This is a genomic window from Nisaea acidiphila, from assembly GCF_024662015.1.
GTDB lineage: Bacteria > Pseudomonadota > Alphaproteobacteria > Thalassobaculales > Thalassobaculaceae > Nisaea > Nisaea acidiphila.
Window position 1 is genome coordinate 1,533,520 of the sequence record NZ_CP102480.1, and the last position, 57,671, is coordinate 1,591,190.

General features: G+C 63.5%; 52 protein-coding genes (2 of these 52 only partly in view). 21 read left to right on the top strand and 31 right to left on the bottom strand.

What is annotated here, in order from left to right; translation table 11 throughout:
* The 6 genes from NUH88_RS07050 to ccmA form a co-directional block, all read right to left on the bottom strand.
* On the bottom strand, positions 1-1,148 hold the 5' portion of the coding sequence (locus tag NUH88_RS07050) for a heme lyase CcmF/NrfE family subunit (protein ID WP_257770941.1). It extends 847 nt beyond the left edge of the window; the window shows 1,148 of its 1,995 coding nt (coding positions 1-1,148); the start codon lies at positions 1,146-1,148; its stop codon lies beyond the left edge, outside the window.
* Entirely contained in the window at positions 1,145-1,591 is a 447-nt protein-coding gene (gene ccmE, locus NUH88_RS07055) for a cytochrome c maturation protein CcmE (protein ID WP_257770943.1), read from the bottom strand. Before ccmE ends, NUH88_RS07050 begins: the two co-directional genes overlap by 4 nt.
* The gene (gene ccmD, locus NUH88_RS07060; protein WP_257770945.1) at positions 1,581-1,793 is read right to left on the bottom strand and encodes a heme exporter protein CcmD; all 213 of its coding nucleotides are present in this window, start codon (positions 1,791-1,793) and stop codon (positions 1,581-1,583) included. The genes ccmE and ccmD overlap by 11 nt, the downstream gene beginning before the upstream one ends.
* 75 nt (positions 1,794-1,868) lie before the next feature.
* Positions 1,869-2,594, bottom strand: coding sequence for a heme ABC transporter permease (locus NUH88_RS07065; protein WP_257770947.1), 726 nt, complete (start codon positions 2,592-2,594; stop codon positions 1,869-1,871).
* Positions 2,595-2,664: 70 nt separating this feature from the next.
* The gene (ccmB, locus tag NUH88_RS07070) at positions 2,665-3,330 is read right to left on the bottom strand and encodes a heme exporter protein CcmB (RefSeq protein ID WP_257770948.1); all 666 of its coding nucleotides are present in this window, start codon (positions 3,328-3,330) and stop codon (positions 2,665-2,667) included.
* A 10-nt stretch (positions 3,331-3,340) separates the two neighbouring features.
* Positions 3,341-4,027 (bottom strand): heme ABC exporter ATP-binding protein CcmA, encoded by a 687-nt coding sequence (gene ccmA, locus NUH88_RS07075; RefSeq protein WP_257770949.1) that lies wholly within the window; start codon positions 4,025-4,027, stop codon positions 3,341-3,343.
* A gap of 385 nt (positions 4,028-4,412) precedes the next feature.
* Here ccmA and NUH88_RS07080 point away from each other — a divergent pair, with 385 nt between their 5' ends.
* From NUH88_RS07080 to NUH88_RS07090, 3 genes are read left to right on the top strand one after another with little or no spacing between them, the layout of a single operon-like run.
* Positions 4,413-5,606 carry a CaiB/BaiF CoA transferase family protein gene (locus NUH88_RS07080; RefSeq protein ID WP_257770950.1) on the top strand — a complete coding sequence of 398 codons (1,194 nt, stop codon included), beginning with the start codon at positions 4,413-4,415 and terminating at the stop codon, positions 5,604-5,606.
* A 21-nt stretch (positions 5,607-5,627) separates the two neighbouring features.
* Positions 5,628-6,425 (top strand): enoyl-CoA hydratase, encoded by a 798-nt coding sequence (locus tag NUH88_RS07085; protein ID WP_257770952.1) that lies wholly within the window; start codon positions 5,628-5,630, stop codon positions 6,423-6,425.
* A 47-nt stretch (positions 6,426-6,472) separates the two neighbouring features.
* Complete coding sequence (locus tag NUH88_RS07090) at positions 6,473-7,333, top strand: sulfotransferase family protein (protein WP_257770954.1); 861 nt, start codon at positions 6,473-6,475, stop codon at positions 7,331-7,333.
* 20 nt (positions 7,334-7,353) lie between these two features.
* Here the strand turns inward: NUH88_RS07090 and NUH88_RS07095 are convergent, their stop codons facing one another.
* Positions 7,354-7,569 (bottom strand): hypothetical protein, encoded by a 216-nt coding sequence (locus NUH88_RS07095; RefSeq protein WP_257770956.1) that lies wholly within the window; start codon positions 7,567-7,569, stop codon positions 7,354-7,356.
* A gap of 58 nt (positions 7,570-7,627) precedes the next feature.
* On the opposite strand from NUH88_RS07095, the gene NUH88_RS07100 reads away from it, so the two are divergent.
* A complete protein-coding gene (locus NUH88_RS07100) occupies positions 7,628-9,058 on the top strand; it encodes an amidase (RefSeq protein ID WP_257770958.1) in 1,431 nt (476 codons plus the stop codon).
* 124 nt (positions 9,059-9,182) lie between these two features.
* Entirely contained in the window at positions 9,183-9,845 is a 663-nt protein-coding gene (locus NUH88_RS07105) for an HAD family hydrolase (protein WP_257770960.1), read from the top strand.
* Between the two features lie 122 nt (positions 9,846-9,967).
* Here the strand turns inward: NUH88_RS07105 and NUH88_RS07110 are convergent, their stop codons facing one another.
* The 5 genes from NUH88_RS07110 to petA all read right to left on the bottom strand — a co-directional run bounded on the left by NUH88_RS07110 (position 9,968) and on the right by petA (position 14,072).
* Positions 9,968-10,426 carry a tetratricopeptide repeat protein gene (locus NUH88_RS07110; RefSeq protein WP_257770962.1) on the bottom strand — a complete coding sequence of 153 codons (459 nt, stop codon included), beginning with the start codon at positions 10,424-10,426 and terminating at the stop codon, positions 9,968-9,970.
* 62 nt (positions 10,427-10,488) lie between these two features.
* Complete coding sequence (locus tag NUH88_RS07115; protein WP_257770964.1) at positions 10,489-11,376, bottom strand: S-methyl-5'-thioadenosine phosphorylase; 888 nt, start codon at positions 11,374-11,376, stop codon at positions 10,489-10,491.
* Positions 11,377-11,499: 123 nt separating this feature from the next.
* On the bottom strand, positions 11,500-12,273 hold the full coding sequence (locus NUH88_RS07120) for a cytochrome c1 (protein ID WP_372743549.1): 774 nt from the start codon (positions 12,271-12,273) through the stop codon (positions 11,500-11,502).
* The gene (locus NUH88_RS07125; RefSeq protein ID WP_257770966.1) at positions 12,273-13,529 is read right to left on the bottom strand and encodes a cytochrome b; all 1,257 of its coding nucleotides are present in this window, start codon (positions 13,527-13,529) and stop codon (positions 12,273-12,275) included. The genes NUH88_RS07120 and NUH88_RS07125 overlap by 1 nt, the downstream gene beginning before the upstream one ends.
* Before the next feature lie 12 nt (positions 13,530-13,541).
* On the bottom strand, positions 13,542-14,072 hold the full coding sequence (gene petA / locus NUH88_RS07130) for a ubiquinol-cytochrome c reductase iron-sulfur subunit (protein WP_257770968.1): 531 nt from the start codon (positions 14,070-14,072) through the stop codon (positions 13,542-13,544).
* Between the two features lie 197 nt (positions 14,073-14,269).
* Between petA and NUH88_RS07135 the strand changes: the two genes are divergently transcribed.
* The 6 genes from NUH88_RS07135 (at position 14,270) to NUH88_RS07160 (ending at position 21,368) form a co-directional block, all read left to right on the top strand.
* Positions 14,270-14,734, top strand: coding sequence for a tRNA (cytidine(34)-2'-O)-methyltransferase (locus tag NUH88_RS07135; RefSeq protein WP_257770970.1), 465 nt, complete (start codon positions 14,270-14,272; stop codon positions 14,732-14,734).
* Positions 14,735-15,094: 360 nt separating this feature from the next.
* Complete coding sequence (locus NUH88_RS07140; protein ID WP_257770972.1) at positions 15,095-15,433, top strand: hypothetical protein; 339 nt, start codon at positions 15,095-15,097, stop codon at positions 15,431-15,433.
* A 406-nt stretch (positions 15,434-15,839) separates the two neighbouring features.
* Positions 15,840-17,042, top strand: a complete 1,203-nt coding sequence (locus NUH88_RS07145; RefSeq protein ID WP_257772160.1) for a peptidoglycan-binding domain-containing protein — start codon at positions 15,840-15,842, stop codon at positions 17,040-17,042.
* A 3-nt stretch (positions 17,043-17,045) separates the two neighbouring features.
* Positions 17,046-19,988 carry a beta strand repeat-containing protein gene (locus NUH88_RS07150; RefSeq protein ID WP_257770973.1) on the top strand — a complete coding sequence of 981 codons (2,943 nt, stop codon included), beginning with the start codon at positions 17,046-17,048 and terminating at the stop codon, positions 19,986-19,988.
* Between the two features lie 189 nt (positions 19,989-20,177).
* Positions 20,178-20,591, top strand: coding sequence for a YbjN domain-containing protein (locus NUH88_RS07155; RefSeq protein ID WP_257770974.1), 414 nt, complete (start codon positions 20,178-20,180; stop codon positions 20,589-20,591).
* A gap of 48 nt (positions 20,592-20,639) precedes the next feature.
* Positions 20,640-21,368 (top strand): hypothetical protein, encoded by a 729-nt coding sequence (locus tag NUH88_RS07160; RefSeq protein ID WP_257770975.1) that lies wholly within the window; start codon positions 20,640-20,642, stop codon positions 21,366-21,368.
* 341 nt (positions 21,369-21,709) lie between these two features.
* Here the strand turns inward: NUH88_RS07160 and NUH88_RS07165 are convergent, their stop codons facing one another.
* Complete coding sequence (locus tag NUH88_RS07165) at positions 21,710-23,371, bottom strand: acetolactate synthase large subunit (protein WP_257770977.1); 1,662 nt, start codon at positions 23,369-23,371, stop codon at positions 21,710-21,712.
* A 141-nt stretch (positions 23,372-23,512) separates the two neighbouring features.
* Between NUH88_RS07165 and NUH88_RS07170 the strand changes: the two genes are divergently transcribed.
* From NUH88_RS07170 to NUH88_RS07180, 3 genes are all read left to right on the top strand, one after another.
* Complete coding sequence (locus NUH88_RS07170) at positions 23,513-24,127, top strand: TetR/AcrR family transcriptional regulator (RefSeq protein ID WP_257770979.1); 615 nt, start codon at positions 23,513-23,515, stop codon at positions 24,125-24,127.
* A 129-nt stretch (positions 24,128-24,256) separates the two neighbouring features.
* Positions 24,257-24,823, top strand: coding sequence for a peroxiredoxin-like family protein (locus tag NUH88_RS07175; protein WP_257770981.1), 567 nt, complete (start codon positions 24,257-24,259; stop codon positions 24,821-24,823).
* Positions 24,824-24,964: 141 nt separating this feature from the next.
* Entirely contained in the window at positions 24,965-25,834 is an 870-nt protein-coding gene (locus NUH88_RS07180; RefSeq protein ID WP_257770983.1) for an LpxL/LpxP family acyltransferase, read from the top strand.
* A 22-nt stretch (positions 25,835-25,856) separates the two neighbouring features.
* Here NUH88_RS07180 and msbA read toward each other — a convergent pair whose 3' ends face one another.
* Positions 25,857-27,674: a lipid A export permease/ATP-binding protein MsbA gene (msbA, locus tag NUH88_RS07185; RefSeq protein WP_257770985.1), complete on the bottom strand. Its 1,818-nt coding sequence runs from the start codon at positions 27,672-27,674 to the stop codon at positions 25,857-25,859.
* 241 nt (positions 27,675-27,915) lie between these two features.
* Here msbA and NUH88_RS07190 point away from each other — a divergent pair, with 241 nt between their 5' ends.
* The 5 genes from NUH88_RS07190 to NUH88_RS07210 are packed head-to-tail and all read left to right on the top strand — an operon-like array spanning position 27,916 to position 35,019.
* Positions 27,916-29,499 (top strand): ABC transporter substrate-binding protein, encoded by a 1,584-nt coding sequence (locus NUH88_RS07190; protein WP_257770986.1) that lies wholly within the window; start codon positions 27,916-27,918, stop codon positions 29,497-29,499.
* A gap of 27 nt (positions 29,500-29,526) precedes the next feature.
* Positions 29,527-30,483, top strand: coding sequence for an ABC transporter permease (locus NUH88_RS07195; RefSeq protein WP_257770987.1), 957 nt, complete (start codon positions 29,527-29,529; stop codon positions 30,481-30,483).
* A 13-nt stretch (positions 30,484-30,496) separates the two neighbouring features.
* Positions 30,497-31,324 carry an ABC transporter permease gene (locus NUH88_RS07200; RefSeq protein WP_257770989.1) on the top strand — a complete coding sequence of 276 codons (828 nt, stop codon included), beginning with the start codon at positions 30,497-30,499 and terminating at the stop codon, positions 31,322-31,324.
* Positions 31,321-32,985 (top strand): ABC transporter ATP-binding protein, encoded by a 1,665-nt coding sequence (locus tag NUH88_RS07205; RefSeq protein ID WP_257770991.1) that lies wholly within the window; start codon positions 31,321-31,323, stop codon positions 32,983-32,985. The genes NUH88_RS07200 and NUH88_RS07205 overlap by 4 nt, the downstream gene beginning before the upstream one ends.
* A gap of 18 nt (positions 32,986-33,003) precedes the next feature.
* Positions 33,004-35,019 carry a CocE/NonD family hydrolase gene (locus NUH88_RS07210; RefSeq protein ID WP_257770993.1) on the top strand — a complete coding sequence of 672 codons (2,016 nt, stop codon included), beginning with the start codon at positions 33,004-33,006 and terminating at the stop codon, positions 35,017-35,019.
* 7 nt (positions 35,020-35,026) lie between these two features.
* Here the strand turns inward: NUH88_RS07210 and NUH88_RS07215 are convergent, their stop codons facing one another.
* The 9 genes from NUH88_RS07215 to NUH88_RS07255 all read right to left on the bottom strand — a co-directional run bounded on the left by NUH88_RS07215 (position 35,027) and on the right by NUH88_RS07255 (position 44,628).
* Positions 35,027-36,871: a methyl-accepting chemotaxis protein gene (locus NUH88_RS07215; RefSeq protein ID WP_257770995.1), complete on the bottom strand. Its 1,845-nt coding sequence runs from the start codon at positions 36,869-36,871 to the stop codon at positions 35,027-35,029.
* A gap of 219 nt (positions 36,872-37,090) precedes the next feature.
* Positions 37,091-37,573, bottom strand: a complete 483-nt coding sequence (locus NUH88_RS07220) for a F0F1 ATP synthase subunit B family protein (protein WP_257770997.1) — start codon at positions 37,571-37,573, stop codon at positions 37,091-37,093.
* Positions 37,573-38,166, bottom strand: coding sequence for a F0F1 ATP synthase subunit B family protein (locus NUH88_RS07225; RefSeq protein WP_257770999.1), 594 nt, complete (start codon positions 38,164-38,166; stop codon positions 37,573-37,575). Before NUH88_RS07225 ends, NUH88_RS07220 begins: the two co-directional genes overlap by 1 nt.
* Positions 38,167-38,241: 75 nt before the next feature.
* Entirely contained in the window at positions 38,242-38,466 is a 225-nt protein-coding gene (locus NUH88_RS07230; RefSeq protein ID WP_193183540.1) for an ATP synthase subunit C family protein, read from the bottom strand.
* A 77-nt stretch (positions 38,467-38,543) separates the two neighbouring features.
* Positions 38,544-39,266 carry a F0F1 ATP synthase subunit A gene (locus NUH88_RS07235; RefSeq protein WP_193183542.1) on the bottom strand — a complete coding sequence of 241 codons (723 nt, stop codon included), beginning with the start codon at positions 39,264-39,266 and terminating at the stop codon, positions 38,544-38,546.
* Positions 39,267-39,278: 12 nt separating this feature from the next.
* Complete coding sequence (locus tag NUH88_RS07240) at positions 39,279-39,650, bottom strand: AtpZ/AtpI family protein (RefSeq protein WP_257771003.1); 372 nt, start codon at positions 39,648-39,650, stop codon at positions 39,279-39,281.
* A gap of 180 nt (positions 39,651-39,830) precedes the next feature.
* A complete protein-coding gene (smc, locus tag NUH88_RS07245) occupies positions 39,831-43,304 on the bottom strand; it encodes a chromosome segregation protein SMC (protein WP_257771005.1) in 3,474 nt (1,157 codons plus the stop codon).
* A 38-nt stretch (positions 43,305-43,342) separates the two neighbouring features.
* Entirely contained in the window at positions 43,343-43,960 is a 618-nt protein-coding gene (locus tag NUH88_RS07250) for a DsbA family protein (protein WP_257771007.1), read from the bottom strand.
* A 113-nt stretch (positions 43,961-44,073) separates the two neighbouring features.
* A complete protein-coding gene (locus tag NUH88_RS07255; RefSeq protein ID WP_257771009.1) occupies positions 44,074-44,628 on the bottom strand; it encodes a DUF721 domain-containing protein in 555 nt (184 codons plus the stop codon).
* A gap of 65 nt (positions 44,629-44,693) precedes the next feature.
* On the opposite strand from NUH88_RS07255, the gene mutY reads away from it, so the two are divergent.
* Entirely contained in the window at positions 44,694-45,746 is a 1,053-nt protein-coding gene (gene mutY, locus NUH88_RS07260; RefSeq protein ID WP_257771010.1) for an A/G-specific adenine glycosylase, read from the top strand.
* 12 nt (positions 45,747-45,758) lie between these two features.
* Here the strand turns inward: mutY and purH are convergent, their stop codons facing one another.
* The 8 genes from purH to NUH88_RS07300 form a co-directional block, all read right to left on the bottom strand.
* On the bottom strand, positions 45,759-47,345 hold the full coding sequence (gene purH / locus NUH88_RS07265) for a bifunctional phosphoribosylaminoimidazolecarboxamide formyltransferase/IMP cyclohydrolase (protein WP_257771012.1): 1,587 nt from the start codon (positions 47,343-47,345) through the stop codon (positions 45,759-45,761).
* A gap of 86 nt (positions 47,346-47,431) precedes the next feature.
* Positions 47,432-48,352 (bottom strand): DMT family transporter, encoded by a 921-nt coding sequence (locus NUH88_RS07270; protein WP_444329688.1) that lies wholly within the window; start codon positions 48,350-48,352, stop codon positions 47,432-47,434.
* Between the two features lie 83 nt (positions 48,353-48,435).
* Entirely contained in the window at positions 48,436-49,326 is an 891-nt protein-coding gene (gene ygfZ, locus NUH88_RS07275) for a CAF17-like 4Fe-4S cluster assembly/insertion protein YgfZ (protein ID WP_257771016.1), read from the bottom strand.
* A 72-nt stretch (positions 49,327-49,398) separates the two neighbouring features.
* Positions 49,399-51,132, bottom strand: coding sequence for an ABC transporter ATP-binding protein (locus NUH88_RS07280; RefSeq protein ID WP_257771018.1), 1,734 nt, complete (start codon positions 51,130-51,132; stop codon positions 49,399-49,401).
* A gap of 7 nt (positions 51,133-51,139) precedes the next feature.
* The gene (locus NUH88_RS07285; RefSeq protein WP_257771020.1) at positions 51,140-52,078 is read right to left on the bottom strand and encodes an ABC transporter permease; all 939 of its coding nucleotides are present in this window, start codon (positions 52,076-52,078) and stop codon (positions 51,140-51,142) included.
* 2 nt (positions 52,079-52,080) lie between these two features.
* Positions 52,081-53,055 carry an ABC transporter permease gene (locus NUH88_RS07290; protein ID WP_257771021.1) on the bottom strand — a complete coding sequence of 325 codons (975 nt, stop codon included), beginning with the start codon at positions 53,053-53,055 and terminating at the stop codon, positions 52,081-52,083.
* An 85-nt stretch (positions 53,056-53,140) separates the two neighbouring features.
* Positions 53,141-54,709 carry an ABC transporter substrate-binding protein gene (locus NUH88_RS07295; protein ID WP_257771023.1) on the bottom strand — a complete coding sequence of 523 codons (1,569 nt, stop codon included), beginning with the start codon at positions 54,707-54,709 and terminating at the stop codon, positions 53,141-53,143.
* Between the two features lie 187 nt (positions 54,710-54,896).
* Positions 54,897-57,338 (bottom strand): GcvT family protein, encoded by a 2,442-nt coding sequence (locus NUH88_RS07300; protein ID WP_257771025.1) that lies wholly within the window; start codon positions 57,336-57,338, stop codon positions 54,897-54,899.
* 279 nt (positions 57,339-57,617) lie between these two features.
* On the opposite strand from NUH88_RS07300, the gene NUH88_RS07305 reads away from it, so the two are divergent.
* Positions 57,618-57,671: the start of an ABC transporter ATP-binding protein gene (locus tag NUH88_RS07305; RefSeq protein ID WP_257771027.1), read on the top strand. It continues 1,035 nt past the right edge of the window; 54 of the gene's 1,089 nt are visible here — the first part of the coding sequence; it begins with the start codon at positions 57,618-57,620; its stop codon lies off the right edge, out of view.

Genomic DNA, 57,671 nt, shown 5'->3' on the forward strand with positions numbered 1-57,671 from the left:
ACCTTGTCACCGGTCATGGCGTCCAGGAAGAGCGGATAGAGCGTGCCGATGAAGACCGTCGCCGTCGCCACGCTGAGGATCAGGTTGTTCAGCACCAGCCCGCCCTCGCGGCTGACCGGCGCGAAGAGCCCGCTCGCCTTCAGCGCCGGTGCGCGGACCGCGAACAGGGTCAGCGAGCCGCCGACCGCGACGATCAGGATGCCGAGAATATAGAGCCCGCGCTCCGGGTCGACGGCGAAGGCATGCACCGAGGTGAGAATGCCGGACCTGACCAGGAAGGTGCCCATCAAGCTGAGCGAGAAGGTTATGATCGCGAGCAGGATGGTCCAGGCCTTCAGCGCGTCCCGCTTCTCCACCACGATGGCCGAATGCAGCAGCGCGGTGCCGGCGAGCCAGGGCATGAAGCTGGCATTCTCCACCGGGTCCCAGAACCACCAGCCGCCCCAGCCAAGCTCGTAATAGGCCCACCAGCTGCCAAGCGTGATGCCGGCGGTAAGGAAGGTCCATGCAGCGAGTGTCCAGGGCCGCACCCAGCGCGCCCAGGCCGGATCGACCTTGCCCTCGATCAGCGCCGCCATGGCGAAGGAGAAGGCGAGCGAGAAGCCGACATAGCCGACATAGAGCATGGGCGGATGGAACGCGAGGCCCGGATCCTGCAGCAGCGGATTGAGGTCGCGGCCGTCGAGCGGCGCCGGATCGAGCCGCTCGAACGGGTTCGAGGTCAGCAGGATGAAACCAAGGAAAGCCAGCCCGATCAGGCCCTGGATCGAGATCACGCGGGCCTTCAGACTTTCCGGAAGCTGACGCCCGAAGGCGGCGACCGCGAATCCGAACAGCGCCAGGATCAGAACCCAGAACAGCATCGAGCCCTCGTGGTTCCCCCAGACGCCAGAGATCTTGTAAAGCAGCGGCTTCAGGCTGTGCGAATTCTCGGCGACGTTGGAGACAGAGAAATCCGAGGTGACGAAGGCATGGGTCAGCGCGCCGAAGGAAATCGCGATGCAGAGGAACTGCGCCGAGGCGGCTGGCGCCGCAAATCCCATCAGCGCCGGATCGCGCCGGGCCGCACCATAGAGCGGGACCACGGTCTGCGCCAGAGCGACAAAGAAGGCGAGCGCGAGGGCGTAATGGCCGATTTCAGCGATCATTGGTTTTCCGTCGCATGCTGCCAGCGGCCGGACTTCTTCAGTGCGTCGGCGACTTCGCGCGGCATGTAATTCTCGTCATGCTTGGCGAGCACCTCGCTCGCGGTGAAGACCCCGCTGGCGAACTTACCTTCCGCGACCACGCCCTGCCCTTCGCGGAACAGGTCCGGCAGGGCGCCGCGATAAACCACCTTCACGGAATGTTCGAGGTCGGTGACGGTGAATTCCGTCCTGAGCCCGTTCTCAAAGCTCGCGACGCTGTCTTCGGCCACCAGACCGCCAATGCGGATGCGCCGGTCCGGACCGATTTCCTTGGCCTGCAATTCTGTCGGACTGAAGAAGAACACAAGATTCTCCTCGAACGCGGTCAGCACGAGGGCTACCGCGGCACCGAGCATGGTGAGGCCGATCAGCACGATCGACAGGCGGCGTCTCTTAGGCGTCATCGGCCACTTCCTCCGTGGTCGCGCGGGGGCGGCGCTGCCGGCGCCCGCCGACCCGCTCTTCCAGCGCGTTCAGTTCACGCTCCCGCGCACGCATGGCGCTGACCGAAGCGATCAGCATGCCGACCAGAACGACAAGGACGACGGCATAGGACGACCAGACATAGGTCGCGTATCCGCCCATTTCGAGAAAGTCCTGAATCACCCAGCTCCGCGTCTATCCGGCGTATCTGTTATTTAGAACAATTCCAGACCCATTCAAAGCGACCGAGCGTCGCGCTTACGCCGGATCCGAAAGACGCAGCAGCCGGATCCGCCGCGCCGTCAGTTCGCCGCGCATGCGCACGATGAGCAGATAGAAGAAGTAGAGTTGAAACGCCGCTGCCATCAGCAGCAACGGCAGCAGCATCGAGGGGTCGATCGCCGGCCCGTCCATCCGTGCCACGCTCGCCGGCTGGTGAAGCGTGTTCCACCAGTCGACCGAAAACTTGATGATCGGAACGTTCACCGCGCCAACCAGCAGCAGGATCGCCCCGGCTTTAGAGCCGCGCTCGGGATCGTCGAAAGCGTTCACCAGCGCGATATAGCCGAGATAAAGAAAGAACAGGATCAACACCGAGGTCAGCCTTGCATCCCAGACCCACCAGGTGCCCCACATGGGCTGGCCCCAGAGCGATCCGGTGACCAGCGCCATCAGCGTGAAACCGGCTCCGACCGGGGCCGCCGCCTGTGCCGCCACGTCCGCCAGCGGATGTTTCCAGATCAGGAAGCTGGCCGCCGCGAAAGCCATGAAGACGTAGACGAACATCGCCATCCACGCGGACGGGACATGGACATACATGATCCGCACCGTCTCGCCCTGCTGGTAGTCAGCCGGCGAGTCGATGAGCCCGTAATAGAGCCCGGCGGCACCGGTTGCGAGCCCGAGCGCCATAATCCATGGCTGCAAGCGGGCGGCAAACCGCATGAAGCGGGCCGGATTGGCAAACCAGTGAAACCAGTTCATCCGCGCATGATCTCCCGTTACCGGTCTTTTCCGACCGTTTCGTCCCTTGAACACCAAAGGGCGCGAAACTTCAACTGACAGCCTGTCGCAAGGCCGCCGCCGTCGCCCAGGGCGCGAGTGGCAGCGTGGCGAGCAGCATGGCGCCGATGATCAGCAATTGCGCCTCGGAGGATTGCCCTGTCACCGCCGCCTCGATCGCCGAGACCCCGAAAATCAGCAGAGGGATCGTGAGCGGCAATACGAGCAACGCCACCAGGGCCCCTGCCCTGCGCGCGCCCAGCACCAGAGCCGCGCCGATCCCCCCGATCAGGCTCAGCACCGGCGTGCCGAGCGCCATGGTCGCGAGCAGCACCGGGAACGCTTCCGTCTGCATGTTCATGAAGAGCCCCAGCAGCGGTGCGATCACCAGCATCGGCAAGCCGGTGGTCAGCCAGTGCGCGAGGCATTTCGCCAGCACCAGAAGCTCCAGCGGTGCCGGCGTCAACAACAGCAGCTCCAGCGTCCCGTCGTCATAGTCCGACTGGAACATCCGGTCGAGCGAGAGCATCGCCGCAAGCAGCGCCGCGACCCAGACGATACCGGCCGAAATCCGCTCCAACACACCCGGCTCAGGTCCGACGCCAAGCGGAAAGAGGGTCACGACGATGACGAAGAACATCAGCGCCATGGCAGCGTCGCTGCCCTGACGAAGCGCGAGCGAAAGATCGCGGCGGACGATGGCGAGGAATGCGTTCATCGGACCCGCCTCAAACCGCCGCGCCGAGCAAGGCGTCCGCCGCATCCAGCTCGGCCGGCCCGGGAGCGAAGGCGGACAGGTCGAGTTCGGTCACTCCGTCTCCCGTTTCAAATCGGATATGTGTCGCGGCGACAACCATGCCGCCACGCGCGCGATGCTCGGCGATCACTTCTTCCAAGGCAGCGACCCCGTTCGCGTCCAGCCCCACGGTCGGCTCGTCCAGGATCCAGAGCGGCGCCTCGCTGACCAGAAGACGGGACAGGGCAAGGCGCCTTTTCTGCCCGGAGGACAGGTAACGCGCCGGGAAGTCCGCCCGGTGAGAAATGCCGAACCGCTCCAGGGCCGCGCCGACGCCGATCCCGGTGCCACCGCGCATTTCGCGCCAGAAAGTGAGCAGTTCCTCCGCGCTCATGGCCGGTTTCGCCGCGTCCGCGTGACCGACATAGTGCAGCCGCGCCGCGTGGGCGGCCGGATCGTCCGCAACTGTCGCGCCGTCCCAGGTCATGCCCCCCGCTTCCGCGCGCACCAGCGAGGCCATCACCCGGAGCAGACTGGATTTGCCGCTGCCGTTCGGGCCTTTCAGGATCAGCACACCGCCGGCGCCAAGCGCGAAATCAAGCCGGTCGAACACGAGGCGCCCGCCCCTGCGGCAACGAAGGCCCGCGCCCTCGAAGCGGTGGTCGCCGAAATATTCCATGAAAGCAATGCCCTCGCGGCCTCTGACAGGCACACCATAGGGGAGCTTGCGGGCGGCCTCAACGCGTCAGCACGCCGCGCGTATTTTCCGAGAAGCGCGCAAAGAAAGCGGCGCCGGTCTGGGGGGAGGGGGGAGTGCGGCGCCGCTTTTCAAGTTTCCGGCCCTTAAAAGAGCCGGAGAAGGGGACCAGTTCTTGACGGAACGACCGCCAAGTCTGTTTACCGGGGACTGCCGGTATATGAAAAATATAGGAAGCAGATATGGCGATTTCGAGATCTGCAGGTGTATTTTTTCTATCCGTTCGCGAATGACCATCGCCAATCGCGGTTTTCTTTAACAGGCGCATGGTTCAAATATAAAAAATCGTCTTCAAGGGAGTAGTAAATTGCCCGCGATTCATGCCTCCGATGCCCTTTCCCGCTTTACGGTTCTGGACCTGACGCGGGTCCGTTCCGGTCCGACCTGCGTGCGTCAGCTCGCCGATTGGGGCGCCAACGTGATCAAGATAGAACTGCCCGAGGCGATGGAGGCCGGGAACCAGCTCGGCGGGGCCCGCGAGGGCTCGGACTTCCAGAATCTCCACCGCAACAAGCGGGCGATGACGCTCAACCTGAAGGACCCGGAAGGCCTCGCGATCCTGAAGAAAATGGCGAAGAACGCGGACGTCATCGTCGAGAATTTCCGCCCAGACGTGAAACAGCGCCTCGGCATCGACTACGAGACCCTGGCGAAGGAGAATCCCGGCCTGGTCTATGCCTCGATCTCCGGCTTCGGACAGGACGGCCCCTATGCCAAGCGGCCCGGCTTCGACCAGATCGCCCAGGGGATGGGCGGACTGATGTCGATCACCGGCGCGCCCGGCGAAGGCCCGATGCGGGTCGGCATTCCGGTGGCGGACCTGACCGCCGGCATCTTCGCCTCCCAGGGCATCATGCTGGCGCTGCTCGAGCGGGAAGCCTCCGGCAAGGGCCAGTGGGTCCATACCTCGCTGCTGCAGGCGCAGATCTTCATGCTCGATTTCCAGGCCTCGCGCTGGACCATGAGCGGTGAGGTCGCCAAGCAGGCCGGTAACAACCACCCAACCAGCATTCCGACCGGCGTCTTTAAGACCAGCGACGGCTATATGAACATCGCGGTCTCCGGCGAGAAGATCTGGACCCGCTTCTGCGAATCCATCGGCCGCTCCGACCTGCCGGAAAACCCGGATTACGGCACCGCGCCCAAACGGTCGGAGAACCGGGACACGCTGAACGCCATCATCCAGGACGTGATCCTGACCGAGACGACGAAGCACTGGGTCGATCTTTTCAACAAGGAAGGCGTCCCGGCCGGGCCGATCTACAATATCGACCAGACCTTCGCCGACCCGCAGGTCAAGCATCTCGGCATGCAGAAAACCGTGCACTCGAACGACCTCGGCGATATAGATCTGGTCGCCCAGCCGATCACCCTCTCCCGCACGCCAAGCAAGTTTGTTGCCGCGCCACCCGCCTACGGGGAGCATACCGACGAGATTCTCGGCGAGCTCGGCATGAGCGCCGATGAAATCAAAACCCTGCGTGACAAGCAGGTGATCTGAACCGCAACCGGAAGCGAACCCATGCCCGCCAGTGCCCCGCAGCCGATCCTGACCGAGTTCAAGAACGGCATCGCCCGCCTGATCTTCAACAACCCGGCCCGCCACAACGCCATGTCGCTGGAAATGTGGACACACGGGGCCGAGCTGCTGGAGGCCTTCGGGCAGGATGACAATGTCCGCGCCATCCTTCTGACCGGTGCCGGAACCGAGGCTTTCGTCGCCGGAGCGGATATCTCCAAGTTCGGCGACGAGCGCGCCAGCCGGGAGGCGGTCGAGACCTACGACCGGGCGGTCGCCCGCTTCCAGCAGGTGATGCGCTCCCTGGAGAAGCCGACCATCGCGCGGATCAACGGTTTCTGCATCGGCGGCGGCCTCGCCATCGCAATCGAGTGCGATATCAGGGTCTGTTCGGAGAAGTCCCGTTTCTCGGTGCCGGCGGCCAAACTCGGCATCGGTTATGCGATGGACGGCATCCGCCGCCTGCGCACACTTGTCGGCCCCGCCTTCGCCGCAGAGATCTTCTACACCGCCCGCCAGTTCACCGCCGAGGAGGCGGTGATGATGGGACTGGTCAACCGGGTGCTGCCCGAGGCCGGTCTGGACGCTCATGTCGAGGACCTGCTCAGCCGGATTTCGGAGAACGCACCGCTCGCCATCCATACGGCGAAACGGGCGCTGATCGAGCTGGAAAAGCCGGAAGTGGCGCAGGACGAAGCCGCCTGCGACACGCTGGTGCTGAAATGCATGGAAAGCGAGGATTACGTCGAGGGGCGGACCGCCTTCATGGAGAAGCGCAAGCCGGTTTTCCGGGGGCGCTAAAACTGACACTCTGCCGGTGAAAGTCTCAAAGAGGCGCGGAGAGATGATTGTCTGACCCATTCGAGCCGGTGCATGCCTCCCTCAGGCGGCTTCCCGTGTTTTTCGTCGGCGGCCTGCCGCGCTCCGGCACGACCTGGATGCAGCAGCTCCTGAACGCACACCCGGAACTGCTCTGCCTCGGCGAATCCCGCTTCGCCGACGACCTGATCCCGTTGCTCTACCAGGCGATGAAGCAATACGGGCAGAAGCAGATGGATCCGGACCGGTTCTGGGCGCCCAGCGTGCGCCCGCCGATGCCGGAGCATACCGGACCCATTTTCCGTTCCGCCTTCGCCGCGCTCGCCGGAGCGAATATCGGCGACAAGAACCCGGACCGCCTCGTCGCCATCGGCGAGAAGACGCCGGAGAATATCGGAGCGCTGAAGATGCTCTGGAAAGCCTTCCCGGGCTCACGCTTCATCCACATAGTCCGCGATCCGAGAGACGGCGCCGTATCGGGTTTCGTGCGTTTCCAGCGGAAGATCCCCAAGGATTTTTCCCGGGAGAAATATATCGCGGAATATAGCCGGAACTGGATCACGCGCATCCGCGCCGTTCGCGAAGATTCAGGCGGCAGCGCAGACTACCTCGAAGTCCGCTACGAGGATCTCCACGCGAATACCGGAACGGTGGCCGCGGAACTGTTCGGATTTCTCGGCGCGTCTACCGCGTCCGAACTGGTTGCGGAAGCCGTGAAAGCCGCCAGTTTCGAGACGCTCTCGGGCGGGCGCCAGCAGGGCGAGGAAGACCCGGCTTCGCACTACCGCCTCGGGCGCGCCGGCGGCTGGCGCGAAGTTCTGAGCACAGCGGAGGCGGAAATCGCGGCACGGGAGGCGGGGCCGCTTCTGGCCGAGCTCGACTATATCTGAGCAATAGCTCCGGCGGCCGCTTATCCCGCAAATCGCCCCTTGAACGGCACGCCCGAGACCAATGTCACCAGATGCGCCAGAAGCACGAGGCAGGTGACGACGGCGAAAATCTGGATCATCGTATAGGGGATCAGGGTAACATTCCCTGGAAGCCGCTCCTTGCGGTCCTGTCTGCGCGCGAACGCGAAGACCAGGCCGGCGGCGGCAAGTGCGATCAAAGTGGTCAGGAGGTCCATACGCACCTGAGTGATTGAAAAGAACCCAACGATAAAAACGACAGGGGGAAACATAAGCATGAGTGTTGCCAACCGCCAGCAGACCGCGACAAGCGGCAGCTACGATCCGGCCAGCCAGAAACTGCTCACTTTCCACGATGCGGTTCCCGCCTTCCGTGACGGAAGCGACAGCCCGCGCGCCTACCTGGAACGCTGCCTCGAGGTGATCGAGGCGCGCGAGCCGGAGGTGCAGGCCTGGGTGACGATCAACCGCGAGGGCGCCCGTGCCGCAGCCGACGAGGCAAGCGCACGCTACAAGGCCGGAAAACCGCTCTCCCCCGTCGACGGTATGCCCATCGGCATCAAGGATCTCTTCATGACGAAGGACATGCCGACGGAGATGGGGAGCCCGCTCTTCAAAGGCAACGAGACCCATGCCGACAGCGCCCTCGTCTACGGGCTGCGCATGTCGGGCGCGGTGATCCTCGGCAAGACCGTGACGACGGAACTCGGCTTCTCCCATCCGGGACCGACCCGCAACCCGTTCGACACGAACCGCACGCCCGGCGGTTCCTCCAGCGGCTCGGCCGCGGCGATCGGCGCCGGCATGGTGCCCGCGACCATCGGCTCGCAGGTCGTCGGCTCGGTGATCCGGCCCGCGAGCTTCTGCGGCAATTACGCGATCAAGCCGACCCTCGGCGCGCTGAACCGGGGCGAGCGGGCGGGCAGTCTCAGCCAGAGCCATATCGGCGTGCATGCGGGATCGCTTGAGGATATGTGGGCGGTTTCCTACCAGATCGCCGCCACCGCAGGCGGCGACGCCGGCTATCCGGGTCTCTACGGAGAGGAAACGCCGGCCGGGTCGAAAAAACCGACCCATCTCATCCTGCTGCAGACCGAAGGCTGGGAGATGCTGGACGGCACCACGAGGGCCGCCTTCGAACAAATATTGGAGCAGCTTCGACGGCAGGACATCCAGATCCTGACCCGCGCCGACAGCCCGACCATCGATGCCTGCGAGGTGGCGATGGCCGAAAGCCTGAAGCTGGCCCGCGATATCTGCTGCTGGGAACTGCGCTGGACCCTGCGCAATCTCGCGGAGAAGGACCGCAGCCTGATGAGCGAGAGCCTGCAGCAGCGCCTCGCCGTGGCCGAGGACATGGACCTTGCCGCCTATCGGATCGCGCTCGACAAGCGAGAGCGTATGCGGACCCGTTTCCGCGCGCTTGCCCCCTTCGCGGACGGCTGCATTACCCTCTCCTCGGTCGGCATCGCCCCCGCCTTCGACGGCTCCGGCAGCGTCGGCGAGCCGGGAATCACGCACCAGACCGGCCTGCCCGCCTTCAACGCGGCGACCTCGGCTCTCGGCGTCCCGGCGATCAGCCTGCCGCTGATGGGGATCTCCGGCATGCCGGTCGGCGTCCAGCTCGTCGGCCAGACGCACCGGGATCAGGAACTTTCCGCCATCGCCGCCTGGATGCGGGAAAGCGTGAAGCCGGTTTCGCTCTGAGCCCCTGCGTCAACCAACGTCATCCCCACCCGTGTGGGGATGACGGCCGCGCTCATCCGGCGGTGACAAAAGAGCGCAAATCTCCTAAACCGGGGCTCCCACCTTCCTGCCCTCCGGAGCTTGCATGTTCTCCGCCATCATTTTCGATTGCGACGGCGTCCTGATCAATTCCGAGTCGATCCTGCGCACGTACCATATCCGCCATCTTGCCGGGTTCGGCCTGCACTACGAGCCGGAGAGTTACAGCAGAAAGTTCAAAGGCAAGGCGTGGCCGCAATTCGTGGCTCTGGTCGAAGAGGAATTCCAGGAGAAATTCGGCAAGCCGCTGCCGGATGGCTGCTTCGACAGCGTCCGGGACGATACCTGGGCCGAGTACCAGCGCTCCCTGGGCGCGACCGATGGCGTCGAGGCCCTGCTCTCATCGTTGACCCTGCCGAAAGCGGTCGCCTCCAACAGCCATGCCGCCTCGCTGGAGCGCAAGCTGAAGCTCACAGGCCTGCATGCCCATTTCGATCCGTACCTGATCGCGCTCGACCATGTCTCCCGCGGCAAGCCCGCCCCCGATATGTTCCTCCACGCCGCCGACCGGCTTGGCGCCGCGCCCGAGACCTGTCTCGTGATCGAGGACAGTACCACCGGCGTCACCGCCGCCACCGAGGCCGGCATGACCTCCTGGGGCTATGTCGGCGAGAGTGCGGACGACCCGGGCCTGCCGGACCAGCTCCGCGCTGCAGGGGCGAGCGAGATCTTCGTCCATCACGACGAGATCCGGGAACGATTGGGGTAGCGCTATACGGTCATCATTCCCGCGAAAGCGGGGACCCAGCGATCATAGAGCGCCGCCCGTCTTCCCTAGGTCCCCACTTGCGTGGGGATGACAAACAAAAAAAGCGAAAAAGCGCGCGATCCCTAACCCAGCTCCTGCTCGGCGAGCGCGATGCGGGCGTCGTGGAATCGGGGATTGAGGGCGAGGCATTGCTCGTAGCAGGTGCGCGCATGGTCGGTATTGCCGGCGGCGTCGAACACCTGGCCGAGGGTGAACCACGGATCCGGATCGTCCGGCTTCAGATAGATCGCGCGGTTGAGCGCGGTCGCGGCCGGCTCCAGCCAGCCGGCCTCGAAGCAGGTCGTGCCGAGCTGGCGCTGGTGGTCGGCATCGGCCGGATCCAGCACCGCGGCCTGGCCGATCAGTTGGGCCGCCTCTGCATGGCGGCCGTTCTGCATCGCGAGAATGCTCTTCACATGGAGCGAACGCGGGTTCTCAGGCTGCCCCTTCGTGACCTTGCGGTAGAGGTTCTCCAGCCGTGCCGTGCCGATATTCACCACCCCGCCGAGGCGCGACGGGGGCGTTTGAGATGTCCGAACCATGACCGGGGTATCTTAGACCGGTCGCGGCGCAAGCACCACCCGCGGCGCATCGCTCCCCGGGATCAGCGGTTCAGCACCCGGCCGGCGACCGCGTCGAGCTTCGCCACCAGTGCCGGATCGCGGGCGTCCGGATGGGTGATCAGGGCATATTCCAATGCATCGTCGCCGCCCTGGTGGTCCACCTCCGGACGCTTCGCCAGCATCGGTGCGACGGTCCGGACAAGGTTGCGCGCCTTCTCCGCATTGCCGGTCAGCACCTTGATCACCTGCTCCACCGTCACGCTGTCATGATCCGGATGCCAGCAGTCGTAGTCGGTGACCATCGCGACGGTGGCATAGGGGATCTCGGCCTCTCGGGCGAGCTTGGCTTCCGGCATGTTGGTCATACCGATCACGGCGCAGCCCCAGGAACGATAGAGCGTGCTTTCCGCGAAGGTCGAGAATTGCGGGCCTTCCATGCAGATATAGGTCCCGTTCACGTCATGCGGCAGATCGAGCTTCCGGCAGGCCTCGGCCAGTGCCGCCTGCAGCCGTTCGGCGACCGGATGGCTGAAGGAGACATGGGCGGCGCAGCCGTTGGTGTAGAAGGTCTTCTCGCGCGAGAAGGTGCGGTCGATGAACTGATCGACCAGCACGAAATGGCCTGGCGCATATTCCTCCTTGAGGGAGCCCACGGCGCTCAGCGAGATGATGTCGGTCACCCCGGCGCGCTTCATCGCGTCGATATTGGCGCGGTAGTTGATCCCGGTCGGGTTCAGCTTGTGACCGCGGCCGTGGCGCGGCAGGAAGACCAGCTGCTGGCCGTCGAGCTCGCCGAAGAGCAACTGGTCGGACGGCGTTCCGAAGGAAGACTCCACCGTCTCCCAACGCGTGTTGGTCAGCCCGTCGATCTCGTAGATCCCGCTGCCGCCGATAAAGCCGAGCACCGCATCGCGCGTGAGGTCCGTCATGTCACCGTCCTAAGCAAGAAAGAAACGCCGTCTCTGGGTAGCGGATGACCCGGGCCTTGCCAATCGCAAAAGAAAAGGCCGCGTCCGAAGACGCGGCCTTCGCTTCGATATCTGCAGGCCGGATCAGTGCACGTCGGCCCAGATCTTCCGCTTGGAGGCGTAGAAGAGACCGGAGAGCACGATCAGGAACAGGATCACCGCGACGCCGGTCTGCTTACGGGTTTCCATGTTCGGCTCGGAGGCCCAGGCGAGGAAGGTGGTCACGTCCTTCGCCATCTGCTCGACGCTGGCCTTGGTGCCGTCGGCATAGGTCACGCCGTCCTCGTAGAGCGGCTGCGCCATGGCGATCTGGTGACCGGCGAAATACTTGTTGTAGTTCATCCCAGCCATCAGCGTGACATCGGCCGGCGCTTCCTCGTAGCCAATCAGCAGCGCGTAGACATAGTCCTCGAAGCCTGCGCGCGCGTCGACGATGAGGGACAGGTCCGGCGGATAGGCGCCGCCATTGGACGCACGGGCCGCATTCTCGTTCGGGAACGGCGCCGGGAAACGGTCCGCCGGGGTCCCCGGACGCATGAACATCTCGCCCTCGTCGTTCGGGCCGTCCTCAACCTCGTACTCGGCTGCGATCGCCTTGATCTCGTCTTCCGAATAGCCGAGATCGGCCAGATTGCGGAAGGCGATGTAATCGAGCGAATGGCAGGTCGAGCAGACTTCCCGGTAGACCTGGAGGCCGCGCTGTGCGGCCGCCCGGTCGAAGGTTCCGAAGATCCCCGAGAAGGACCAGTCCTGCTTCGGCAGGGCGATAGCGTCGCCCGCGGCCTGGGCCGGCTGCTGGCCGCCCAGGGAGAGGAGAGCGACGGTGGCAGTCGCCGCGATCAGAGACTTGATACCCATTATGCTTTCTCCTTCGCGGCAGCCGGTGCTGCGGCAGGGCCGCCGGAACCACCCAATACGGACTCGCTGATGCTCTTCGGAAGCGGTTTCGGCGTTTCGAAGATCGAGAGCAGCGGCAGCGCGATCAGGAAGTAGAAGAAGTAGTAGGCCGTAGCGATGCGGGAGGCGGTGACGTACCAGCCTTCGGCCGGCTTGCCGCCGAGCCAGGTCAGAGCGACGCAGTCCACGAACAGCAGCCAGAAGAAGATCTTGAAGACCGGGCGGAACTTGCCGCTGCGGACCGGCGAGCGGTCGAGCCAGGGCAGGATGAACAGCACCGCGATGGCGCCGAACATGGCCAGCACGCCCATCAGCTTGTCCGGGATCGCCCGCAGGATCGCGTAGAACGGCAGGAAGTACCATTCGGGAACGATATGAGCCGGGGTCACCAGCGGGTTCGCCGGGATGTAATTGTCCGGGTGCCCGAGGAAGTTCGGCGCGAAGAACACGAAGGCGCAGAACGGGATCAGGAAGACGGCGAGGCCGAACAGGTCCTTGATCGTGTAGTACGGGTGGAACGGAATGGTGTCCTGCGGACCCTTCACATCAATGCCGAGCGGGTTGTTCGAGCCGAAACGGTGCAGCGCCACGATATGCAGGACGACGACCGCGAAGATCACGAACGGCAGCAGGTAGTGCAGGGCGAAGAACCGGTTCAGGGTCGGATTGTCGACCGAGAAGCCGCCCCAGAGCCAGGTCACGATATGGTCGCCGACCAGCGGGATGGCGGAGAACAGGTTGGTGATCACGGTCGCGCCCCAGAAGCTCATCTGGCCCCAGGGAAGCACGTAGCCCATGAAGGCGGTGGCCATCATCAGCAGCAGAATCACGACGCCGAGCATCCAGAGCAGCTCGCGCGGCGCCTTGTAGGAGCCGTAATAGAGCCCGCGGAAGATATGGATGTAGACGGCGATGAAGAAGAAGCTGGCGCCGTTCATGTGAATGTAGCGGATCAGCCAGCCCGAATTGACGTCCCGCATGATACGCTCGACGGAGGCGAAGGCGTAATCGACATGCGGCGTGTAGTGCATCACCAGCGTGATGCCGGTCACGACCATGATCACCAGCATGATGCCGGCGAGCGAGCCGAAGTTCCACCAGTAGCTGAGGTTCTTCGGGGTCGGATATTCGTGCGCTTCGTGATGCAGGAAACTGAAGATCGGAAGGCGGTGGTCAATCCACCGGACAACCGGATTGGAGAAATTCGCAGTGCTCATCGATCAGCCTCCTCAACCGATTCTAATCGCGGCGTCGTCGGTAAAGACATAGGGCGGCACAGCCAAATTCAGCGGCGCCGGGCCTTTACGGATCCGACCGGAGGTATCGTAGTGCGAGCCGTGGCAGGGGCAGAACCAGCCACCGTAATCGCCGCGCGGCTCGGTCGTCTTCTGACCGAGCGGCACGCAGCCGAGATGGGTGCAGATGCCGATGAGGATCAGCCATTCCGGCTTCTCCACGCGCTCGGCGTCCGGAGTCGGGTCCGGCAGATCGCTGAGCGGCGTCTCTTCGGCTATTGAAATCTCGTCCGCCGTCCGGTGACGGATGAAAACCGGCTTGCCGCGCCAGACCACGGTGATCGACATGCCCTCTTCGATCGCGGAGAGATCAACCTCCGTGCTCGCGAGGGCCAGCGTATCGGCAGCAGGGTTCATCTGGTTGATGAACGGCCATACCGCGGCAGCGGCACCAACCGCACCGACGGCACCGCTGGCGACATTGATAAAGTCGCGCCGTGTCGCGCCTTCTTCCATCTCAGCCATTGTAATTCAGCACCTCTCGCCCACTTATGCTTCGACAGGGAACTTATCCCGTCCCCTGCCGCGGTGAGTGCGACACAGGGTCGCGCGCGACCGGCAGGCTTTTATGCCTGCTCCGACGTCATTGCACCGTCCTATACTACCCCCTGAACCCAATTGCAAAGTCTCCCTAACCTCTCTCGAGCAATAGGCATCGAACCGTGCGAATTGCGCTCTATCAACCGGATATCCCTCAGAATACCGGTACCATTCTCCGTCTCGCCGCCTGTTTCGGGATCGCGGTCGATATCATAGAGCCCTGCGGCTTCGCCCTGAGCGATGCCCGCATGCGCCGCGCGGGGATGGACTATGTCGACCGGGTCGACTGGACGCGGCACGTTTCCTGGGACCGGTTTCGGGCGGGGAAAGCCCCCGGCCGCCTTGTCCTGCTCACCACGAAGGCGGCCGCACCGCTGCAGAATTTCGTCTTTGAGGAAAGCGACACCCTGCTCTTCGGCCGCGAGTCGGCAGGGGTACCCGACGAGGTCCACGACGCGGCGGACGCCCGGGTGCTGATCCCGATGCGCAGCGGGCTGCGCTCGCTGAACATCGCCGTCAGCGCCTCGATCGCCCTCTGGGAAGCGCTCCGGCAGACCGGCCTCGCCCCAAGCAGCCATGGCCGGTGAGCAGAACCAGAAAGACCTGCGAGTCGTCGCCTGCGCAAGAGTCGGCCTCTGAAAAGAGACAACTCATAAATACCGATTACTCTCCTTCTCAGCGTATCAGGGCACTACGTACCGTGCTTTCGCGTTCAACGCAGATGGATCGCCATTTCTCCACGTTGCAGCCGCTTCTTTTGCGATCAGTATATTAACTTTCCTGCCCATAATGGACTGATTTTCGCCAATCCGAAAACCAAGGGCGCCACTTTTCATTGTGGTTCTCGGGTCAAGATGATCTGATTACGATTGACACCGCCAAGTGTTCAGTTTGATCTACAAATCTGATCTACATCAAATCGACAACGACCAAAGACAGGGGCTATCATGCTGACATTGAAATCTTTCGTTACCGCTACCGCGATCATTCTGACTGGGTCTATCTCCGCGATAGCAGGAGATGCTCCATCAATCGGCGGCAATGCATCCCTAAACGTAAATATTGGGCAGGCGGGCGTGGTCAACGCAGGCGCGGGCGCCAGTGGATTTCAGGGCAGCGTCAAGCAATCAGTCGGGTCCGTGCTTTCCGGCAATATTTCTGGAGGCCTGAAAGACAATGTCTCGATCGGCCAAGCCGGCGTGGTCAATGTCGGTGCCGGCGCTTCCGGTGCGAAAGTCACGGCATGTCAGTCTATTGGTTCGATTGGAAGCAACTGCGACAGCTGAATTCCGCTTCAACTCGCCTGGGGGAAGTCATGAAGTCAAAATCTCCACCGACTAAATCTCTGATCAGCGCCCTCGCAATTGCGTGTGTCGTATCAGCAGCGGGTATTTCGACAATCTCGGTGCGTCAAGCGGACGCTCAACAGGTGATTGAGAATTCAGTCAATGCGACTCTGCTGGCGAACCGAGCCAAGAGTTTGGTGCGCCAGCATTCCTCTACGACCAGCCCGCTGTCGCAGTCGGACCGGACACGAAGCACACGCGGCAGCCAGGTTGCCAATCGCGGAACAAAGGTACATTGCGGCGGTGTGGCGATCGGCAATGTGCAAACCCACCCGGGCGATCATCACGCGCACTCAACAACTGTGTTTGTTCACGGCAGCATAATCAATACAGGGAACTCGTGCTGATGATTCGGCGCGTGCTGGGTCCGTGCTTACCAAAGGTCAATGGATTTTTCGCTGCATTGGCTCTGGCAGGCTGCTCGGCGTTTTCGCCAGAGGTACCGGAAGAAATACAGCAAGCGAACCCGGATAATCTGCCGAAGTCGACGATTACGAACTTCGACGAAGCGCTGGTTTGCATGGACGACCTTATGGTTATCCATGAGGTCCCGTCGCTTTACCTCGCCTCACAAGGAATCGAGAATCTGACCTCCGATCGCTCGATCAGTACCGGCGGCAAGGAGATGCTTATCACCGCGCTGGCCAAAATGTCGACGCGGAGCAAAGCCGTGCGCTTCGTTTCCTATGGTGTCGACATCAGGGACATCCTCGATCTTCAGGCTGCTCATCCAGACAAGGCGGACTTTCGAGCGCCCGATCTGTTCATCCGCGGCGGCGTAACCCAGGTTAACAAAAACTTGTGGTCCGGCCAGCGCGGCTCCGGCGCTTCGCTCGTCTTCGACGACGGCCAACTCACCGACGGGGGAACTTTCTTCATACTTAAGGGTGAAGAAGATCTTACTGGCAGCTATTCGCTGAATTCCGGGTATGGAACAGTGACCGTAGATATGAGCGTAGGACATATCGCGAATCTACAGATCATTCCGGGCATAGCGTCATCCAATACACTCGCCCTTAAGCATCAGGAGGGAACTGCGATCACGGCCGATCTGACGATCGGCGATTTCGGCTTCAGCTATTCATTCACCGATACGGAGTCGCTTGATTTCAATACTGTGTTCCGATCCTTGATACAGGTCGGAACAATCGAGATCATCGGTAAACTGCATAATGTCCCCTATTGGCGATGCCTCGCCAATGCCGGATCGGTCTCAACGCGCAGTGCGGCCCTCCGAGAGCGCTTCAACGAGCTGGGGACAGCCGAGGACCGCTCTGCGCTTTACAGGTTTGTTCAGACCGCTTTGAGAGACGCCCAATATTACCTGGGAGAGGTCAACGGCTCGTTCGACTTGCCGACCCGTACGGCATTGCAGACCTACCAGCAGCGCCACGGGTTGCTTGCAACCGGATTGATCGACTTCGAGACATTCCGACTGATGAATCTCTTCACACCGTCACGGGATGTTCCCTACATACCGTGGTGGGATGCCGACCTACGACAAGCCCCAAGAACACCGGCGGCGGCCACGAATGGGAAAAAGGGCTGACCCATGAGCGCACCGCACCGGTCTCCAATTCAGCGCTTTCTTAACGCCGCCCTAGTGACCGTTCTGGTTCCAGTGAGTGCGTCATCCGCAGCCGATCCGCTCCCGACACCTGGCGGCGGCGCCGATCTCACGGTCAATATCAGCCGTGGAGCTGTCGTCAATGCACAAGGCACGATTTCGGGGGACGGAACGGCAATCCAGCAGATTGGCTCCATCGGTGCAAAGGTGATCGCTGGAACGACAGATACGGTCAATCTCTCAAACGCGATAAACGCCGGAGCGGCGGTCGGCGCCTATTCGAAAGCGGAGCAAAGAATAGGCGCTGTCGATGCGACAATCTCATCGCAGGACAATTTGTCCCTGAACCTTTCGACAGTAGTAAACGCCTCCGCGGGCGTCGGAAGCTATTCCGACACAGAACAGACGATTGGGCGGGTGACAGGCACGAACGTCCGGAACAGCAGCATCGAAGTCGATGGAAAGGCGCTGGTAAACGCCGGCGCATCGGTGGCCGGGTATGGCAAGGCGACGCAAATAATCGGCAGCATTAGCACGAGTGGCGAGGTTAGCCAGAGTTCGATCGATCTGGCGCTCGGCTCGGATGCGACCAACGTGGCTGCCTCAGTCGCTGGCGGCGGCGAAGCCGTTCAGCAGATCGGTTCCATTGCCGGCAGGTCCGCTTCAGGTGACGCGATTTCCGGTCAACTCGACAGCATCGTAAATGCAGGCGCGTCCGTTGGCGGGAACGCGCGGGCCACGCAGAAAGTCGCAACGATCCAAAGCTCCGGAGCGGTCAACAACTCGACTGTCACGGCCGATATATCATCCGCGGCGAACGTCTCCGCGGCGGTGGTCGGCGGTGGCTCGGCAACTCAGGAGATCGCCGAAGTCGAGAGCAAAGGCGGCATTTCGAATGTCAAGGTAACCGCCAACATTGGCAGCGCTGCCAATGTTGGCGCAGGTCTCGCCGGCGGCGCATCCGCTGAGCAACAGATCGCAGCTGTTGATGGATCGAGCAACTCAAGCGATACGGTCGACGCGAATGTGACCTCGGCGGCGAATGTTGGTGGCGCCTTGGCTGCTGGCGCGCGCGCCGACCAGACAATAGGAGTTATCGACAGCACGAGCGCCAGCGGAACCAGCGCTAGCGTCCGGGCCGGTTCCGCGACAAATGTTTCCGCCGGTTTGGCGGCATCGGCAACGGCGGTGCAATCCATCGCCGCTATTTCCGGAAAGAGGGCCTCGGACGACACCGTCAATGTCGACATCTCGTCAGCGACAAATGTCGGCGCGGCTCTCGCGGGCAACGCCGAAGCAACGCAAACGATCGGCTCGATCAGCAGCCAAGCCTCCAGCGGCGTGACCGACAGCGTGAGCGCCGGTTCGGTGTCCAATGTCGGAGCGGCGCTCGCAGGATCCGCCACCGCCGTGCAAACGGTTGGAGCGGTCTCAGCAACCGACGCCTCGCAAGACAGAGTCTCCGTTTCCAGCTCGAACATCACGAATGTCGGTGCTGCAGTCGCTGGCACCGCGTCCGTACGCCAGACCATTGGCGAAATCTCCGGCAATTCCGCCAGCGGCGATACTGTATCCGTCCGGGCGACAGGAAACATCACCAATGTCGGAGCCGCGCTGGCCGGCAGCGCCACATCGTCGCAGCAGATTGGCGTGATCTCGGCCACCGTCTCGAAGAACAATTCGGTGTCGGTCACTACCGGCAGCCTCAGCGCGGCGGGGGCCGGCCTGCTCGGCAGCGGCTCCGCGACACAGGACATCGGAACGGTCGGCGGCAACAACGCGACCGGTGACAAAGTCACAGTTGCGACCGGGGGTGTTAGCAATACAGGTGTCGGCGTGCTGGGAAAAGGCGCCAGCACGATCACGGTCGGTTCGATCGAGAGCGCGCAATCGTCGGACGACACGATTTCGGTCAAGACAGGAAACATCAATGCCGAAGCGGAAGGTATCGACACCACGGCGAGCGTGACCGTTGGAGCGATCGGCGGTGCCGGCGCAAACCATCAGGATATCGATATCCGGACCGGCAATATATCAGACGAATCCATCGGTGCGGATGCCGGGGCGTCTGTCACCATCGGCAGCATCACCTCCACTGGCACCGTGTCGGATATCGTTCAGACCGGTTCAATCAACAATAGGGCTATCGCTGTCGATTCCTCGGCTCGGGTCAGTCTCGGGAACGTCGCCGCCGGAACGACAGGCCCCGCAACGATCTCGGTCGTGACGGGGTCAATCGATAACAAAGTGACCGTCGGCGGCGGAACGAAATCCGTCGTCTATGTTGGCAACCTGATGCAACCAGCAACCGGCCCCACAAATATCAGCGTTACGACCGGGTCGCTCAGCAGTTCGGTCGCCGCGTCCATTGGAGGCATGGCCGGCATCGAGATTGGCAACGTCAATTCAACCAAAGGCGGGACGACGAAGGTTTCGACCGGCAACCAATCGGCAACAGCCGCCGCTTGCCTCGGCGATATCGGGTGCCTGTCCGAAATCGTTGGGAAGCAGTATTGCGTGTCGATCGGCAATATTGATCTCAGCAGCAATTGCGGAAGCACCAGCCTAATTGGCGAAGCGATCAAGGAGTTGGACAAGCTCGGCCTGACAGTTGAGAAGGGTGCGGTGCATGCTGGCGAGGAATTCGCCGGCGGGATCGTCGGGTTCGCCAAGGGCGTCTGGGGCGGCAATTTCAAAGGCGCCTTCTCAAGCCTTGCGAAGGAAACCGGCGCTGCGGTCGTCACCGTCGCCAAGACAGCGGAACATCTCGTCGAAGAAGGAGCCCACGACGTCGAACACGATCTGGAGAAGGCCGGAGATGCCGTCGTTCATACCATTGAGCACGCTTGGGACGATGTTAAGCACGGCTTTGATGAACTAGGGCACGACATCAGCGAGGGCTGGCATGATTTTATCCATTTCTTTTAAAAAATACACCAAAGAAGCCAAAATTACCACTTAAACCAAGTTGAGTCAGACTAGAGAAACGGAGAAACACTTATGAAATCAGAAATCAAACTCTTCGCCACCGCCATGATAATTGCGGCGACACTTGGCTTTCCGCACAAATCTTTAGCAGAACCCTTCAAGTTCGGCGGAGAAAGCGAACGCTTCTCCATGAAAGCACCAATTGTGAAAGCTGCGATCGAAGAGCTCGGCTACAAGGTTTCGGAACACAAGGACAAGGACGGCAATCCGCATTTGGTAATCGAGGATGCGCCGGACTTCACCAAAGGAGTAGCCGTTTTCATGGCCGATTGCGGCAAGGCCGGCTGCGAGGATCTGGTGTTCTATGCCGATTTCGGCCCGTCGAAAACCGCGACAATGGAGTTCCTCAACGAGTGGAATCACCCTGCGTCGAACCTGCGCAGCACTGCATTCAAGTCCGGCACAGTTTCCGGTGATGGGACCATCGGGATCTCCATGCCGGCGAGCTTCTTCGACGATTCCGAGCAAGCGAAGGTGAGCTGGCTGGCTGGCCTCTTCATGGTCGAGGTCAGCATGTTCGGCGCATCTCTCGGAAACCGTTGAACGACCGCAACCAGTCCTGACTGCAGTAATTCAACAAGCGAGGCTGCAATGAGATATCGGGAGAGTGCGCTTTTTCTCAGCATTGCCGCCTTGCTTAGCGGTTGCGCTGGATTAGAGACGGACATCTACGAGCCGCCCAAGGCCGAGCCGGTAGCGCCGCTAATGGCGGAAGATCTATTGCTCGACAGCGGTCAGGCGGAAGCGCCTGTCAAAGTCGGTGACGTGTTTATCTACGACAATCCGACGGCGAGATGGGAGGTCGTGTCGACAGGAAACGGTTTTATCGGCTGGCGCAACCAAGCCGGAGAGGAGCGCCAGACATCCTATTCCACGATCTTTCCGCCTCTGTCCTGGATCGGGGAGGTACGATCCGGACGCCGAAGCATCGAATTGGTGTCCGGGCCGCTTCATCCGCTGGAAACCGGCAAGACGGTCAAATTCATTACGGACACCCTCCATGTGCGCCCGCCGGGCACCGACCGATCGCGATGGGAATGCACAGTACAGGACAAGGCTGAGATTGTGGTGAAAGCCGGCAAGGCGGAGGTTTTCAACGTTCTTTGTTACCGCAACGGGCTTCAATACGTGCAGTTCGCCTATGCGCCGTCCCTTGGCACCTATGTCCGAGCGGTTCTGGCCAACGGTGCTCAACCGCTTATCCGGGAACTAACAGGCTATGCCCGCGCCCCGGCGAAGCCAAAGAACGATTTAGCGAAGCGCACAATTCCCAATAGCCCCGCCCCCAAAACGCCGCTGAAGCCGACGTCCGGGGGATAGAGGGCAAAGAAACGAAACGACGGTAAGCGCTTAGTCCAACAGACAGCCATCAGGCAGACGCACGCGGTAATCTCGCTGCCTCGCCGAAATGTTCTCTATCGTCGCGTGATGCAGGCATGCGGCGAGCGCACGCCTCAAAGGATAATCGGCACGATTTTCCATGTATGGGTAATGGTTGAGAGATGCGACGGCATGCGCAATTCCCCAACTTGAGAGAAAGATTATGCTGATCATCGCGGCGGTCGGCCAATTCACCATTTCTTATCTCCTTGAAATAAAATTCAGACCCTCCTGAAGCTGACGGATAGCAAAGCGGCGAGCAACAGCCGCAATGCCGCTTGTTAGATCGGCATCACGATGTTACCGAGCCGCTGGGTCAGCTTGCGGTTCTCGTCGTAATCCACCGGTACCGCGATCAGCGCCGGACCCTTCTGGTTGAACGCTTCGTCGAGCGCATCCTCGAGCTGACCCGGGCCCGTGATATTCCGGCCCCACATGCCGAAACTCTTCGCCAGCAGCTCGAAATCCGGATTGGTAAAGGCGAGATCCGAGTGCTGGCCGTCGAACTGGTTCTGCTGCTTCCACTTGATCAGGCCGTATTCGTTATCGCACCAGACCATGCAGACCACGTTCATCTGCAGCCGTACGGCGGTTTCCAGCTCCTGCACGTTCATCATGAAGCCGGCATCTCCGCTGATCGCCAGCACGCGTTTCTCCGGATGGGCGAATTTCGCCCCGATGGCGCCGGGCAGCGCGATCCCCATCGTGCAGAACCCGTTCGAGATCAGCACCGTGTTCGGCTCTTCCGGCTGCAGGTAACGCGCGATCCACATCTTGTGGGCACCGACATCGCTCAGCACCACGTCTCCCGCATCGAGAAAGGTCTGTACGTCGTTCAGGATGCGCTGCGGTTTCATCGGGAAGCTCTCGTCGTGCTTCTCCTGCGTCAAGTCGTCGAACATGGTCGCGCGCAGCTTTGCCCGATCTCCGATCTTGAAGAGCGGCAACTTGCCTTCGAAGCGGCTGTTCAGTTCCTCGTTGATCTGCCAGAGCGCGTCGGCAAGGTCGGCGACGATATCGACATCGACCGGGAAATCCTGGTCGATTTCCGCCGGCTCGAAATCGATCGAGATGATCTTCTTGCCGGGCGTCCGGTTCCAGAAACCCGGCGCGTATTCGACCAGATCGTAGCCGACCGCGATCACCAGATCGGCCGCATCGACCGCGAGATTCACAAAATCGCCGCCCTGCAGCCCCATGGTGAAGAGGCAATGCTCGTCGCTACGGGCGACGGCGCCCTTGCCCATGAAGGTATTGACCACGCCGATCCCGGTCTTGTGCGCAAGGCGCCGGAGCTGACCGGCCGCGCGTTTGCGGACCGAGCCGTTGCCGGCGAGGATGATCGGGTTCTTCGCCGAGGCGATCAGATTGACCGCCGCCGCGACCGCCTTGTGATCCGCCGCCGGCCGTCGGGTCTTGCGGACCTCCATCGGGGCCGCGTTTTCCACCGGCCGCTTGGCGATGTTCTCCGGCAGCTCAATCACCGTAACGCCCGGCTTCTCAGACTCCGCAACCTTGAAAGCCTTACGGACGATCTCGGGAATGTTGTCCGCGACCAACACGGACTGGGTCCATTTACTGATCGGGTCCAGCATCGCCAGACTGTCCATGTTCTGGTGGCTTTCCTTGTGCAGCCGCCGGGTGCTGCCCTGTCCGATGATGGCCACCACCGGCGCCCGGTCCATATTGGCATCGGCAAGTCCGGTCACCAGATTCGTTGCGCCGGGTCCGAGCGTGGAAAGACATACGCCCGCCTTGCCGGTCAGGCGCCCGTAACAGTCGGCCATGAAGGCCGCTGCCTGTTCGTGGCGGCAGAGGACAAATTCAATCTTGCTGGAATTGAGGGAAATCATCAGGTCGGCATTTTCCTCGCCGGGAACGCCGAAAATCCGTTCGACCCCTTCTTCTTCCAGACATTTCACAAACAGATCGGACGCTTTCATTGTGTCTCCCCCTCTCACGTGACGCCGGCCCCACGCAATACTGCTCTTACAATTAGGAGTTTCTTAGTGACCCCCGACACACATATAATGGAATTTCAGTCAGTTTATTGACATTCCCGCCTCAGAGATCATCCTTTCCTCATGGCTAGGCAGAAAGAATTCGACCGGGCAGAAGTCCTGGAAAACGCGATGCGGGCCTTTTGGCGCCGCGGCTACGAAGCCACATCGGTGCAGGATCTGGTGGAAGCCACCGGGATCAATCGCGGCTCGATGTACGATACCTTCGGCGATAAGCGCGGGCTCTTCCAGGCCGCTGTCCAGCACTACATTACAAATGTCAGCGCGGAACGGCTGAAGGTCGTCGCCGAAACGGACGACGCGCTTGCCGGAATTCGCACCTATTTTGACAGGCTCATCGATTTCTCCGTCGGCGACGGGCGGGAACTCGGGTGCCTCATCACCAATTCGGTGGTCGAACTCGCACCACATGACGAGGTGATCGGAGAGACCCTGCGCAAGAGTTTCGCGCGGGTCGAGGATACTTTCTATCGTGCCCTGCTCCGCGCCCAGCAGGCGGGAGATCTCACCACGGGACAGGATATCCGGGCCCTTGCGCGCTTCCTGACCGCGACGGTGAACGGAGTTCGTGTCTTTGCGCGGGCCGATGCAGACGCGACGACCCTGCGGGACGTGATCGACAGCGCCCTTTCGGTGATCGACACACACAAGCGCGGTTTTCCGGCAGCCGCCGAGTAATCACCCCCAAAGTACGATTTGTGACGCAGCCTCGATAGAGCCGTGCCTTCAGGGCAACGTTGTCGCTGTTGTATTCTGGAATGTTTGTTCCATATTCGTTGCGTCAATCAATCCAAGGGAGCCTCACTGATGACCCAACTCACCCCGCTCTTTCCGCGCCAGCCGGTTCCGGTCCTCTCCGTCCCCACACTCGGCGGCGGCAGCTGGAACCTCGCGGAGTCCCCGGCAGAGAACTTCACCATGGTCGTCGTCTATCGCGGCCTGCATTGCCCGATCTGCGGCACTTACCTGAAGGATCTCGACCGCAAACTCGCCGACTTCAAGGAACGCGGCGTCGAGGTCATCGTGCTCTCCAGCGACGACGAAGCCCGCGCGACGCAGGCTAAGGACGACTGGAAGCTGGAAAATCTCACGGTCGGGTACGGCCTGACGCTCTCCAAGGCTCGGGAGTGGGGTCTCTATGTCTCCTCCGGCCGCGGCAAGACCTCCGTCGGCATAGAGGAACCGAGCCTGTTCGTCGAACCCGGGCTCTTCCTCGTACGGCCGAACGGGGAGCTCTACTTCGCCACGGTCCAGACCATGCCGTTCGCCCGGCCCGAGTTCGGAGCCATTCTGAAAGCGCTCGATTTCGTCATCGCCAAGGATTATCCGGGCCGCGGCGAGATCGTCGACATCCCGGCCGAAGCCGCCGAGTAGTCCCAAAGGGCGTCACAGCATGGGCGGCCGGGACGGGGAGGCTTTTCAGCCTCCCTTTCTCATTCGCGGACCTGCTTTCGATGAAATCCGCTGGCCCCACCCGGCCCCTTGCGCTACTAGGGCTGCGTGACCGTTCATCCATTGAAAAGACTGCGTTTCCGGATCGAGGCTTGGCTCGTACGAAGCCTGCTCTTCCTGCTGCGCCAGTTTCCGCTCGATTTCTCTTCCTGGCTTGGCGGCGCCGCGCTGCGCCTCGCGGGTCCGTTCCTGCCGGCGCACCGGGTCGCAAAACGTAATCTCGAGCGAGCCTTTCCGGAAAAGTCGCCCCACGAGATCGCCGAAACCCTCCGCGGCATGTGGGACAATCTCGGCCGAACCGCCGGAGAGTATCCGCACCACCGGCGGATCGCGGCGGAGGCCGGCAACCGCATCGAGATCCATGGACTGGAAACCGTCCATGCGCTTACCTCCTCTCCCCGCCCCGCGATCTTCGTCTCCGCTCACCTGGCGAACTGGGAGGTCATGCCGATTGCGGCGGCGCTGCACGGGAACTATCTGAGCTCCGTCTACCGCCGCCCGAACAATCCCGATCTGGCGGGCGTGTTCACGGACCGGCTGACGCATCCGGAGATGAGCCTCATCGCCAAGGGCCCTTCCGCCGGACGCGAACTTCTTCGGGTGCTGCGCCAGAACCGGCCCGTCGCCATGCTGATCGACCAGAAGCTCCGCGAGGGAATCCCCGTTTCCTTCTTCGGCCGCGAGGCCATGACCCCGAGCGCTTTCGCCGAGTTCGCCCTCAAGCTCGACTGCGACGTCCTTCCGACCCGGATCGAACGGACCGGCGGGGCGCATTTCCGGCTGACGGTGCTGCCGCCGATGGAAAAACCCGATACCGGCGATCATGCGGAAGATGTGCGCCTGCTGACCCAGGCGGCGACGTCGCATATCGAGGATTGGGTGCGCGAGCGGCCGTCGGAGTGGTTCTGGGTCCACAAGCGCTGGCCGGACTAAGCCGGCCACACACAGCCTGAGTCTACTGGCCGGCTCTGACCACCGTGTCCGCGGGCCCGAACTGGAGACCGTGCAGGTGCGCGTAGAGCCCCTCCTTCTCCAGCAATGCCTCATGCGTGCCGCTTTCGACCACCTTGCCCGCATCGAAGACATGGATCACATCCGCGTGCTGGATGGTCGACAGGCGGTGCGCGATAACAAGCGTGGTCCGGCCGGTCATCAGATCCTTCAGCGCATTCTGAATCTGCCGCTCCGACTCCGTATCCAGCGCGCTGGTCGCTTCGTCCAGCAGCAGGATCGGCGCGTCCTTCAGGATCGCCCTCGCGATCGCGAGACGCTGGCGCTGGCCGCCCGACAGTTTCGTTCCCTGCTCACCGATCACGGTCTCGTAGCCGTTCGGCAGCGCCGATATGAACTCGTCCGCCGCCGCCGCGCGGGCCGCCGCCCGCACTTCCTCGTCGCTCGCGCCGAGACGGCCGAAACGGATGTTGTTGATGACGGTATCGTCGAACAGCACGACATCCTGGCTGACGATAGCGAGGGTGTCCCGCAGGCTCTCCAGAGTCACGGTCCGGATATCCACGCCGTTCACGCGCACTTCCCCGCTGCCCGGGTCGTAGAACCGGGGAATCATCGAGAACACGGTACTCTTGCCAGCACCCGACGGACCGACCAAAGCCGTCACTCTACCGGACGGCGCTTCGAAGCTGACGTCGTTCAGGGCCGCACCCTGTTCGCTCTCGTCGCCGCTCGCATAGGAGAAACGCACGTTCGAGAACTCGACCGCACCTGCCGCCCGCGGCAGCGCCTTCGCCTCCGGGGCGGTGCGAATGGTGGGTTGGCGGTCGAGCAGCGCGAAGACCCTTTGCGCCGCGGCCAGGCCCTCCTGCAGATTGGTATTGATCTTTCCGAGCGCCCGGAGCGGCTGATAGGCCATCAGCGTTGCGGCGATGAAGGAGAAGAACGCACCGGCGGATGTTTGGCCCTCGATCACCCGGGCACCGCCATAGAGAATGACTGCGGCCACCGCGACCCCGCCGAGGAAGTCGATGATCGGCTGCGGCGCGGCTTTTACCCGGATCCCCTTGTAGTTGAGCCCGAAGATCCGCTCGACGAGTTGCTGTACCCGTCCGGTCTCGTGCTCCTCAAGCCCATAGGACTTGATCATCCGGATCCCCTGGAAACCCTGTGTGAGCAGGGTGGTCATCGAGCCCATCTCTTCCTGGGTCTGGGCCGAAACGCGGCGCATCCGCTTGCCGAGCTGCCGGATGGGATAGGCGGAGAGCGGCGCGACCACGAAGGTTATGCAGGCCAACAGCCATTCCTGATAAAACATCACCGCCACCAGGAAGATCACCGAGAGGCTGTCCCGGCCCAGTCCCACCAGCGCGTTCGCGACCGCGTTGCGCATGGTGTTGATGTCGAAGGTGAAGTGCGAGATCAGGGTGCCGCTGTGCCGGTCCTGAAACAGCCCGAGATCGAGATTGATCAGATGGCGGTAGAGCCGCGCCTGGGTGTCGGCGACGACCCGCTGGCCGACATAGCCGATCATCACCTCCTGGGCATAGGTCGCGACGCTCTTCACGAAGAAAGTCGCGACCACCGCGCCGGCGACCAGCCACAACACCGAGAGATCCTTCTCGATGAAGATCTTGTTCACCATCGGATCCATCAGCCAGGCCGACAGCGCCGTCGCCGCGGCGACAAGCACCATGCAGAAGCCGGCGAGGACGAGGCGCAACGTGTAGGGCCGCACCAGTTCGCCCACCACGCGCTTCATAAGCGAGATCGAGTTCTCGTCCGTAAGGCTGATTTTCGTTCGATCCGTTTTCCGGGACATGCGCACCTTTCCGAGCGATTCCGGGCCCTTCCATACAACAGGCAACGGACCTGCCGCCATCGAAATGCAATATGAAGTTCTTGCCGCAAAACGCGAATCCATATGCGGCATGTTGATTTAAATCCGACTTCCCGTACTATTGCCCTGTCGAAAATGCGGTCGGTTCGCGGCCCAATCGGTGCCAAACAAAGCAATCAAGAATGCACGGCGCCTTAAAAAAGTGAGCAAACAGGAGGCTCTCATGACATCCAACAAAAAGCTGACGGCGGCGCTGTCAGGCGACGTTTCGCGCCGTGGGTTTCTCGGCGGCACGGCCGCGCTTGGTGTTACGGCCGCATCCAGTTCCGCGCTGATGGGCCGCAAGGCCTATGCCGCGAAAAAGGGCGGGCATCTGCGCGCCGGTATCGGACACGGATCGACGACGGATTCCCTTGATCCGGCGACTTATGAAAACGGTTTCTCCCTCGCCCTCGACTACACGCTGCACAACCATCTCGGCGAAGTCGACCATACCGGCGGCGTGAAGCCGGAACTGGCCGAGAGCTGGGAAGCCTCGCCGGACGCCAAGACCTGGAGCTTCAAGCTCCGCAAGGGCGTCGAATTCCATAACGGCAAGAGCCTCGAGGCGTCTGACGTCATCGCCTCCATCGAATATCACATGGGCGAGGACACCAAGTCTCCGGCCAAGTCCCTGCTGAAGCAGGTCAAGTCGATGAAGGCCGACGGCAAGCATGAGGTCGTGATCGAGCTCGAGTCCGGCAATGCGGACTTCCCGTATGTGATCAGCGACTACCACATCGCCATCAAGCCGGCGACCGACGGCAAGATCAACCCGACCGACGGCATCGGCACGGGCGGTTACGTGCTCGAGAACTACGAGCCGGGCGTCCGCTTCATGGCGAACAAGAACAAGAACTATTTCAAGTCCGACCGGGCCCATTTCGATCAGGTCGAGCTCATCACCATCATCGACCTCGCGGCGCGTCAGAACGCCCTGACCACCGGCGAGATCGACATGATGGACCGCGCCGACCTCAAGACCGTGCACCTGCTGAAGCGCAAGCCCGGCATCAACGTCATGGAGACGGTCGGCTATAAGCACTACACCTTCCCGATGCGGACCGACACCAAGCCGTTCGACAACAACGACCTGCGGCTGGCGCTGAAATACGCACTCGACCGCGAGGAACTGGTGAAGAAGATCCTGCGCGGCCACGGCGTTGTCGGTAACGACCACCCGATCAGCCCGACCAACCAGTACCATGCCGACGGTCTGGCGCAGCGCGCCTACGATCCGGACAAGGCGAAATTCCACCTGAAGAAGGCCGGCATGGAAGGCGAGACCATTCAGCTTTCCGCCGCCGACGCGGCCTTCCCGGGCGCGGTCGACGCCGCCGTGCTCTACAAGGAGCATGCGGCCAAGGCCGGCATCAATATCGAGGTCGTGCGGGAGCCGAACGACGGCTACTGGTCCAACGTCTGGATGAAGAAAGGCTGGGGCGCCTGCTACTGGGGCGGCCGTCCGACCGAGGACTGGATGTTCACGACGGCCTACGCGGCCGGTGCCGACTGGAACGACACCTTCTGGAAGCATGACCGCTTCAACGAACTGCTTCTCGCGGCCCGCGCCGAGCTCGACAGCGACAAGCGCCGGACGATGTACTACGAGATGCAGGAAATCGTCAGCAACGACGGCGGCGTGGTCGTCCCGATGTTCGCGAACTATGTCTTCGCGGCCTCGGACAAGATCCTGCCCTCCGAGCAGATGGCCGGTAACTGGGAGCTCGACGGTTCCAAATTCGCGGAACGCTGGTCCTTCGCGTAATCGCGCGAAGCACCGGGCACCGGTTACATGTCACAAATACTGAAAATGGTGGCCCAGCGCTTCGCGCTGGGCCTCCTCACCCTCTTCGTCGTCTCGCTGATCATCTTCCTCGGCATCGAACTTCTGCCCGGGGATATTGCCGAAGAAATCCTCGGCCAGGGCGCGACCCCCGAAACCGTTGCAGCCTTCCGGCGCGAGCTCGGCCTCGATGTGCCGCCGCACATCCGCTATGTCGAGTGGCTCTGGAACATGCTGCAGGGCGACATGGGGCGCTCGCTCGCCAACAAGCGCGAGATTTCCGAGCTGATCGGCCTGCGCTTCGGCAACACGCTGTTTCTCGCCGTGACCGCCGCCGCGATCTCTGTGCCTCTGGCGCTGACCCTCGGCGTGCTCGCGGCGCTATACCGCTATTCCTTCTATGACCGCGCGGTCAATGTGGTGACGCTGAGCTCGATTTCCTTTCCGGAATTCTTCGTCGCCTACATCCTGATCTTCTTCCTCGCCGTGACCTATCCGGTGTTCCCGTCGATCGCCAATATCAGCGACGCAACGCCGTTCTGGGAAAAGGTCTACAAGGTGCTGCTGCCCGCCCTGACACTGACCCTGGTCGTCGTCGCACATATGATGCGGATGACACGGGCGGCGATCATCAACCTGCTGGCGAGTCCCTATATCGAGATGGCCAATCTGAAGGGCCTCTCGCGCGCCCGCATCATCGTGAAGCACGCGCTGCCGAACGCCCTCGCCCCGATCATCAATGTCGTGGTGATCAACCTTGCCTATCTGATCGTCGGCGTGGTCGTGGTGGAGGTGGTGTTCGTCTATCCGGGCCTCGGACAGCTCATGGTCGACTCCGTCTCGAAACGGGACCTGCCGGTGGTACAGGCGGCGGCGATGATCTTCGCCGGTACCTACGTTCTCCTCAACCTGCTCGCGGACATCTTGTCGATCCTGACAAATCCGCGCCTGCTGCATCCGCGCTGAGGGGAGACCGGACATGGAAAACGCACTGAGATTTCTCCGCAGCGCACCGCCGACTGCGATCTTCGGTATCGCCGTGATCGTCGGCTACGCCTTCATCGCGATCTTCGCGCCGGTCCTGACGCCCTATGGGGAGACGGAGATCGTCGGCGCGGAGTTCGAGCCCTGGGGCGAAGGTTTCATTCTCGGTACCGACAGTCTCGGCCGGGATATGATGACCCGCCTTGTCTACGGCGCCCGGAACACGATTGGCATCGCCTTCCTCACCACGGCGCTCGCCTTCTTCCTCGGCTCGGTCACCGGCTTCCTCGCCGCGTCGATCTCCGGCTGGGTCGATCAACTGCTCTCCCGGATCGTCGACGTGCTGATGGCCATTCCAGCGCTGATCTTCGGCCTTCTGGTCCTGACCATCGTCGGCACTTCGATCACCAACATGGTGCTGGTCATCGCGGTGCTGGAATCGACCCGCGTCTTCCGCCTCGCCCGGGCCGTCGCCATGGGGATCGTGGTGATGGACTATGTCGAGGCCGCACGCCTCAGGGGCGAAGGACTATGGTGGATCATGTCGCGCGAGGTGCTGCCGAACGCGATGCCGCCGCTGGTCGCGGAGTTCGGCCTGCGCTTCTGCTTCGTCTTCCTCTTCATCAGCGCCCTCAGCTTTCTCGGCCTCGGCATCCAGCCGCCGACAGCCGACTGGGGCAGCATGGTCCGTGACAACGCGACCCTGATCACCTTCGGCGACATCACGCCGCTGCTGCCGGCGGCCGCCATCGCGCTGCTGACCGTTGCGGTGAACTTCGTCGTCGACTGGTTCCTCCACAAAGCAAGCGGATTGAAGGAATGAGCGCGCAAGACGACAAGGACATCCTCGTCCGTATCCGCGGCCTGCGCATCGAGGGCCAGAGCGGCGAGAGCTGGAACGAGATCGTCCACGGTGTCGATCTCGATCTCCGCAAGGGCGAAGTGCTGGGTCTGATCGGCGAGTCAGGGGCCGGCAAGTCCACCATCGGCCTCGCCGCGATGGGTTTCGCGCGGGACGGCTGCCGCATCACCGGCGGCGAGATTCTTTTCGACGGGACCGACCTCGCGAAGGCGAACGAGTCCGAGAAGCGGAACATCTGGGGCGCACGCATCGCCTATGTCGCGCAGAGTGCGGCCGCCGCCTTCAATCCGGCGCACCGGCTCATCGACCAGTTCACCGAAGCGCCGGTACAACACGGTCTCAGCACCAAGGCCGAGTCCGAAGAGGAGGCCAAGGCGCTCTTCGCCCGGCTGCAGCTGCCGGACCCGGAGGGGATCGGCTTCCGCTATCCGCACCAGGTCTCCGGCGGACAGCTCCAGCGCGCCATGACCGCAATGGCGATGTCCTGCAAACCGGACCTCATCGTGTTCGACGAGCCGACGACGGCGCTCGACGTCACCACCCAGATCGAGGTGCTGGCGGCGATCCGCGATGCCGTCGAGGCGTTCGACACAGCGGCGATCTACATCACCCACGACCTTGCCGTCGTGGCCCAGATGGCCGACCGGATCATGGTGCTGCGCTACGGCAACGTGGTCGAGGAGGGCGAAACCCGCGCCATGCTGGCCGCCCCGAAGGAAACCTACACCCGCGATCTCCTCTCCGTGCGCAGCTTCCGGCGTCCGGAACACCCGGTTCCGGCCGGCGAGGAACCGCTGCTGAAGGTCGACAATGTGACCGCCTCCTACGGCGACGTTCCGGTCCTGCACGGCGTTTCCGTGGATATCCACAAGAAGCGGACCGTCGCCATCGTCGGCGAGTCCGGCTCGGGCAAGAGCACTCTGGCCCGGGTCATCACCGGCCTGCTGCCGGCGACGAGCGGATCGGTCAGCTATGCCGGCGAGGAGATGCCGCTCAGCTACAAGCAGCGCGGCAAGGACCAGCTCCGGCGCATGCAGATGATCTACCAGATGCCCGACACCGCGCTGAATCCGCGCCAGCGGATCCGCGACGTGATCGGCCGCCCGGTCAGTTTCTATCTCGGCCTCAAGGGCAAGCAGCTCGAGGATCGCGTGCGCGAGCTCCTGGCCATGATCGAGCTTGAGCCCGACGACTATATCGACCGTCTTTCGACCGAGCTTTCCGGCGGGCAGAAACAGCGGATCTGCATCGCGCGGGCGCTGGCTGCCGAACCGCAGCTCATCATCTGCGACGAGGTCACCTCGGCGCTCGATCAGCTCGTGGCAGAAGATATCCTGAAGCTTCTGCAACGCCTGCAGGACGATCTCGGTCTCTCCTACATGTTCATCACCCACGATCTCGCGACCGTGCGGGCGATCGCCGACGAAGTGGTGGTCATGTATCAGGGCAAGGTGGTCGAGCACGGGCCGAAGACGGAAATGTTCAAGCCGCCGCACCACGACTATACCGACCTGCTGCTGTCCTCCGTGCCGGAGATGGACCCGGACTGGCTGGACAATCTGCTGGCCGACCGGGCCGAGCAGGCGAAGCAGGGCCGGGTGCTGAAAGCCGCCGACCACTAACACCAGGGACATTTTCCGATGAAGATTGTCGGGCAGTTTCCGCATCAGGTGCGGGAAATCGAGAATACGTGGATCACGCTGTCCGACGGCTGCCGGCTGGCCGCCCGGATCTGGCTGCCGGAGGGGGCGGAAAACGCCCCGGTCCCGGCGATCCTCGAATATCTGCCCTACCGCAAGCGCGACGGAACTTCCGTCCGCGACGCCCTTACCCATCCCTATTTCGCCGGCCACGGCTATGCCGCGGTCCGCGTCGACATGCGCGGCAACGGCGAGTCCGATGGGATCATGGAGGACGAGTATCTGCCGCAGGAGCAGGACGATTGCCTCGAGGTGATCGACTGGCTCGTGAAGCAGCCCTGGTGCAGCGGCGCGGTCGGCATGATCGGGATCTCCTGGGGCGGCTTCAACGGACTGCAGGTCGCCTTCCGCCAGCCGGAGGCCCTGAAGGCCGTGATCACGCTCTGCTCCACGGACGATCGCTATGCCGACGATATCCATTACAAGGGCGGGGCCATGCTGAACGAGAATATGGGCTGGTCCTCGACCATGCTCAGCTACTCGTCCCGGCCGCCGGATCCCGCTCTCGTCGGGGAGAGCTGGCGCGAGACCTGGCTGAAACGGCTGGAAGCGGAGCCGCTGCTGATCGCCAACTGGCTGAAACACCAGACCCGCGACGCCTTCTGGAAGCACGGCTCGATCTGCGAGGATTACAGCAAGGTGGCAATCCCGGTGCTGGCGGTCGGCGGCTGGTCGGACGCCTACAGCAACGCCGTGCCGCGGATGCTGGAGAAGCTTCCCGGCTTCCGCCGCGGCATCGTCGGGCCCTGGCTGCACAAATACCCGCACTTCGCCGTACCGGGCCCCGCCATCGGCTTCCTCCAGGAGTCGCTCCGCTGGTGGGACCAGTGGCTGAAGGGCATCGACCGGGGCGTCGAGGCCGATCCGATGTTCCGAGTCTATATGCAGGCCTCCGTCCCGCCGAAGGCCGCCTATGAGACCCGGGACGGCCGCTGGTGCGCCGAGCCCGCCTGGCCCTCGCCGAACGTCTCTCGACGTCATTTCCATCTGGGCGATGGTGCGCTGTCCGAGGCTGGCGTCCCGACGGGAGAGGCTGTCATCCGTTCTCCGGAGACCGTAGGGCAGGCCGGCGGCGAATATTGCATGATCTGGCTCGGTCCCGAGGGACCGACGGACCAGCGGATCGACGATGCCGGCTCCGTCTGCTTCGATACCGTGCCTCTCGAGGGCCCATTCGAAATCCTCGGCGCGGCCGAACTCGATCTGGAACTGGCGAGCGACCAGCCGGTGGCCCACCTGATCGGGCGCCTGAACGACGTCGCGCCGGACGGTACCTCGACCCGGATCACCTACGGGGTCCTGAACCTGACGCACCGGAAGAGCCACGAGCGCCCCGAGGAGCTTGAGCCCGGCCGCAGCTACAGGATCCGGCTCAAGCTGGACGATGTCGCCTATGCAGTTCCGAAAGGGCACCGGATCCGCCTCGCGCTTTCGACCAGCTACTGGCCGATGATCTGGCCGGCGCCGGAAGCGGCGACTCTGACGCTGAAGACGGGCCCGAGCGTGCTCAATCTGCCGGAGCGCAATGCCGAAGAGAACGCCGCGCCTTATGAGCCTTTTGAGGAAGCCGAGGCGGCACCGCCGCTTGAGAAAGAGATCCTGCGCCCGGCCAGGAACACCCGCACGGTGACGACGGATATCGAGAGCGGAAGGCAGAAGATCGAGATCTTCGACGATTTCGGCCGCGACCGGATCGTCGAGCTCGACCTCACCACGGGGCACATCGCCCGCGAGACCTATAGCATCCAGCCCGGAGACCCGCTCAGCGCGCGCATGGAGACCCACTGGAGCCAGGAACTTTCCCGCGGTGACTGGGACGTGGCGACCGAAACCTATTGCACGCTCACGGGAGACGCGACGCATTTCCATGTCACGGGGCGGATCGAGGCCTATGAGGCTGGAAAGCTGATCTTCGCAAAGGATTTCGACGAATCGGTCCCGAGGAACTTCCTCTAGGCTCCGGTCATTCCGCCGGGCTCACCCGGATGTCGCGGAAGAACTGCTTGCTGAGGGCGCGCAGGCGGCCGCTGAGATCGCTCATGATCTCGGCCGTCGCATCGACCTCGCGGGCAACCTCCTCGCTGCGTCCGGTCGCTTCCGCGAGGCTCGCGAGCCCGCTATCCACATCGCCGGTAGCCGCCGCCGCGCTGTCGGCACTGCGCGCGATCTCGCGTGTGGCGTCGGTCTGTGCCTGCATCGCGCCGACCGCTTCCTGCGTGCTGCTGTCGATCGCCGCCACGCTCTCGCCCGCCTCGGCGATCGCTCTGGCCGCCGAGTTGATCACCGTGCGCATTTCCATCACCTGACGGGAGATCTGCTGCGCCGCCTCCTCCGTCTGCCCTGCGAGCGATTTGACCTCGCCCGCGACGACCGCGAAGCCCTTGCCCATCTCCCCGGCCCGCGCCGCCTCGATCGTCGCATTGAGCGCCAGCAGGTTGGTCTGGTGTGCGACGGAACTGATGATATCGACGAAACCGTCCACTTCGGCTGCCATCTCGGTCAGCTGGGCGACAGTGGCGGTGGTATGCTCGGCGCGCTGTGCCGCGTCGGCGGAGGCGTTCGCCGCATTCTGGATCACCTGGCCGAGATCCGAGATCGACTGATCGAGCGAGGCCGCGGCCCGCGAAACGCCGGTCGCCCCCGTCGCCGCCGCGCCCGAAGCGCTCTGCGCCCGCTCCGCGCTCTGCGCGGCGCCGGCGGCGGCGTCCTGCATGGTCCGCGTCACATCCTCCATTCGCTGGGTCACCTGCGCGACCTCTGCGAGGATGGAATTGATGTCCGTATCGAAAGTCTTCAACAAAGCCTCGCGATGCTCGACCTGCTCGACCTGGGCATCGTGCGCGGCCTTGGTTCTTTCCTGCAGAAGGGCGTTTTCCCGCAGCACCGCTTTGAACTGGTCGACCCGGCGCGCGATGGTGCCGATTTCATCCGTGCGATCGGTATGCGGCACCTCCGCGTCTTCCATCGCCGCAACGGACCGGACCGCGCGCGTCAGCCTCTCAAGGGGCCGTGTGACGATCATCCGGGTTCCGAGATAAACGGACAAAACGGACAGCAGCACGCCTGAGATGGCCATGATACCGAGGAGGACGCGGGCCTGCTCTGTGAAGGCAATGACCTCGGCCTCCTTGGCGAGGATCTTCTCGTTCTCTTGAACGATCATGTTTCGGACCACTTCGGCCGCGAGCGCCTCGTCGGCAAGTTCCCCCTTCACCACGAGGATCCGTTGCTCGACACCGCCCGAATTGAGGAGTTCGTCGACCTTCCCGTTGATTTGCTCCGCGGTCACACCGGGGATACGGAGTTCGGTGACCACGTTGGTATATTCGCCGTTCTCGAAAATGCCGAATGCGACCGAAGCCGTACCGCCGTCCGCCTCGACGACGAATTTCGCAGGCTTCTGGACGTCGCGCCGGGCACTCCTCTTCCTGAACCGTCCGACGATCTCATCGCGTCCGCGATGGATTTTCTCCTCGGCGCCCTGTTCGAGCGCCCATTTGTGGAGATCCTTGACCGGGTTGACCTCAAGTCGGCCGGGAATGCTCAGATAGTCGTCCTGCAGTTTCAGCAAGCCGTTCCGCAGCTCGAGATTCATGCTCCCGAGCAACTGTGCGCGCTCGTCCTCGCGTTCGAGGACGGAAGTGAAAATAAAGAAGATCGCAACCAGCAAGGCCGCGAAGACAAGCCCGCTGGCCAGAGCGACGGAAAGAACCAGCTTCGCGCTGATACGGGAGCGCAGGCCCTTGGATCTGGCCGCATCGCCGGAGGTCGCGGGGAGGCTGCCGACGGGAAGGACCGTATCTGCCATTGAAAAACCGCACCGGTGTCTAGACTGCGAAATCCCTCGCTTTCGGTGCCTGAAACCGGCCGTCCGAGAGCGGGACCGACGACCGATTTAGAAGCTCGCGCCTCACTAGACAAATGACGGTTTTGTGCAGAAAACGGACAAATAATCTCAAACTTTTCGCAACCGCGAAAACAAAAAACCCCCGCTCAAGCGGGGGTTCTTCGTAAAAAATATTCCCGGTTACTGAAGACGCGACGGAAGCTCGTCGACCGCACTTTTCACGATCTTCGCATTGACTTCGGGCGTCACCTTGTCCGCCAGCAGTTTCTCCGTCGCGACCATGGCCAGCTCGACGGCCTGGTTGCGGACGTCCTGCAGGGCCTGAGCCTCGGCGCGGGCGATCTTCTCGGCCGCCTGCTCTTCCCGGCGCTTCAGGCTTTCGGCGAGATGCTCCTTCGCGTCCTTGCGGATGCGGGCCGCCTCTTCCTTCGCATGCGAGAGGATCTCTTCGGCCTCCTTCAGCGCATCGCGCTGCAGGCGCTGATAGTTGGCGAGCGCAGCCTGTGCGTCCTCGCGCAGGGTCTCGGCTTCCTTCAGCTGAGCGGCGATCGCTGCGGACTTCTCATCCAGCATGCCGCCCACCTTGGAGACGATCGGCTTGATCGCAGCCACGACAAAGATCACGAAAGCGACCGCGACCCAGAATGTGGGATCCTGGAGCATCACTTCGCCTCCATCGCTGCGGCCACGGCCTTGTTGAGCTCGGTCTTGGTGACCTTGACGCCGATCAGCTTCTGCACCGCCTCGCCGGCAACCTCGCTCACCACGTCCTTGACGTTGGAGAGAGCTTCCGAACGGGCCGCGTCGATGCTGGCCTCGGCTTCCTGGACCTTCTTCACGGCAGCCGTGTCAGCCTCGGTCTCGGCCTTGGCGTTCTTCTTGGCGGCCTCGTCCTTGGCCGCGACCACCGTTTCATGGGCCGAGCCGCGGGCATCCGCCAGCGCCTTCTCGTAATTGGCCTGCACCTCTTCGGCATCCGCCTTGAGCTTGCCGGCCTTGTCGAGATCTTCCGCGATCTTGCTGTGGCGTTCTTCAAGCACGTACTCGATGCGCGGGATCGCGATCTTCGTCATCGCGATATAGAGCACGATGAAGGTGATGAAGAGCCAGAAGACCTGGGTCGGGAACGTACCGATATCGAGCTGCGGCAAGGTCCCGCCGCCGCCATGGTCGCTGGCAGCCAACGCACCTTCGGCAGCCAGAGCAAGAGCCCCGGTGACACCGAACGCAGCCGAATTCTTGAGATAGCGTGTCATGCCGCCGTCCAATTCCGTTCCAGTACTCACTTCAAACCGCGGAAGCCGGCCGGAGCCGGCTCCCGAAAAACGGTCTTAGGAGAACAGGATCAGGAACGCGATCAGCAGCGCGAACAGCGCGACGGCTTCCGTCAGGGCGAAGCCCAGGATGCCGATGCCGAAGACTTCACCGCGGGCCGCCGGGTTGCGGGCGATGGAGGCAACGAGCGTGGAAAAGATGTTACCGATACCAACGCCGACACCCATGAGGGCGATAACAGCGATACCGGCGCCAATCATCTTCGCGGCTTCAACGTCCATGATCTAATCCTTCCTTTGGATCACGTAGTTCACAAAGCGGGCCGGTCACCCGGCCCTCGTTCAGTTCGTCTCAGGCCTCAGTGCAGATGGATCGCATCGTGCAGATAGAGGCAGGTGAGAATGGTGAAAACGTATGCCTGAAGCACCGCCACCAGAATTTCGAAGGCGGTCAGTGCCACAATCAGGGCGAGGGGCGCAACCCCAAAGACGCCGAGGGCGATGACGAAACCGCCGAACACCTTCAGCATGGTGTGACCGGCCATCATGTTCGCGAAGAGACGAACGGAGAGGCTGACCGGACGCACGAAATAGGAAATCACCTCGATCGGGATCAGCAGCGGCGCCATGTAGACCGGCGCGCCTGACGGGAAGAAGAAGGTGAAGAAGTGCAGGCCGTGGCGCGCAAGCGCGATGATCGTCACGCCGATGAAGACCACGAAGGCCATGGCGAAGGTGACGATGATCTGGCTCGTCGGCGTGTAGCTGTAGGGCAGCATGCCGAAGAGGTTGCAGGCCAGGATGAACATGAAGAGGGAGAAAACGAACGGGAAGTACTTGCGGCCTTCGCTGCCGACATTGTCCTTCACCATGTTGGCGATGAACTCGTAGGAGAGTTCGGCCATCAGCTGCCAGCGGCCCGGAACCAGGCGGCGGCCGCTCATGGACAGCGTCAGGAACGCGGTCACGCCGGCAATCGCCAGAACCATCCAGGCGGCGGAATTGGTGAAGGAGAGATCGACACCGCCGACCTCGATCGGGATCAGCGTCTTCAGCTCAAACTGTGCGACCGGTGATGCCACGCCTCGTTCCCCTTACTCGTCCCCGGCCTGTCCGTCAGGCCGTTTGTTCGTCGAGGACCGCTTGTAGCCCACCTGCAATCCCTCTCCGGTCGCGGCGCGGTAGACATTCATCATGCCGCCGGCGGCGCCCAGGAAGAAGAACAGTATGAGCAGCCAGGGAGCGGTCCCAAGCCAACTGTCCAGGAGGTACCCGATACCGGCCCCGACGCCGACGCCGGCAACCAGCTCAACGCCGATCCGCATCGCCATGCCGAAACCTTCGGTGGCGACCGAACCGCGCGTCCCTTTCGGCCCGCTCTCTCCCGTATCCTCGCCCCGGGCCCGACGCAATCTGGCATCCAGATCGTCGAGGGAGGGAGGATCGCTAGGTTTTTCACCTGTCATGGAGCGATCCCGAACGGCCGAAGCCGGTGAAGTACCCCGCTTTCCCGAGCCTGACCCGGAAAAGCGCCGCAAACATACGGAGGCCCCCTCCCCCTGTCAAGGCGGAAGCCGCACCGCGAAAAAGCACGCAATTTATTGATTTTATTACATTTTCAGAGAGACGCGACGTATCGCCACCAGCTAGCTCACGTCGCGAAGCTCCACCGCGCCCGCCAAATCGACCGAAACCAGCTGGCTGACACCCCGTTCCGCCATGGTCACGCCGAACAGCCGGTCCATGCGCGCCATGGTCAGACGGTGGTGAGTGATGACCAGGAAACGGGTACCGGTCTGCTTGCTGATCTCCTGCAATAGGGTACAGAAACGGTCGACGTTGGTGTCGTCGAGCGGCGCATCGACCTCGTCGAGCACGCAGATCGGCGACGGGTTGGTGAGGAACGCGGCGAAGACCAGCGCCACCGCGGTCAGCGCCTGCTCGCCGCCGGAAAGCAGCGACATGACCTGCATCTTCTTGCCCGGCGGGCTCGCCATGATCTCCAGCCCGGCATCCAGCGGATCGTCGTCCTCGACCATCTTCAGATGCGCCTGACCGCCGCCGAAGAGGCGGGTGAAGAGATCCTGGAAATGGGCGTTCACCTTCTCGAAGGAATCGAGCAGGCGCTGACGGCCCTCGCGGTTCAGGGTCTGGATCGCACCGCGCAGCCGGGCGATGGCCTGGATCAGGTCGTCCCGCTCGCTCTCCATGCCGGCGATTCGCTCCTCCAGCTCCGCCACTTCCTGCTCGGCGCGCAGGTTGACGGCGCCGATCCGCTCGCGCTCCTGGGTCAGCCGCTCCAACCGCCGGCTGACCTCCTCGGCCTCCGGCAGCGGGGCTTCGGGATCGATCCCGGCCTTCTCCAGGATTTCGCCGGGCTGGCATTCAAGGCGCTCAAGAATGCGTTCGCGCAGCGCGGCGGTTGCCTGGTTGATCTGCTCCAGCACGCCCTCCGCCCGGATGTGCGCCTCGCGCGCCTCGGCGAGTTCCCGGTCCGCCTGCCGCGCCGTCTCGTCCGCGCTGCGCTGCCGCGCCTCGGCCTCGGCCAGCACGTCGGCCGCCTCCTTGCGTTTCGTTTCCGAAGCCGCGATGGACGAAATCAATGACGTGCGCTGCGCCTCGATCTCCGCCGGACGGGCATCCAGCCGTTCGATCTCCGTCCGCTCGGCAACCTGCCGTTCGGTCAGTTCCTCCTTGCGGACCGCCGCCCGCTCGTTGCGGTCTGACCAGCTCCTGATTTCGCCCTCGATGGCGGACAGCCGGGTGCGCCGCGCCTCGGCCTCGCGCATCAGCCGGTCATGCGCGCTCCGCGCCTCGGCCAGCTCATTGCGCTTGTCCGCCAGTTCCTGGCGATAGCCCGCACTCTCGGCCCGCAGCGTCGCGACGTCGTCGAGTTCGACCTCCGCGGCCTCCGCCTGCGCGCGCTGACGTTCGGCCTCCTCGATCTCGCCTTCGTAGCGCACCTTCGTATCGTCGATGGCGGAGAGTTTCGATTCGATCTCGGCGAGCAGGGCCGCGAGCTTGGAGCGCCGGGTCCGCGCCGTCTCACTCTCGGCGATCGCGGTGCGCATCGCCTCGCGGGCGGCTTTCTCGGCCTCGGCCGCCTCTCGCTGCGAGACGCGGGCGGCTTCCAGCTTTTCCGCCGCCGCGTCGCGATCCTTCTCGACCCCGGCGATCTCGCTCTTCAGCGCCCCGAGCCGGTTGCGCTGCTGCAGGCGGATTGCGGCACTGCTCGGCGCGCCCGGTGCGGTGACGAAACCGTCCCAACGGCAAAGCCCGCCGTCCCGGCTGACCAGCCGCTGGCCGTCCTTCAGCACCGGCTGCAGCTTGCGCGCGGTCTCGAAATCCTCGACCACGCCGGTCGCCGCCAGCCGCCGGGCGAGCGCCTGAGGCGCCTTGATGCGGTCCGCGAGCGGCTCGACGCTCTCCGGCAGCGACGCACCGGAAAGCGCGCCGGCGGACCCGCTCCAGTAGCGCTTCTGAACTGCCTCGCCTTCGACCAGGGGCGCCGTCAGGTCGTCCCCGAGCGCGGCTCCGAGCGCGGTCTCGTATCCGGGTTCGGCGGAGAGGGAATCGAGAATCGGCGACGCGCCCTCCTCCTCGCCGTCGCCGGCGAGGATCTGCTCCAGCGCGGAGGCCTCGGCGGTCAGGCGGGCAAGGCCGGATTCGACACCCTGCAGTGCCTCGCGAGCGGTGCTTTCCGCCTCGGACGCCGCGTTGCGCGACGTTTCGGCAGTCTCCGACGCCTCGCGGGCCGCTTCGAGCGCCGCCTCCGCGTCCGCGACCGCGCTTTCCGCCGCCTCGACCTCGCCCGGCCCCGCGGCCGAATCCTTCAGCCGCTGGCGGTCCTCCTCGAGTTTTTCGATTTGCCGGGTCAGCCGCTCGACCTGCTCGCGCGCCATCCGGGCCTGGCGCTGCAGGCTGGCCCGGCGCGCCTCCGTGGTGGCGATATGTTCGGTCATTTCCGAAAGCCGGGTTTCCAGTGCGTCGGCGGCGCGGTTGATCTCCGCCAGCGCCTCGCTCGCCTCCGTCTGCGCCTCGGCCTCGCCCTCGCGGGCGGCGGCGATCTCGGCATGCTCCGCCTGCAGGCGCTCCAGCGCCTCGGCGGCGTCGGTCGAAAGCGCCAGCTCCCGCTCAAGATCGTCGGCAATCTGCCGCAGCCGCAATTCCGCCTCGCTCTTGGCGGTCACGATCCGGCGTTCCTCGTTATCCAGCTCCGCCCGCGCCAGCGTCAGGCGCTGCAGCTCGGCGGCCGCCGCGGCCTCGGCCTCGCGCAGGGACGGCAGCGTCGCCGCGGTCTCGGTCTGCACCGTGCTCGCTTCCGCCGCCTTCTGAGTCGCCGCCGCGACCGCGTCGGAGGCCTCGGCCAGCACCTTCCCGGCGGCGGCACGTTCTTCCTTGGTCGCCTCCCAGCGCCGGTGCAGCAGGACCGATTCGGCGGACCGGATCTGTTCGGCGACGGTGCGGTAGCGCTGTGCCTGCTTGGCCTGCTGGCGCAGCCCATGGAGCTGGCCCTCGAGCGCCTTCAGCACGTCCTCCAGCCGCTCCAGATTGGTTTCCGCCGCCCGGAGCCGCAGTTCCGCCTCGCGCCGGCGGGTATAGAGGCCGCGGATATTGGCGGCCTCTTCCAGCAGGATCCGGCGTTCGGACGGTTTCGCGTTGATGATGGCGCCGATACGGCCCTGGCTGACGAGGCCGGCCGAGCGCGCGCCGGTACCCGCATCGGCGAAAAGCAGCTGCACGTCGCGGGCCCGGACCTCGCGGCCGTTCACCCGGTAGGCAGAGCCCTTGTTGCGCTCGATCCGGCGGCTGACCTCGAGTTCCGGCGAGTCATTGAGGGCGGCGGGTGCCTTGCGGTCCTCGTTGTTCACCGTCAGCGCGACCTCGGCGAGGTTGCGGGCCGGCCGCCCGGAGGTGCCGCCGAAGATGACGTCGTCCATCTCCCCGCCGCGCATCTGCTTGGCGGAGGTCTCTCCCATCACCCAACGGAGCGCTTCGACGAGGTTCGACTTGCCGCAGCCGTTCGGCCCGACAACCCCGGTCATACCCTCTTCGATCAGCAGCTCGGTCTGATCGACGAAGGACTTGAAGCCCGAAAGACGGAGTTTGGAGAGATGCACCCGTTAGACGCTCCTCAATGCCGGTCCCTGAGCGCGCCTCAGAGCGCGTCCGAGATCGCCTCCTCGAAGGACTCGAAGGTGAACACACCGTCGAGCTTGCGTCCATTCATCATGAAGGAGGGGGTGGAGGTGATGCCGAGATCGCGGCTCGCCGTCAGGCGCTCGTTCAGGATGTAGTCGATCAGCGGCTCGTCGTTCATGCAGGCCTCGACCTGCGCCTCCGAGAGGCCCGCCAGCTTGCCGAGCTTGACCAGCGCGCCGTAGGGATCGTTCGCCCGCGACCAGGCTTCCTGCTTCTTCATCAGGATGTCGATCATCGCGAAATAGCGTTTGCCGTCGAGACAACGCGCCATGGCGGAGGCCCGGAGCGCCCACTGGTCGAGCGGGAAGTCCTTCATTTCCAGCCGGATCTTGCCGGTATCGATGAAGGCCTCCTTCAGCTGCGGCAGCACCTCGGTGTGGAAGCGCGCGCAATGCGGGCAGGTCATGGAGAAATATTCGGTGATCAGGATCTTCGCATCCGGATTGCCCAGCACGCGCGGCGCGCTCGCCTTTTCCAGATCCACGCCCTCGGCCAGCGCCGGCAGCGGCAGCATCCCGGCCACCGGTGCAATCAGGCCCAGACCCAACACAAGATTTAGTGTTCTACGGCGCACTTATCGCCTCCTGTTACAAGATGTTGAAATTCTAGTGCGGCTTTTTCCCGCCCGCAACCATCTGAAAACGCGGCTTGAGACCGCCAAGCCGGACACTCTGCTGAGCAATCATGTCAGGAATTGGTCCGTTTTTTCACAGTATCGTCAGCGCGCTTCGCCTTGGAGCGGGCGGTGACGGCCTTGCCGAGATCCTCCAGCGCCTGTCGGAGATCGCTGCGCCCGACTCCAGCGACGCTCTCGTGGATCCGGCTTTCCTCCTGCGGCGCGAGCGCCCGCAGCTTCGGCCGGGTACTCTCCCGGCGCTTCGGCAGCGGGCCCTGTTTCAGCGCGATTCGCGCGATGGCGCCATAGCCGAAGACGGTGTTGATGCGCTCGATGATCTGCGGGATCTGGTGCTGGACCTCCAGCGCCGCCGCGCCCGCGACCCTCAGATACAGGGTACCGCCGCCGGTCGTGCCGCGGGGAAAGACCAGCTTTTCCGGCGCGGTATCAAGCGCAAGTACCTCGCCGACAATGGCGGGCCAGTCGCTGACGATGCGCGATTCGGTGAAGCCGCGCTGCCGCATCGCCTTGTCGCCGAGCCCCGGCGCGGCGGCGGCGACCCGTGTCAGGCCGCCGTAATGCCGCTTTCCGCGCGCTGTCTGCTGGTTTGTGCCGTCGTCAGCCATTGCCGCCCACTCCTCCTGCCCTAATGTAAGGGCTCCGGCCCGAGACCCAATGGAAATTCGCCGAAGTGCCCGCGCCCGCGTCCCTGCCCGCCCTGCTGCTCGACTGGTACGACCGCCATCACCGCCGCCTGCCCTGGCGCGCGCCGCCCGGCGGCCGCGCCGAGCCCTACCATGTGTGGCTGAGCGAAATCATGCTGCAGCAGACCACGGTCGCTGCCGTCGGGCCTTATTTCACCCGCTTCCTCGACCGCTGGCCAAACGTCACCGCGCTCGCGGATGCGCCGATCGAGGACGTGCTCGCCGAATGGGCCGGGCTCGGTTACTACGCCCGCGCCCGCAACCTGCACAAGTGCGCCACCGTAGTCCGCGACGATTACGCGGGGCGCTTCCCCGAGACGGAGGAGGGCCTGCTCGCCCTGCCGGGAATCGGGCCCTATACCGCCGCCGCCATCGCCGCCATCGCCTTCGACATTCCCGCGACCCCGGTCGACGGCAATTTCGAGCGGGTGATGGCGCGGATGCACGCGGTCGAGACCCCGCTGCCCGACGCCAAGCCGGAACTGAAGCAGCTCGCCGCCGCGCTCACGCCCGAGCATCGCCCCGGCGACTATGCCCAGGCGGTGATGGATCTCGGCGCCACGATCTGCACCCCGCGCAAGCCGAAATGCCTGACCTGCCCCTGGAGCGCGCCCTGCGCAGGCCGGATCGCGGGGATCGCGGAGGAGTTGCCGAAAAAGAAAAAGAAGGCGCCGAAACCGACCCGCAAGGGCGTCGCCTTCTGGATCGCCAACGGCCGCGGCGAGGTGCTGCTCCGGCGGCGCCCGCCGATCGGGCTCCTCGGCGGCATGGTCGAGATCCCGTCAAGCGCGTGGCGAAAAGAGGAGCAGCCGCTCAACCGCGCGCTCGCAGAGGCGCCGGTCCGTACCGAATGGACGAAACTGCCCGGCATGATCCGCCACACCTTCACGCATTTCCATCTCGAGCTCGAAGTCTATCGCGGGAGAGCGACCGGTTCGAAGCCGGTGGACTGTTTCTGGCATCCGGTGGAGAAGATCGGGGAAGCGGGCCTGCCATCGGTGATGGCGAAGATCGCGAAGCACGCTCTCCGCCACACCTGATCCATCCCGGACTCAATGACGGAAGTGGCGCATCCCCGTCATGACCATGGCGAGGCCCTTCTCGTCGGCCGCCGCGATCACCTCGTCGTCACGCATGGAGCCGCCCGGCTGGATCACTGCGGTGGCACCGGCTTCGGCGGCCGAGAGCAGGCCGTCGGCGAAGGGGAAGAAGGCGTCGGAGGCGACGACCGAACCGATCGTGCCCGGCTGGCTGGCACCGGCGGCCTCCGCCATGTCGCGGGACTTGGAGGCGGCGATGCGGGCGCTGTCGACCCGGCTCATCTGGCCGGCGCCGATGCCGACGGTGGCGCCGTCTTTCACATAGATGATCGCGTTCGACTTCACGTGCTTGCAGACCCGGAAGGCCATCAGCATGTCGGCGAGCTCGCGTTCGGTCGGCTGGCGCTTGGTGACGACCTTGAGGTCGGCGGCCGTGACGCGGCCGTTGTCCTTGTCCTGCACCAGATAACCGCCGGCGACGTTACGCACGGTGCGGGCGGCGGCGGACGGGTCCGGCATGCCGTGGGTCAGCAGCAGGCGGAGATTCTTCTTCGCGGCGAGTACCTTCAGCGCGTCCTCGTCGGCCTCCGGCGCGATGATCACCTCGGTGAAGATCTTCGAGATCTCCTCCGCCGTCGCGCCGTCGAGCTTGCGGTTGGCGGCGATGATGCCGCCGAAGGCGCTGACCGTGTCGCAGGCGAAGGCGCGCTTGTAGGCGGTCGCCAGATCGTCCGCCACGGCGACGCCGCAGGGATTGGCGTGCTTGATGATGGCGATGGCCGGCTTCTCGTCGAACTCGGCGACCAGCTCGAAGGCGGCGTCGGTGTCGTTCAGGTTGTTGAAGCTGAGCTCCTTGCCCTGGATCTGCTCGGCATTGCCGACGCCGGGGCGCGGATCGCCGCTGCTGTAGTAAGCGGCGGACTGATGCGGGTTCTCGCCGTAGCGCATGATCTGCGGCTTGGCGCCGGAGAAAGTGATGCGGCGCGGATAGGTGTCGCCGATCTCGGCCGCAAGCCAGGTCGAGATGGCGCTGTCATAGGCCGAGGTCCGCGCATAGGCCACCGCGGCCAGCTTGCGGCGGAGCGCGTAGCTCGTCGCGCCCTTGTTGGCGTCGAGCTCGGCGATCAGTTCAGCATAGTCCTCCGGGTCGACCACGGTCGCGACATGGCCGTGGTTCTTGGAGGCGGCGCGGATCATCGCCGGGCCGCCGATATCGATATTCTCGACGCAATCGTCATAGCCGGCCCCGGAGGCGAGCGTGCTCTCGAACGGGTAGAGGTTCACCACCAAGAGATCGATCGAGGCGATCGCATGCTTTTCCATCGCCGCCACATGCTCCGGATTGTCGCGCAGCGCCAGCAAACCGCCATGAATCGCCGGGTGCAGGGTCTTCACGCGGCCGTCCATGATCTCGGGGAAGCCGGTATGGTCCGCGACCTCCTTCACCGGCACGCCGGCTTCGGAAAGCGCCTTCGCGGTACCGCCGGTCGAGAGGATCTCGACGCCGTGCGCGGCGAGCGCCTTGCCGAGCTCGACGAGCCCGGTCTTGTCGGAAACGGAGATGAGGGCGCGGGAAACGCGGACGAGATCGGCAGCCATCGGTCAGGACCCGTTCTGAAAATGGAGTTGCGGAAGTCGGGCCTGCTTATGCGCGGGAAGCGGCTCCGGGTCAACCGGGCCGCGCTTTATGCCGCAGCTTTCGCCGCCTGCTTCTTCAGCCGGGATTCGCGCACCGCGATATAGGTCGTGGAGACGAAGATCATCGCCCCGCCGATCCAGGTGTAGATATCCGGCAGCTCCTCGAAGATCACGAAGCCGATGAAGGCGGCCCAGATCAGCTTGCTGAAATCGACCGGCAGCACGACCGAGGCATCGGCCAGTTTAAGCGACTGGTTCATCGCCGTCTGGGCGACGGTGCCGAGCAGCGCGATCAGGCAGAGCCAGCCCGCTTCCTCCGGCGTCGGCCAGCGCCAGAAGAAGGCGGCGGCGGCGAGCGTGAAGGGCGAGAGGAAGATCGAGGCATAGACGGTGATGGTAACGCTGGATTCCGTCCGGGTCAGGAACTTGATAATGATGAGCGCGAAGGACCAAACCACGGTCGCGGCGAGGATGAGCAGCGGCCCGAGCCCGACATCCACCATCCCCGGCCGGATGATCACCAGCGTTCCGGCGAAGCCGATCAGGATGGCGATCCAGCGCCGGAGCCGCACCACCTCGCCGAGGAAGAGCATCGCCAGCAGCGTGGCGAAGAGCGGCGCGGTGAAACCGAGCGCCGTCGCCTCGGCCAGCGGGGTGACCGAAAGGCCGTAGAAGAACATCAGCATCGCCGCCGAGTTCACCGCGCCGCGCAGGAACAGCAGTTTCAGATTGTTGGTGTGGAGCGGGCGGAAACGCTGGCGGATCAGCAGCGGCGCCAGGACGAAAAGCCCGAGGAAGCTGCGGAAGAAGGCGATCTCGAAGGGATGCAGCCCCTCGTTCTTGCCGAGATCGCGGATAATGGCGTGCATGCAGACGAACATGGCCGCGGCAACGGCCATGAGCAGGACGCCGCGGACCGGGGCCGGCAGACGGGCGGAATAGAGCTTCAGCGAATGTAAATAGGACACAATGGCAGGGTATGAGCTGCCATCATTTCGAACAAGCGAAGAGCCGGCATATCAATGGTGCCGGAAGGCCGTGAATCGATGCTCTAGAAGCTCGCCCAGTCCGGCTTCACCGGCAGCACCGTTGCCCCGCCGGCGCTGAGTACTGCGTGTTCCAGATCCTCCAGCGCGTTGAGCCTCAGCATGGCCAGCGCCATGCCGCCGGCGCCGGAGCGGATCTCGCCGACCTCGCGCTCGTCGCGCAGGATCGGGGTGCCGGGCGCGGGCATCTCGCCGTCGAGGATCTTCACCGGCATCAGGCGGCGCTTCACCAGGCCGCGATACTTGGTCCGCGCGGTCAGTTCCTGGCCCATGTAGCAGCCCTTCTGCCAGTCGACCCCGTGCAGTTCGTCGAAGCCGGCCTCCAGCAGGACGGTCTTCTCGACCTGCATGTCGCGGGTGCCGTCCGGCACGCCGAGACGGATGCGCGTGCAGTCGTAATCCTGGAGGCTGCCTTCGGAGAGGCCGTTATCCGCGATGAAAGCGTCGCGCTTCTCCTTCCTGACGATGGCCCGCGCGCCGAGCCCGGCATGGCGCGGATCGACGAAGACCGTGCCGCCCTCGACCTCCTTCGCCGCGCCCGCCTCGCCGGCAAACCCGAGCGCATCCGCCGCATCGTCGCCGGTCACCGCGAGCACGGCATAACGGTCTCCCGCATCCTCGATCTCGACCTTGGAGCGCAGCTTGTAGAGCCGGAGGCGCTTCTGGAAATCGGCGAGCCGCTCCGCCTCGCAGTCGAGCAGCAGCGCGCCCGCGACCTCGGCGATGAAGAAATCGAAGAGATATTTGCCCTGCGCCGTCAGGAAGGCGGCATGGATCGCCCGCTCCGGCGTCACCTTCTCGACGTCGTTGGAGACCAGCCCCTGCAGGAACTTGCGCGCATCCGGTCCGGAGACGGAGAGAACGGCGCGGCTCTTAAGGTCGATACAGGCGGGCATGGTGTCGATCCATTACGCGTTACGGCAGTGATGCAGAGGTGAGCCGAGGCGCGCCCTCTGTCAAGCGCCGCCCTAGTCCGCCAGTTCGAGATCGGCGATGGCCTCGTGCGAGAGCACCTCGAGTTTCGGCATCAAGTCGAGCAGATGCCGCGAATAGTCGTGCTGCGGAGACTGGAAGAGCGCCTCGGTTTCCGCAACCTCCAGCAGCTTGCCGTGCCGCATCACCCCGACCCGGTCGCACATCTGGCGGATCACCGGCAGGTCGTGGCTGATGAACAGCATGGTGAGGCCGAGTTCCGCCTGCAGGTCTTTCAGCAGGTTCAGGATCTGCGCCTGGATCGAGACATCGAGCGCGGAGGTCGGCTCGTCGCAGATCAGGAAACGCGGGCGGGTGGCAAGGGCGCGGGCGATGGAGATGCGCTGGCGCTGGCCGCCGGAAAACTCGTGCGGATATTTCCGCGCCGCCTCGGCACCGAGGCCGACATGCTCCAGAAGGTCCATGACGATCTGCCGCGTCTCCGCACCGCCTGAGGCGAGGCCATGGAAGCGGATCGGCTCGGCGACGATGTCCAGCACCTTCATGCGCGGGTTCAGCGAGGAATAGGGATCCTGGAAAATCATCTGCATCTGGCGTCGGTAGCGGTCCATCTCGGTCTCGCTCTCCACCTGCGTCAGATCCGCACCCGCGAAATGGATGTGGCCGCCGGCCGGTTTGTAGAGACCCGCGATGGCCCGCGCGATGGTCGACTTGCCGCTGCCGCTCTCGCCGACGAGACCGAAGACCTCGCCCTGGCGGATCTCGAAGGAGACATGGTCGACCGCGTCCAGATAGATCCGGTTCTTCCGTAAGAGGCTGAAACGGGTCAGGAAGCGGACATGCAAGTCCTCGACCCGGAGCAGGTCGCCCTCCGCCGAGACATCGGAGCGGCCTTCGCCGAGCCAGTGGGTGGCGACGTCGATGCTGTCCCTCCGGTCGCCCGCGCTCTCGATATATTCGACCACCGGGAAGCGGGCGAGGCGGACATCGGGCCGCGGCACGGCGCTGATCAGGCTCTTGGTATATTCGTGGTCGGGATCGCCGAGGATCTTCGCCGTCGGCCCCTCTTCGACGAGGCGGGAGCGATACATCACCGCGACCCGGTCCGTGACGTCCGCGATCACCCCCATATCGTGGGTGATCAGTATCATGCCGACCGAGCGCTCCCGGCAGAGTTCCCGCATCAGCTCGAGGATCTGCGCCTGGATCGAGACATCCAGCGCCGTCGTCGGCTCGTCCGCTATGATCACTTCGGGATCGGCGCAGAGCGCGAGCGCGATCACAACGCGCTGGCGCATGCCGCCGGAGAATTGATGCGGATACTGCTTGATGCGGACATCCGGGTCCGGGATGCCGACGCGGTCGAGCAATGCCACGGCGCTGGCCCGCGCCTCGTCGTCACTCTGTTTCAGATGGAGCTGGATGGTTTCCATCAACTGCTGCTCTACCGTCTGTAGCGGATTGAGCGAGGTCAGTGGGTCCTGGAAGATCATCCCAATGCGTTTGCCGCGGATCGAACGGAGCGCATCCTCGTCCAGCCCGTCGATCCGCTCGCCCTTGAGATAGATCTCGCCGCCGGCAAGCCGCCCCGGCGGCTCCAGAAGGCCGATCACCGCATTGCCGATGGTCGATTTCCCCGCCCCGGATTCGCCGACGACGCCGAGGATCTCTCCCGGTTCGACCGAGAGACTGACCTCGCGCACCGCGGTGAAGACGCCGCGCCGCGTCGGGAACTCAACCGTCATGTTCTTGATATCGAGCAGGCTCATGGGACGGTCACCGGAGTTTCGGGTTGAGCGTGTCGCGCAGCCAGTCGCCGAGCAGGTTCACGGCGAGCACGAGCACGACGAGCGCGATGGCCGGGAAGAAGGTGATCCACCAGAGCCCGGAGAACAGATACTCGTTGCCGACCCGGATCAGCGTACCGAGCGACGGGGTGGTCGGCGGCACGCCCTGGCCGAGGAAGCTGAGCGTCGCCTCGGCGATGATCGCCAGCGCGAGACCGATGGTGGCCAGCACCAGCACCGGCCGCATCACGTTCGGCACGATATGGCGGGCCATGATCAGGTAAGGACGCAGGCCGATGACCCGAGCCGCCTGGATGTATTCCTTCTTTGCCTCCACCAGCGTCGCGCCGCGCGCCACGCGGGCGAATTGCGGCCAGTCGCTGAGCCCGATGGCGAGGATCACGACATAGATCGCAAGCTCGTCCCTGAGTTCCGGCGGCAGCACGGAGCGCAGAATGCCGTTAATCAGGATCGCGGTCAGGATACCCGGGATGGTGAGCTGGATGTCGGCAAGGCGCATGATCAGGGTCTCGAACCAGCCGCCGACATAGCCGCTGATCACCCCCAGCATCACACCGAGGAACATGCCGAAGAAGACCGCGGCGAAGCCGACCATGAGCGAGATGCGGCCGCCATAGAGAATGGTCGAGAGCATGTCGCGGCCCTGGTTGTCGGTTCCGAGCAGATAGGCCGGATCGCCGCCCGCCTCCCAGAAGGGCGGTTTCTTGCCGTCCCAGAGCGAGATCTGCGCCGGATCGAACGGATCGAACGGCGCGATCAGCGGCGCCGCCAGCGAGGACAGCACCATGATCGCGGTGACCAGCGCGGCGGTCATCGCGAGCGGCGAATGGAAGAAGGAATAGGCGATGTCGTTGTCGTTCAGACGCGCCCAGAGCGACGGTTTCGTCTCGTCCCGTTCGAGCGCCATGATCAGTGCCCTTCCTCGGCCCGCAGCCGCGGGTCGATGACAAAGTAGAGAATGTCGACGATGAGGTTGATGGTGACGAAGACCAGGGCGACGAAACAGAGATAGGCCGCCATGATCGGGACATCGACGAAATCCACCGCCTGGATGAACATGAGCCCGGTCCCCGGCCACTGGAACACCGTCTCGGTGATCAGCGAGAAGGCGATCAGGCCGCCGATATTGAGGCCGATGATGGTGATGACCGGCACCAGGGTGTTCTTCAGCGCGTGGCTGTAATTGATCCGGTTCTCCGGCAGACCGCGGGCCCGGGCGAACTTGATGAAGTCGGTGCGCATGATCTCCAGCATCTCCGCGCGGACGAGACGCAGGATCATGGTCACCTGGAAAAGACTGAGGGTCAGAGCCGGCAGCAGGATGCTGCGCCAGCCGTCGATGGTGAGGAAACTGGTCTTCCAGCCGCCGAGCTCCACAGTCCCGGCACGTCCGGATGACGGCAGCACGCCCATATTCACTGCGAAAATGTAGATCAGGCTGATGCCGATGATGAAGGTCGGCAGACTGACGCCGACAAGGGAGACGGTCAGCACCGCCTTGCTGATCCAGCTTGTGCGGTTGATCCCCGTGAACACGCCGAGCGGGATGCCGAGCCCGAGCGCGATGATCGCGGAAACGAAGACCAGCTCAAGGGTCGCCGGGATGCGTTCGGCGATCATCTCCGTCACCGACCGCTTGGTCCGGTAGGAAATCCCGAATTCGCCCCGGACCGCGTTCTGCATGAAGCGCGCGTACTGGACGAAGAACGGATCTTCCAGTCCCAGCACCTCGCGGATCCGCTGCCGGTCTTCCAGCGTGGCTTCCTGGCCCACCATATTGTCGACCGGATCGCCGACATAATTGAACAGGGAAAAGGAAATGAAGGACACCGCAGCCATGACCACAAGGGCCTGCAGCATACGGCGCGCGATATAGGTCAACATGCGCGTTCGGCTCGCCTGATAGCGGAAATCGTGCCCGAAACCGCGGGGGCGGCGGACATACCGCCGCCCCCGGTCTGAGAGGCTCTTAGTTCAGTTTCGCCCAGCGGAACTGCGGCGAGTCGTTCGGCAGGATCGGCAGGTCGAGCTTGGTCGACATGCCCCAGCCGATCACCTGGTGGTGGATCGGCAGATAGACGATCTCGTCCTTCACGATGCTCCAGGCTTCCGCGATCTGCTTGTCCCGCTTGGCGAGATCGGTCTCGACTGCGAAGGTGTCGGTCAGCTCATCCACCTTGGCATTGGCGAAGCCCGTGCCGTTCCAGCTGCCCTTGCTGTGGAACAGGTAGCTGAAGACATAGTGGGAATCGAGCGTCGGAACGCCCCAGCCGAGCATGTAGAAATCGCTCACCCGGTTCTTGATCTTCGGGAAGTGCTGGCTCTTCGGAATGGCGTCCAGTTTCACCGTCACGCCGATCTTCGCCAGCATGGCCACCGCCGCCTGGCAGATCTTCTCGTCGTTGTTATAGCGGTTGTTCGGACAGTCGAGCTGGACCGTGAACCCGTCCGGATATCCCGCATCGGCGAGCAGCTTCTTCGCCGCCGCCGGGTCGAAAGGCCGACGCTTGTCGAGCTCCTTGGTGAAGCCGTGCACGCCCGGCGAGGTGATGATCCCGGCCGGTATCGAGAGCCCTTCCATGACCACGCGCTTGATCGCCTCGACATCGAGGGACCGATAGAACGCCTCGCGGACACGCTTGTCCTTGAAGGGGTTCTTGCCTTTCACGTCGGAGTTGCGCAGCTCGTCGACGCCCTGATCCATGCCGAAGAAGATGGTCCGGATCTGGTTCACCGTGATGGTCTTCAGATTGTCCTGCGCGTCGATCCGTTTCAGGTCCTGCAGCGGCGGATCGAGCACGAAGTCGACTTCGCCGGAAAGCAGCGCGGCGACCCGGGTCGCGGCGTTCTTGATCGGGCGGTACTCGATCTTGTCGATATTGTGCTCGGCGCTCGCATTGCCCCACCAGTTCGGATTCTTGACCAGAACGGTAAGCTCGTCCGGAAGCCGCTGCTCGACCATGAAGGGACCGGTGCCGTTGGCGTTCCGCACGGCATAGGTTTCCTCGCCGGCCGCGAAATCCTGCGGCTCCACAACGTTGTGCTTCTCGGCCCAGCCCTTGTCCATGATGTAGAGGCTGGTAACCTCGTTCGGCAGGATCGGGTTCGGACCGTCGGTGATGAACTGAACCGTGTGGTCGTCGACGATCTTCACTTCCTTGATGGACTTCACCTGCTCCTTGAAGTCCGAGGACTTCGCCTGGGCCCGGGTGATGCTGAAGGCCACGTCCTCGGCGGTGAAATCCGCGCCGTCATGGAATTTGACCCCTTTACGGAGCTTGAACTCCCAGCCGGTCGTTCCGATCGGCTTCCAGGATTCCGCCAGGCCGGCCTCGAGCACCATTTCACGGTCCCGCTTCAGGAGCGGCTCGTAAATCTGACCGTTCATGCTGTTGGTCGGACCTTCGTTCTGGCCCATCGGGTCCAGCGTGAGGGCGTCGCCCTGGCTGGTCCATCGCAGCACGTTCTCGGCCTCGGCGAAGCCGACGAACATCGTCGTCGACATCATCGCGGCCAATGCGATCGCACGAATTCTCATATGGATAGTCTCCCGTCCTAGATGTGATGCATCCCTGTCGCGCCCGGCAATTAATCGTTGAGGTGTTTCGGCGTCTTTTGACGCCAACCGGGTCACTGATGAAAATCTAGGCAGGAGATTCCGGAATGGAAAGTCCGAAATAAAACATCGGGTCCCGTGCGGGACCCGATGTCCTGTTTGTGAAGGATCAGGCCTTGAGGGCCTCGTTGTCGGGATCGTAGGGGCTTTCCGCGACGATCCGCGCCGGGCGAAGCTGGTCGAGCACCCGCACTTGGCACTCGGCCCCGACCACCGCCTTGTCGGTGCGGATATAGCCGAGCATCAGCGATTTACCGACATAATGGCCGTAGCCGCCGGCGGTGCCGCGGCCGACCACCTCACCGTCCATGAAGACCGGCTCGTTGCCGAACGGATCGGCATCGTCCGCGTCGATCTCGATCGTGCAGTAGGTGTTCGGGATGCCCTCTTCCTGCTGCCGTACCAGAGCCTCGCGGCCGGTGAACTCGCCCTTGTTGAGGCGCACGAAGCGCTTCAGCCCTGCTTCGAGGAGGGTGTTCTCGGCATTGAGGTCCGTCCCCCAGAGCCGGTAGGTCTTCTCGAGACGCATGGAATCCATCGCCCGCATGCCGACGAGCCCGATATCGAACTCCTTGCCGGCCTCCATCAGCGCATCGAACAGGTGCAACTGGTATTCGATCGGGTGGTGCAGTTCCCAACCGAGGGAGCCGACGAAGTTGACGCGCAGGGCCCGCACGTTCGGACAATAACCGACAGGGATCTCCTGCATGGTGAGCCACGGGAAGGCCTCGTTCGAGACATCGGCGTCCGCCAGTTTCTCGAGCACCTTTCTTGCATCCGGGCCGGCCAGCACAAAGACGCCGTACTGGGTCGTGATGTCCTTCAGATAGACCGATCCGTCACGCGGCAGCTGCTTGCAGAGGAAGTCGAAATCGTAATCGTGCCCGGCGCCCGGGCCGATGACGAAGAAGCGCTCGCCCCAGATTCCGTCGGGCATGCGGGTGATGGTGAATTCGGAGCGCACCGAGCCCGAGGGGTTCAGCGCATGGCAGAGATTGATCCGGCCGATGCCCTTCGGAATGGCGTTGGCGACCATGCGGTCGAGCCAGTCGCGCGCACCCGGTCCCTCGACCTCGTATTTGGCGAAGGAGGAGAGCTCCAGCAGGCCGACCCGCTCGCGCATGGTGCGAACCTCGTTGCCGACATGTTCGAACCAATTGGAACGGCGGAAGGAATAGACGTCCTCGCGGGCGACGCCCTCGGGCGCGAACCAGTTCGGCCGTTCCCAGCCGAAACGCGCGCCCCAGACGGCACCGGCGGCATCGAGCCGCGGATAGGCCGGCGTTGTCTTGGCCGGACGGCCCGCCTCGCGCTCCTCCATCGGGAAGTGATTGACGAAGACGTGCTCGTAGGCTTCCTCGTTCTTGATCTTCGCGTAGTTCTTGGAAACCACGCCGAAGCGCCGCGGGTCGACGCCGATCATGTCGACCGAGGGCTCGCCGTCGACAATCCAGTTGGCGATCTGCCAGCCGGCACCGCCCGCCGCGGTGACGCCGAAGCTGTGACCTTCCGAAATCCAGAAATTCTCCAGGCCGAAGGCCGGTCCGACCATCGGGTTTCCGTCCGGCGTGTAGGAGATCGGACCGTTCACGATGTCCTTGATGCCGGCATTCTCAAAGGACGGCACGCGGGCCATGCAGGCCTCGACATGCGGCATCAGCCGCTCGAGCTCGCCCGGGAAGAGATCCTTCTCGAAGGTCGAGGGAACGCCGTCGACGAAGCAGGCCGGCGCGAATTTCTCGTACGGACCGAGGATCCAGCCATGCCGTTCCTCGCGGAAGTAATATTGGGAGTCGGATTCGCGCAGCACCGGCAATTCGTGGTTCCCGGCCTCGCGATACTCCTTCAGCGTCGGATCGACGTCGGTCACGATATATTGGTGCTCCACCGGGATCGCCGGGATCTCCAGCCCGACCATCTTCGCCGTCGTACGGGCATAGTTGCCGGTCGCGCAGATCACATGCTCGCAGCGAATGTCGCCCTTGTCGGTCTTGACGATCCACTCGCTGTTCTCGCGCTCGATCCCCGTCACCTCGGTCTGCTGGTAGATCTCGGCGCCGTTCATGCGCGCGCCCTTGGCAAGTGCCATTGTGAGATCGACCGGCGCGATATGGCCGTCGCTCGGATGCCAGAGCGCGCCGATCAGCCCGTCCATGGAGGCGAGCGGCCAGAGCTTCTTGATTTCGTCGACGCCGATCAGATGCGCCTCGACGCCGATCGTCTCGGCGGTGCATTGGTAGTTCCGGTACTCGTCCATGCGCTCTCGGTTGGTCGCGAGACGCAGGTTGCCGGTCTGGTGGAAGCTGACAGCCTGACCGGTCTCTTCCTCCAGCGTCTTGTAAAGCTCGACCGAGTACTGGTGCAGCTGCCCGACGCTATAGCTCATATTGAACAGTGGCAGGAGGCCGGCGGCATGCCAGGTCGATCCCGCCGTAAGTTCCGTCCGTTCCAGAAGGACCACGTCGGTCCATCCCTTTTTGGCGAGGTGATAGAGGGTGCTGACCCCGACCACACCGCCGCCGATCACCACTGCCCGTGCCTGCGTCTTCATTTGCCCAATCCCCGCTACCGGCGCGCCGGTTGTTTTCAATTCAGGCAGAGAGCTTGCACCTTTTCACCGGCCGCAATTCACGAAAAGCGACCCGAGCGTGTCGGATTCGGAACGTTGGGAAACGGAGTTTTCTGCGGATTTCGCAATAGCGAAATCGGAACTTTGACAATGACGAATGAGCATGTTTAGGCTTGTTACCAGATCGTGAAAAACACGACGACTTGTCGGTGTGCGAGAGGAACGCGCCACCGGACGGGCAGAACAGGGGCGCAAAAACATATGGCAGACGGCAACCAGCCGTTCGTTCAGTTCAAGAACGTTCAAAAGACCTAT

Excerpts from the sequence above, each read along its gene's own strand:
- ccmE (WP_257770943.1), bottom strand. The coding sequence starts at position 1,591 with ATGACGCCTAAGAGACGCCGCCTGTCGATCGTGCTGATCGGCCTCACC.
- NUH88_RS07065 (WP_257770947.1), bottom strand. The coding sequence starts at position 2,594 with ATGAACTGGTTTCACTGGTTTGCCAATCCGGCCCGCTTCATGCGGTTT.
- ccmB (WP_257770948.1), bottom strand. The coding sequence starts at position 3,330 with ATGAACGCATTCCTCGCCATCGTCCGCCGCGATCTTTCGCTCGCGCTT.
- ccmA (WP_257770949.1), bottom strand. The coding sequence starts at position 4,027 with ATGGAATATTTCGGCGACCACCGCTTCGAGGGCGCGGGCCTTCGTTGC.
- NUH88_RS07085 (WP_257770952.1), top strand. The coding sequence starts at position 5,628 with ATGCCCGCCAGTGCCCCGCAGCCGATCCTGACCGAGTTCAAGAACGGC.
- NUH88_RS07095 (WP_257770956.1), bottom strand. The coding sequence starts at position 7,569 with ATGGACCTCCTGACCACTTTGATCGCACTTGCCGCCGCCGGCCTGGTC.
- NUH88_RS07100 (WP_257770958.1), top strand. The coding sequence starts at position 7,628 with ATGAGTGTTGCCAACCGCCAGCAGACCGCGACAAGCGGCAGCTACGAT.
- NUH88_RS07105 (WP_257770960.1), top strand. The coding sequence starts at position 9,183 with ATGTTCTCCGCCATCATTTTCGATTGCGACGGCGTCCTGATCAATTCC.
- NUH88_RS07110 (WP_257770962.1), bottom strand. The coding sequence starts at position 10,426 with ATGGTTCGGACATCTCAAACGCCCCCGTCGCGCCTCGGCGGGGTGGTG.
- NUH88_RS07115 (WP_257770964.1), bottom strand. The coding sequence starts at position 11,376 with ATGACGGACCTCACGCGCGATGCGGTGCTCGGCTTTATCGGCGGCAGC.
- NUH88_RS07120 (WP_372743549.1), bottom strand. The coding sequence starts at position 12,273 with ATGGGTATCAAGTCTCTGATCGCGGCGACTGCCACCGTCGCTCTCCTC.
- NUH88_RS07125 (WP_257770966.1), bottom strand. The coding sequence starts at position 13,529 with ATGAGCACTGCGAATTTCTCCAATCCGGTTGTCCGGTGGATTGACCAC.
- petA (WP_257770968.1), bottom strand. The coding sequence starts at position 14,072 with ATGGCTGAGATGGAAGAAGGCGCGACACGGCGCGACTTTATCAATGTC.
- NUH88_RS07140 (WP_257770972.1), top strand. The coding sequence starts at position 15,095 with ATGCTGACATTGAAATCTTTCGTTACCGCTACCGCGATCATTCTGACT.
- NUH88_RS07145 (WP_257772160.1), top strand. The coding sequence starts at position 15,840 with ATGATTCGGCGCGTGCTGGGTCCGTGCTTACCAAAGGTCAATGGATTT.
- NUH88_RS07150 (WP_257770973.1), top strand. The coding sequence starts at position 17,046 with ATGAGCGCACCGCACCGGTCTCCAATTCAGCGCTTTCTTAACGCCGCC.
- NUH88_RS07155 (WP_257770974.1), top strand. The coding sequence starts at position 20,178 with ATGAAAGCACCAATTGTGAAAGCTGCGATCGAAGAGCTCGGCTACAAG.
- NUH88_RS07160 (WP_257770975.1), top strand. The coding sequence starts at position 20,640 with ATGAGATATCGGGAGAGTGCGCTTTTTCTCAGCATTGCCGCCTTGCTT.
- NUH88_RS07165 (WP_257770977.1), bottom strand. The coding sequence starts at position 23,371 with ATGAAAGCGTCCGATCTGTTTGTGAAATGTCTGGAAGAAGAAGGGGTC.
- NUH88_RS07170 (WP_257770979.1), top strand. The coding sequence starts at position 23,513 with ATGGCTAGGCAGAAAGAATTCGACCGGGCAGAAGTCCTGGAAAACGCG.
- NUH88_RS07175 (WP_257770981.1), top strand. The coding sequence starts at position 24,257 with ATGACCCAACTCACCCCGCTCTTTCCGCGCCAGCCGGTTCCGGTCCTC.
- msbA (WP_257770985.1), bottom strand. The coding sequence starts at position 27,674 with ATGTCCCGGAAAACGGATCGAACGAAAATCAGCCTTACGGACGAGAAC.
- NUH88_RS07190 (WP_257770986.1), top strand. The coding sequence starts at position 27,916 with ATGACATCCAACAAAAAGCTGACGGCGGCGCTGTCAGGCGACGTTTCG.
- NUH88_RS07195 (WP_257770987.1), top strand. The coding sequence starts at position 29,527 with ATGTCACAAATACTGAAAATGGTGGCCCAGCGCTTCGCGCTGGGCCTC.
- NUH88_RS07200 (WP_257770989.1), top strand. The coding sequence starts at position 30,497 with ATGGAAAACGCACTGAGATTTCTCCGCAGCGCACCGCCGACTGCGATC.
- NUH88_RS07205 (WP_257770991.1), top strand. The coding sequence starts at position 31,321 with ATGAGCGCGCAAGACGACAAGGACATCCTCGTCCGTATCCGCGGCCTG.
- NUH88_RS07210 (WP_257770993.1), top strand. The coding sequence starts at position 33,004 with ATGAAGATTGTCGGGCAGTTTCCGCATCAGGTGCGGGAAATCGAGAAT.
- NUH88_RS07215 (WP_257770995.1), bottom strand. The coding sequence starts at position 36,871 with ATGGCAGATACGGTCCTTCCCGTCGGCAGCCTCCCCGCGACCTCCGGC.
- NUH88_RS07220 (WP_257770997.1), bottom strand. The coding sequence starts at position 37,573 with ATGCTCCAGGATCCCACATTCTGGGTCGCGGTCGCTTTCGTGATCTTT.
- NUH88_RS07225 (WP_257770999.1), bottom strand. The coding sequence starts at position 38,166 with ATGACACGCTATCTCAAGAATTCGGCTGCGTTCGGTGTCACCGGGGCT.
- NUH88_RS07230 (WP_193183540.1), bottom strand. The coding sequence starts at position 38,466 with ATGGACGTTGAAGCCGCGAAGATGATTGGCGCCGGTATCGCTGTTATC.
- NUH88_RS07240 (WP_257771003.1), bottom strand. The coding sequence starts at position 39,650 with ATGACAGGTGAAAAACCTAGCGATCCTCCCTCCCTCGACGATCTGGAT.
- NUH88_RS07255 (WP_257771009.1), bottom strand. The coding sequence starts at position 44,628 with ATGGCTGACGACGGCACAAACCAGCAGACAGCGCGCGGAAAGCGGCAT.
- purH (WP_257771012.1), bottom strand. The coding sequence starts at position 47,345 with ATGGCTGCCGATCTCGTCCGCGTTTCCCGCGCCCTCATCTCCGTTTCC.
- ygfZ (WP_257771016.1), bottom strand. The coding sequence starts at position 49,326 with ATGCCCGCCTGTATCGACCTTAAGAGCCGCGCCGTTCTCTCCGTCTCC.
- NUH88_RS07280 (WP_257771018.1), bottom strand. The coding sequence starts at position 51,132 with ATGAGCCTGCTCGATATCAAGAACATGACGGTTGAGTTCCCGACGCGG.
- NUH88_RS07285 (WP_257771020.1), bottom strand. The coding sequence starts at position 52,078 with ATGGCGCTCGAACGGGACGAGACGAAACCGTCGCTCTGGGCGCGTCTG.
- NUH88_RS07290 (WP_257771021.1), bottom strand. The coding sequence starts at position 53,055 with ATGTTGACCTATATCGCGCGCCGTATGCTGCAGGCCCTTGTGGTCATG.
- NUH88_RS07295 (WP_257771023.1), bottom strand. The coding sequence starts at position 54,709 with ATGAGAATTCGTGCGATCGCATTGGCCGCGATGATGTCGACGACGATG.
- NUH88_RS07300 (WP_257771025.1), bottom strand. The coding sequence starts at position 57,338 with ATGAAGACGCAGGCACGGGCAGTGGTGATCGGCGGCGGTGTGGTCGGG.